Source organism: Okeanomitos corallinicola TIOX110, assembly GCF_038050375.1.
In the GTDB taxonomy this organism is placed as follows: Bacteria; Cyanobacteriota; Cyanobacteriia; order Cyanobacteriales; family Nostocaceae; genus Okeanomitos; species Okeanomitos corallinicola.
The window spans coordinates 4,498,202-4,555,872 of the sequence record NZ_CP150886.1 but is presented as its reverse complement, the minus strand read 5'-3'; the positions used below and the strand labels follow the sequence as shown (position 1 = coordinate 4,555,872).

The following is a 57,671-nucleotide window of genomic DNA, read 5'->3' as shown; positions in this document are numbered from 1 at the left end:
AGTAGATCCATGTCATATTCAATACTTGGAAGCCATGGGTGTACTGTCTTCCCTCGTAGTACCGATTTTAGAATATGATCCTACCGGAGAATCAAAACAACCAAAACTGTGGGGTTTATTAGTTTCCCACCACAGTAAGCCGCGTACTGTTTTAAAGCGGGAATTAAAAGTAATTCAACAAATAGCGGATCAAGTAGCGATCGCCATTTCTCAAAGTCATCTTCTCAGCGAAGCCAGAGCTAAACAACAAAGAGAAGCAATTGTTAACAAAATCACAACTCTCCTACATCAATTACCAACAATTCAACTACAGAAAGCACTAGAAATAACCACTGCATCTTTCAATGGTATAGGTGGCAGACTTTATATTCAACAAACTCAAGAATTATACATCTATGGTAAACAACCGAATTTATCTGAAGAATCAGATCAAATACTAATTGAACAAAATCCAGTTTGGCAAAGCTACTTAACAGCTTACAAAGCCGGGGAAATTGGTGTAATTTCTGATTTGTATCAACAATCTAATTTAAGATTTTTGCACCGAGTATTTAAACAAACTCAAATTCGAGGAATAATGATTATTCCTCTACACTATCGAGAAAATCTGATTGGTGCATTAACAATTTTTCGTCCAGAATTTGATAGTGAAATCCTCTGGGCAGGAAGAAGCGATGCTAATATCCGTCAAGACTTACCACGTCTTTCATTTACAGCTTGGAGAGAAGAAAAAAAAGGACAAGCACCAGCTTGGAATCCTGAAGATATATCATTAGCACAGGCTTTGTGTCATAACTTCTCTATGGCAATTCAACAGCAGTTAACCACCCAAGAATTACATCTGTTAAATGCTAACTTAGAAATTAGAGTCAAGGAACAAACAGCAGAACTAGAAAAAACATTACTACTAACAAAAGCCATCAAACAAGTTACAGATCAAATTCGCATAACTTTAGATTTAAACACCATATTACAAACGATAGTCAAAGAAGTCCGCCCCTTACTAAACTCTGATCGAGTTTTAATTTATCAATTATTTAGTGAATCTAACGGTGAAGTAATTGTTGAAGAAGTTAGTGGTAATTGGCAATCAATTTTAGGGTTACAATTATCATCAGAATGTTTTCCCCAAGAATATGTACAACTCTATTTAGAAGGTAGAGTTAGAGCAATTCATAATGTTGCTACAGATCAACTTAGTGATTGCCATAGAGAATTACTAGAAAGTATGCAGGTGCAAGCTAACTTAATTGTACCCATCAAAATGGAAAAGCAATTGTGGGGTTTATTAGTTGCTCACCAATGTCAATTTCCCAGAACTTGGCAAGACGCAGAAATTGATTTATTACAACAGTTAGCAGATCAAGCAGCGATCGCCATTCAACAAGCACAACTCTATGAACAAAGCTGTGTAGCAGAAGCCAAAGCCACAACCAAAGCTGCCCAATTAGAACATACCTTACATCAACTGCAAGAAACCCAAGCTCAATTAATTCAAACTGAAAAAATGTCTGGTTTGGGGCAATTAGTTGCAGGTATAGCCCATGAAATCAACAATCCTGTTAATTTTATCTATGGCAACCTTTGTCATGCCAGCAACTATACAGAAGATTTACTTAAACTGCTCCAACTTTATCAATGCCATTATCCCAACCCCAGCACTGAAATTACATCCATAATTGAAGCCATTGACCTGAATTTCTTAGTACAAGACTTACCAAAAATCATGTCATCAATGCGATTAGGTTCAGATCGCATCCGTTCCATAGTATTATCATTACGCAACTTTTCCCGCCTGGATGAAGCTGAAAACAAGCGAGTTGATTTACACGAAGGTATTGATAACACCTTATTAATCTTACAGCACCGACTTAGACCACATAGTCAATTTCCTGGCATTAAGATAATTAAAGATTACGGTGATTTACCAAAAGTAGAATGTTACGCCGGACAAATGAATCAAGTATTCATGAATGTGATCAGTAATGCCATTGATGTCCTCACTGATGAGATAGAACAAAATCCTCATATAATTCATACTAAACCTTTACCCACTATTCGTATTTCTACTAGGGTATCTCCAACACATCCTTATTTATTGATTAGTATCGCCGATAATGGACCTGGTATGAGTAAAGATGTCAAAAAACGAATCTTTGACCCATTTTTTACCACTAAACCTGTAGGTAAGGGTACAGGATTGGGTTTAGCAATTAGTTATCAAATTATTGTCGAAAAACATGGTGGACTGATGGAATGTATCTCAGAACCAGGTAAAGGTACAGAATTCTGGATTGAAATTCCTGCGAAATTAGCAAAAGGGGAAAACTATTAAGCAATGACTCATGAAAGTTTAATACAGCAGAATTCAGGAGTCAGGAGTCAGGAGTGAAACTAGCTTGGTGTCTAAGTTTCAATTTTGATTCTGTACCTCATTTATCTGCAATCTGCTGTATCATGTTATTAGGATTATTTTTACAAAACTTAAACTAAAAATGAGTAATTACTATTAAATATTTATGAAATATCAAGTAACATGAAATCATTTGCTCATAAATAATTGACCTGATTAACCAACACAATAACTCAACCTTTCTTTACTTATTTACTAATAGAAAGTAAAGTTTAATTGCAAAAATAACCAAACAATTTTATGGGTGTTATTCTAATAATTGAAGCTACAGAAGAAAGCTTCCCTGGCAGATCAAACAGCTAGAGTCGTGAAGATAAGTAGTAAGAGGTAAAAACGCTGTTAAATTCCTATCTGTCTCGTCAAAACGCAACAACGCCCAACGCGAAAGCTGATATTCCCTCAAATTATTGAGAATCAGGGGGCAATGTAACTGGTTTTCATTACTTGTTTATCAAGTTGATGAAGCGTAGTACATCCCTGGCTAGTATAAACAAGGGGAGGGAGAAAACAGTTAGTAGATGTTGGGTGTTGTTGTGTTTATTAATAAGTCATTAGTCATTAGTCATTAGTCATTGGTAAAATTTTTACCCAATCACCAATCACCAGTCACCAATCACCAGTCACCAGTCACCAATACGTAAATTTGTACTACAATTGAATAGAAAAACAGTTTAAATAGCCTTTTATGTCAATAATTGCGCTCAGGGCGTGGTATCTACAAGATTATGAACCAATTTCAGAATTGGAAAACCGTCCTCCAGACATTCGTCTGAGTAAAAAAAGCCTCCTAAAATCGGGATTGCGTGCGGATTTTTTAGAAGATAGCGATGAAGTCAAAGCATCCACTTGGTTTAAACGCTATCTAGAAGGTGAAAATATAGAATTTTATATTGAGGGTAGTGGTGGTTATTGTGTAGCCAACATTGACTTAATTAGTCATGAAATTTATTTGACTAAACAGACATTGTTAGCACAACTTGAACCTACAATTTTTTTCTCTTATCAAACCGAATATGCAGCAGCTAGTGATTTAATTAGGGAACAACTACGAGCAAGCTTAGAAATTTTAAATAGTAAATCCCGTCTACCTTTAACATTAGTAGAATCATCACGTCCGAGTCATGCACCTTTACGGCTCAACCGTACTATGATGCGGAAAATTAAAAGAAGTTTATTATTTATTGCTGATACCACACCTATCACTGCGGTAGAGGGAAAAGAAGCTAGTCAACTAATTCCCAGTCCTAACGTTTGTGTAGAAATTGGTTACGCGCTGGAGAGTAAACGATCTGAACAAATTTTACTCATGTATCAACAGCGTCCAGAATTAGAAGGAGAATTTCCCTTTGATTTACCTATGCAACAAATTTTACAATTTAGCGACGGGGATGAACTGAATAAAACCCTCACATTAACGTTGGAAAACCAATTAGCAAGATTTAAATTATTTTTTTGATTTTTTATCTAGCAAGTATTGGGAACTGTTGGCGGAGAAGCCAGGTCATGATGGGGAAGAAAAAGTTGTGAACTCCTTCTCTGCTTTGGTGTAACTTCAACTGATTCCCTGTAATTCCCCTTTGCATTGGGGAGTAATTTAGTTAACAATGGGTTGGATGTATAGAAAATAATGTAAATTTATGCCCAGAACACCAAATGAATATGCTGTTCACCTATTGCTAGATAGTGGACATCGGGAAGAAGTGCGTTTTTCTACTTTTCCAGAGTTTCAGAAATGGTACACCAGTGTGTTGACACCAAAGCACGATTCTAACGAGTTTATTAACGTACCGATTAAGAATATTCAAGGTGAATATTTAGTGGTACGTCCGTCTAAAATTTTGGGGATTCGAGTAGAGCCTATTTTTAGTTCTAGTATTGAGAGATGATGAAAAAAACCCTTGCTTTATTGTCCTTGAGTCTGGGAATTGCGTTTGTAAATCCTGTTAGCTCAGTTGTAGCTCAAGTTACCATTCCCCAACCAGTACCTATACCAGTACCAGGAGCAGAACCAGTTACTCCTGAAGTAGTACCAGCGCTTCAACTAATTAGTCCTGAAGCTGCTTGTAATAGACAAAGATGTATCGGGTGGGATGAGCAACTGTGGGGAAGAAGTGGCGATCGCCAGGCTTTGTTAACTTCCATTGATAACAGTTTGCGTTATTTGGATAGTAAGAAAGCTGCGGAAGTTTACGCTAACTACCCCATCCCAGAGATTACTTTAGATCGGGTACGTCGTAGTTTATTGCGCTTCCGGCAAATATTGGCAAGTTCCAAGTCAGCTAAAGAACTACAAGCAGCCGTACATCGGGAATTTGTTTTTTACCAGTCCATAGGTAATGATGGCAAGGGTACTGTAAAATTTACTGCCTATTATGAGCCGGAATACACAGCCAGCCGTGTGCGAACCTCTGTGTATAAATATCCGTTGTATAACGTACCACCAGATTTTAAAGAATGGGCTAAACCCCATCCTAAACGGGTGGAGTTGGAAGGTAAGGATGGTTTACTGGGTAAAAAGAGTAAACTCAGTGGTTTAGAAATGCTTTGGTTTCGCAATCGCTTTGATCCCTACATGATTCATATTCAAGGTTCTGCCCAAATTAAGCTAACCAATGGAAAGAGAACCTCTGTCGGTTTTGCTGGTGGTACAGATTATCCTTGGACTAGCATTGGTGGAGAACTAGCAAAAGATGGAAAATTGCCATTGAGCGGTTTAACCATGCCTAAGTTAATTAGTTATTTCCGTCAAAATCCCAAAGAATTAAATAATTACTTACCACGTTGGGAAAGATTTGTTTTCTTTAAAGAAACCAACGGTACAGCAGCAACAGGCAGTATTAATGTACCTGTAACAGCAGAACGTTCCATTGCGACAGATAAATCGCTTATGCCTCCTGGTGCATTAGCACTGATTAACAACTCATTTCCTTTTCCTGCGGGTAGAGGCAGATTACAAAATCGCCGAGTTGATCGGTTTGTTTTAGATCAAGATACAGGTAGTGCAATTAAGAGTCCAGGTAGAGTAGATTACTTCATGGGTACTGGAAAACTAGCAGGAGATCGGGCTGGAATTACAGGCGGCAACGGATCACTGTATTATTTATTGTTGAAAAAATAGGAATTAGGTGACAGGTGACAGGTGACAGGTGACGTTAATATTTTTCCCCTGTCTCCCCTACACCCTACACCCTCTTAATATGGAGGATATCCAAATTCATCATCATCAGCATAAATATAAGAACTGGCAACACCAGCTATTTCTGCTTTAGAAGGTTCAGGCTTAATAACTTCCTTACCAAATTCTTTGTAATCTTCAAAAGTCTTACAAATTATTTCCGATTCTGGAGAATCTGAAGCAATCATATATTTTGTTAAAGTGGAAGCTGTAGGATGTTGATAATCTACAGTAGAAGCCACAGGAATCACATTTGGTTCAATACCTCTTTCTTCATATTCAATGATGGGGCAAAAAATCCCATGTGCATGAAATAAAGGACCCTTGGGGGTTAATGGTTTTTTCTGAAACTCAGCATAGGCTTTTTCTAATTCTCCTGCAAAACCACCAGTCAGTCTACCTTGTTGATATTCAGTGTAACTCTTACCAAAACTTGCGCCGGCTGCACCACTGAGGGTTAATTGTAGAGGCAAATGATGTAAAAACTTTTTATCTTCACCGACTAAAAAAATTAGATGACGAGTGTAAACTTTAAATTTAAGTTTATTAGCTAAAAAATCCTCTTTATAATCTTTAAAAGTACCTAATCTAATTTTTGTTTCTCTGTCTTGAACTGATAGAGGACCACGACGAATAATTACTAATCTGGGAGTAGTGGTAATAAAAATAGTACCTACTTCTCCCGTACTAAATTCATGTTCTATTTCTTGCCAATTATCATCAGGTTGAAAACCCACAGCTTGGGCATTATCGCTTTTAATTGCTAAACCATAACTTTGTAAACCATCCGCACCATAACGGGGGTTGATCATTAAAGCCCAAGGGAGGGTTTGGGATGGTGGAGCGTTAAATTTTTCGTCTTCAAAGTCGAATTTAGCAGATGCTGTAACCATTTTTTAATATCCGCGTGTTTTATTTTACAAGTTTGTCTTTTGTACCATCCTCATAGGAGGTGTGGCACTTTCTGAATTAGATTTTAACAATTTCAGTTCGGGAGTTGTTGGTTTGGGTTTAAGTAGGGTTAGTTGGGTATAATTGTTATATGAGTGAGGAGAAAAGGGAATGAACCACGAAGAAGCGAAGAACACGAAAAAACCTTAACGGGTGACAAGGCGGTAGAAGATGAGATGTGGCAATAATTTGAGAAAATAATGAATATTGAAGTTAATAGCTAAAAATTTTAAGGTTTATTCAGCAAGCTCTATTTACTTCATAATCTATAAAATAATTTAGCTATTAGGAGAAAATCCATCAATCTCAGGTAACAGTAATTGTGATACCCTCACTCTCATTACCTAATCTATCCACAGCAGACACTGCATAATTTCCTGTAGGAACAGTTGCAAATGTAGTACCAGCAGATAAAATTCTTTGAATTGTCCAATTATTTTCATTTTGACGGTAAAGTGTCCAAGAACGCACAGGTTGATTATCTCCTGGTTGCCAGTTTAATTTACCATTTTCGTATTTAATTTCTTTGGGGGGAGGTGGAGGTGTTTGACTTTGCCAGGACATAGTAGGAATGATGGCAGGAAGGGGATAATAGCTTTGTTTAAATTGGTCAGCAATTCCTTGACGATTATCTTTAATAGAAGACATACTAAAAAAGATATTACCCAAAGAAAAGTTAGTAGCTAAATTACGGGAAATGATAATTTGTTTACCAATTTCTGTATTTTTCCAAGCTTTTCCATCTAGTCTAGAAATATTATTTCCAGCGTAAATATGTCTCTGCTTAGTGTTGATTTGAGTCCACCATTTCAATAAGGTTTCATAACCTTGTTGGGTTTGATCTGTGCGCCAATAAAGTTGGGGTGCTAGATAATCTATCCAACCTTGTTGTAACCATTTTTTGGCATCTGCATACAGAACATTATAGGCATCTAAACCAACAATTCCAGGCGGTTGTCCAGGGCGATAAATACCAAAGGGACTAATGCCAAATTTTACATAAGATTTGGTCTTTCTAATTCCTTCAGATAAGCGCAATACCATTTGATCAACGTTTTCTCTACGCCAATCTTCTAAGTTTAATTTACCACCATTTGCTTTATAAGCTGCATATGTTTTATTGTCAGGAAAATCTTTACCAGATATGGGATAGGGGTAAAAATAATCATCTAGATGAATACCATCTATGTCATACCTTTTGACAACATCAATGATGACATTGTAAGCTTGGTCTTGAACTATTTTTGCTCCGGGATCCATCCATAATTGATTACCCCATTGATAAACAACTTCGGGATTAGTAATTGCTAGATGGGGACGGACATTAAAACCACTTTTGGTAGTAGTTTTGGCGCGGTAAGGATTGAACCAAGCATGAACTTCAATATTACGTTTATGACATTCGGAAATAGCAAATTCTAAAGGATCATAAAATGGTGATGGTGCTTGACCTTGAGTTCCCGTAATCCAAGCACTCCAAGGTTCTAATTCAGAAGCATATAAAGCGTCACCTTCTGGTCTTACTTGTAGTATTAAAGCGTTGAAATTTAAAAACTGTAATTGTTTAATAATTGCTAACAGTTCGTTTTTTTGTTGTTCAACACTTAACCCTGATTTGGAAGGCCAATCACTATTCCAAACTGTGGTAATCCAAGCACCTCTAAATTCACGTTTATGACTAACTTTGACAGTATTTGCTGTGGGTGTATTGGGATTTACACTCACAACATCAGGAGGTACAACCAAATAATTAGAAGGGATTTTTTCAGCTTTATTTTGATATACTAAAGCCTGGTATACCATCACTGCCACATCTGCACGGGTAGCAGCTATTTTTGGGTTAAATAATTTAGTATTGGGATAACTAGCTACCCAACCAAGACGAGTGGCGATCGCAACTTGATTAACAGCATAATTAGGAATAGCTGCCCTATCTTGATAAACTTGCGATAAATTACCCGCTAAATCAGGTTTAACTTGGTTAGCAATGCCCAAACCATTAATCATCGCTACCAAGACATCACCCCTAGAAATTCTGTCGTTGGGACGAAAAGTTTTATCAGGATAACCAACTATAAAACCTGTTTCATAAGCCTTTTTAATGGCATTTTTTGCCCAGTGATTATCAGGAACATCTTTAAACGGAACATATTCCCGCTGCACAGGTGTAGTTAGAACAGCACCGATAATAGCTGCAAACTCCGCACGGGTGACGGAATTATCAGGACGGAAAGTACCATTAGGATAACCATTTAAAATGCGACGTTGGGCTAAAGCTTGGATAAATAAACGGGCCCAATGATTTTGGATATCGGGAAAATTAGGAGTAGATACCATTGTTGATTGTAAGTAGATTAACATCCACTGTTAATGTAACAAATCAACCTCCAGATCCCCGACTTCTTATTTGAGATTAACAATAAATTATTATTTAATATCATAATTTGGGTATCTAATCATTCCAGAAAGGCTTATGATTGAGGGTTGTAATCATAAATTTTGTTAAATATGCAAACTAATCAAAATCTATCTTTACCGACAATGGGATGCGGGACATGGGCTTGGGGAAATCAACTTCTCTGGGGATACAATCAAAGCATGGATGACCAATTACAACAGGTATTTAACCTCTGTGTAAATAACGGTGTCACCCTCTTTGATACGGGAGATTCCTATGGAACAGGTAAATTAAATGGCCGCAGTGAATCATTATTAGGAAAATTTAATAAAGAATATCAAGGCATCAATCAAAACAATATTTGTATAGCTACAAAATTAGCCGCTTATCCTTGGCGATGGACAAGAAAATCAATTATTTCTGCCTGTAATGCTTCGGCTCAAAGATTAGGAAAAAATGTGGATTTGGTGCAAATGCACTGGTCAACTGCTAATTATGCACCTTGGCAAGAAGTTGGTTTATTAGATGGTTTAGGAGATTTATATGCACAGGGTTTAGTGAAAGGTGTAGGTTTATCAAATTACGGTACAAAAAGATTATTGTGGGTGCATAAAAGATTTCAGGAAAGAGGAATTCCCATTAAAACTTTACAGGTACAATATTCACTTTTATCAACCTATCCTGTCACAGAGTTAGGTTTAAAAGATGTATGTGATGATTTAGGGATTAAATTAATTGCTTATAGTCCTTTAGCATTGGGTTTATTAACAGGTAAGTTTGAAAAAAATGGTAAATTTCCCGAAGGTGTGAGAGGGTTTTTATTTAAACAGATATTACCAGGAATTCAGGGAGTTTTAGGAACTTTAAAAGAAATAGCACAGCAGAGAAATAAAACTATGTCTCAAGTTGCTATTAATTGGTGTATTTGTAAAGGTGCAATTCCCATTCCTGGGGCGAAGAATTTGCAACAAGCACAGCAGAATATCGGGGCTTTGGGTTGGTCTTTGAGTGATGGGGAGGTGACAGAATTAGATAATGCTGCGGCTAATTCGGAGAAGAAGATGGTGCAGAATATTTTTCAGACGAGGTGATTAAATTTTTTATTCATCTTGGGGTTGAATTAATTATTGGCTGAGATTATTTAATAATCTTTGGTGTCTTGCTGGGGAAATTTTGCTTCAGGATTATATTCTTTTATTGATGATAATGTATATTCTGGTTCATTTTCTGCATAACATTGATTTAGGTTCTGTAAAGAAAGATTTACCCATTCTTCTGTATCAAATTCCGCCAACCCACGAAAAGATTCTACTATTTCTAAACATTCTTTAAGATCATCACCTACCCATCTTCCAGCATGACGAAGAATAGATTTTCCTGTTCCTGGACGATGAGGAGGTTTAGACTGTTTTTGTTTAATTGTTCGGACAAGATTTAGTATTTCGATAAGTTCTGTTTCTGACATTGAATTTATTTCTTGTATTAGTAATTCTTTGGTATCCATAATTGTGATATTCTTATTTTATAAATATGATACATTATACATAAGTTTAACAACATGAATCATCACAGTAAATTACTATGATCAAAAATAAACCTGTTGCTATTGATTTATTTGCTGGTGCTGGAGGTTTTGGGTTAGGCTTTGAGATGGCAGGATTTTCTGTTCCTCTATCTGTGGAAATAGATTCTTGGGCTTGTGATACTCTGCTTTATAATCATCCCAAAATGACAGTGATTCAAAATGATATTCGTAATTTCACTACTTTAAGTATTGTTAAGGAAATCTGTATTTACAAGCCAGATATAATTATTGGTGGTCCTCCATGTCAAGGTTTCAGTATTGCTGGACCAGCCAAGAAAGATCCTAATGATCCTAGAAATACTTTATTTATTAACTTTGCTCAATGGATAAGTTTCCTTGAACCTACAGGATTTGTTATGGAGAATGTTAAGGGTTTACTATCACGAAAAAATAGTGAGGGTGTAAAGGTCATAGATATTATTAAGAAAACTTTTGAGGAAATAGGATATTTTGTAGAAGTATGGTTACTAAATTCTGCTGAATATGGTGTCCCACAAGTGAGGGAGCGTGTATTTATTGTTGGAAATAAATTAGGTAAAAAATTAGGGATACCCCAAAAAACACATTCGTTAGATTTATTAAATGATAGTATATTGCAATTATCTCTGGAAGAAATAAATCTAGCTCCTGCTCTTAATTTATGGGATGCAATATCAGATTTACCTATACTGAATGCACGAGAAGGTGAAGAAGAGCAACCCTATACATTAGAACATCAAAATCAATATCAGAAATGGTGTAGAAATAGTAGTAACATACTTTATAATCATGTTGCAATGGAACATTCTAAACGATTAGTAGAACGTTTCAAGCAAATTAATTGGGGTGAATCTAGTTCAGATGTTCCAAAAGAATATGGTGCTAAACGGCGTAATGGAAATGGTAAATTATCTGATAAAATCTATGACCAAAATAACAGACGTTTAAATCCCCATAAACCAGCACATACTATAGCGGCTTCTTTTTATGCAAATTTTATCCATCCTTTTCAGCACCGTAATTTGACTGCTCGTGAAGGTGCGCGTGTTCAATCTTTCCCTGATACTTATCGTTTTTTAGGAAAGAAAACAGTTGTATCTCATAAGTTATTACAAAGAGAAAATAGATTAAATGAAAAGTTTCTTTGCCAGTACAATCAGATAGGTAATGCTGTACCACCACTTCTTGCTAAAGCCATTGCAACTCATCTTCAAAAAAAATTAGAGTTATGTCCAAAACTGATAGAAACCCTTTAGTTCATGGTTCAAATCTCGAACAAAAGGAAAATCACCGCAAAAAATATAGAGATGTTGAAAGTAGAAAATTTCTCCAAGAAATTAGAACTGAGTATGATAAATGGCGTTTAGCAAATGTTGAATTAGTAGGACCAACATCAATACCTACAGAGAATGATGATGAAATTATTGTTCAAAGAGTAGAACTTTTATCATCATATAAGGATTTTTTAGATCAAAAACATTACGCTGAAAAGTTTGACTCTCGCTCAAATCTTCACTCTAGTGTTTTGGAAGAATTTCTTTATTATTTATTCCGAGATTTAGCAAAGGATTTTGGAGAAAATGCTCTCATTGGAAAATCCCATACTTTCAAAGATATTTTCTTTGTGCCTCCAAAATATTCTGAAATGTTAAAACGTCCGTATGCTCGTATTGAGAAGAAGGATCATGATTTTGTAATTGGTGCAACTATTGAAGCATCATTTGAAGCAGTTATGCAACCAGAAGAAAATCCTAGTGAAATACTGACAATTGTTAAAGAAGAACCTGAAAATTACTCAGAAGTTACAGTTACAGGTAATACGGAAACTCATATTTTTGATATTCCAGTTATTGTCATTGAATGTAAAACCTATCTTGATAAAACTATGTTGGAAAGTTCATCAAGAGCCGCAGAAGATTTAAAAGCCAGAAATCCAAATAGTTTGTATATTGTGATGATGGAATGGATAAAGTTAACAAGTGATGTCAATCTTAGGAAGTATAAGATTGATCAGATTTATGTACTACGTCAGCAGAAAAATACTGACCGAGAGTTTAGATATGAGGAAAATTATTTTAAAAGTCCAATTAATTCAACAGTAGTTCAACATCTATTCTATAAAATTAGGAATCATTTAACAATGGATTGGGCTGGTGGAATTGAATATGGAATAAAACGTGGTTGGTTAATTGAAGAATAGTTATTTTTTATTCACTTTTAACAGATATTCACCATTATATTAGTAATATGGCTGATACTATCCTAGCAAAAAACAATTTATCCGTTCATTCTAAATATCAACCCCAAACCCAAGATACAAACATACAAGCTGATATTTATTTATTTCAAAGATTACGAAACCTCACATTAAAACAACGCTTAGAAATGTTTATCTCCCATGACAGAGGAGTTAAAAAACTATGTCTTGTAGGAATTAAATCACGACATAAAAATTTCACTATCCAGGAAATTAGAAATAAATTTAATCGCGCTGTCTTAGGAGAAAAATATACTCCTGATTTTCAACCAACAAGTATTAATGAAAATATGTGGATTCAAGATTCAATTTCTTTAGCAGGTGAACTACATCAAACATTTGAATCAATTAATATTTCTTACTATGTAAGTGGTGGAGTTGCAAGTTCTATTCACGGAGAACCACGTTCTACTCGTGATTTGGATTTGGTGATAGAAATTAACCAAAATAAAATAGATTTATTAGTAAAGACTTTAGAATCATCTGGATATTATTGTCCAGCAGGTGCAGTAGAAGATTTGCAAAGTGGATATGGTAATATGTTGAATATTACCCATACAGAAACTATTGCTAATGCAGATATTTACATAACAGATAATTCTCCTTTCTCTATTTCACAAATGCAGAGGAGAGTGTTAGTAGATGTGGAGGGAATACCTGATTTTTGGATAGCTTCAGCAGAAGATATAATTTTGCAGAAACTACGATGGGGAAAGGGTAGTAAATCAGAAAAACAATGGCGTGATGTTTTGGGGATAGTGAAGTTACAAGGAGAAAATTTAGATTATGATTATTTAGCAGAATGGGTTGAATATTTAGATTTAATCGCTGAATTTATAGAAGTATTAAACCAAGCGGGGATGTAAAAATTATTGAGTCGGTTAAAACCGACTTCCGCTATGAGACTGGGAATTCATTCCCAGGCGGAGTGCTAAACGAGAATGGCGATATCACCCCCTTCCCTGTTTAAGATTACCTATCTTCTTACTTTGCGTCTACTCTTCGAGATCGCGTTCCGCGATTGCGCCTTTGCGTGAGATAAACCTTCCCCTCTTCCTTCGTTCCTTTCCCTCCTCTGTAGTTCATTACCTTAAAAATAGGAAAATAACAAAAACCACGAAAAACCTAAACCATGAACTTCCGCGAAGAATTTAAACTCCTCCTCCGCGCCCGCTACCCCCTCATATACATCCCCACCTACGAAGAAGAACGGGTAGAAGCTGCCATCCGCGAAGAAGCCACCAACCAAGGCAACCGCCCCGTTTATACCTGGGATTTTGTGGACGGATATCAAGGCAACCCCAACGATGTCGGCTTTGGTAAACGCAACCCCCTACAAGCTTTAGAATTCATTGAAAAATTAACACCTTCTGCCCCAGCAGTGTTAATTCTCAGAGATTACCACCGTTTTTTAGAAGATGTAGCCATTTCTCGCAAACTGCGTAATTTAGCCCGATTGCTGAAATCTCAACCGAAAAATATTGTTCTACTATCCCCACGCATTGCGATTCCCGACGACTTAACCGAAATATTAACAGTGGTGGAATTTCCCTTACCCGCAGCACCGGAAATCAAAACTGAGATAGAACGGTTATTACAAGCCACTGGTAACTCCCCTTCTGGAAAATTCCTCGATGACTTGGTGCGTTCCTGTCAAGGTTTGTCAATGGAACGGATACGCCGGGTTTTAGCTAGGGCTTTAGCATCCCACGGAGAATTACAACCAGAGGATGTGGATTTAGTTTTGGAGGAAAAACGTCAAACCATCCGCCAAACCCAAATCCTGGACTTTTACCCCGCCACTGAGCAAATATCTGATATTGGGGGATTAGATAACCTCAAAGATTGGTTAATTCGTCGGGGTGGTTCATTTACCGAACGAGCGCGACAGTATGGATTACCGCACCCCCGTGGTTTAATGTTGGTGGGGATTCAGGGAACTGGTAAGTCTTTAACGGCTAAGGCGATCGCCCATCATTGGCATTTACCCTTACTGCGCTTAGATGTTGGCCGTTTATTTGGTGGTTTAGTCGGTGAATCAGAATCCCGCACCCGGCAAATGATCCAAGTCGCTGAAGCCCTTGCACCATGCGTTTTGTGGATTGATGAAATTGACAAAGCCTTTTCTGGGTTAGGTAGTAAAGGTGACGCAGGAACAACTAGCCGAGTTTTTGGTACATTTATTACTTGGTTAGCTGAAAAAACCTCCCCCGTGTTTGTGGTAGCCACCGCTAACGACATTCAAGCCTTACCCCCAGAAATGTTGCGAAAAGGGCGATTTGATGAAATTTTCTTTGTCGGTTTACCCAGTCAAGAAGAAAGAAAAGCCATTTTTACAGTCCATTTATCCCGCTTGCGTCCCCATAATCTGAAAAGTTATGACATGGATAGATTAGCCTACGAAACTCCTGATTTTTCCGGTGCAGAGATTGAACAGACGTTAATAGAAGCCATGCACATTGGTTTTAGTCAAAATCGTGATTTTTCCACCGATGATATTTTAGAAGCGGCTAGTCAAATCATCCCTTTAGCACGAACAGCGGTAGAACAGATCCAAAAACTACAAGAATGGGCAGCTGCGGGGAGAGCGCGTTTGGCTTCTAAACACAGTTCTTTAAGTGATCGTATCCAGCGCCAGATGTAATAATATTCAGGAGTCAGGAGGGGCGAACGGCCGTTCGCCCGTACAGGAGTTAGGAGTTAAAAATTTTTAATTTCCCTGTTCCCTGTTCCCTTGTTCTACTAATGACTAATGACTAATAACTAATGACTAAAAGATATGAAAATAATTTCTGGTTTACTTAAACTTATACTTGGTTTTGTTCTGGCGATCGCCGTCTTATTAGGCAGCGGATTAACAGTAGCACTCTATTTTGTCAATCGTACCGCTGTACCACCTGAAAAACCATTGTTTGCTAATGATAATCCCCCACCCAAACCCAAATCTGAACAACCAAAAGCGACACCAGCTAAAAGTACATCCACATCTAAACCTAAACCAACTCCCAAAGCTACACCCACAGAAAAACCAAAAACATTACCACCAGGCGCTTACAAAGCTACTATCACCTGGCCTCAAGGTTTGAGTATCCGAGATAAACCCGGATTAGATGCTAGTAGTATTGGTGGAGTTGCTGCTAATAAAACAGTCATTATTTTAGAAGAAAGTCAAGATAAAAATTGGCAAAAAATCCGCGTTGAAGATACAGAACAAGAAGGTTGGGTCAAAGCAGGTAATACTAAAAAAGTGGAAGAATGAACACGAAGTATGGAGCTTGATTCAGCAAACCCTATTTAGATAGATAACGATAAATTTGAACCTTGCTGAGTTTTATTTACTTCTATTCGTGCTTGAAATGCTTCTTTTAAATGGGGAATATGGGTAACAGTGAGGATACAAGCAAAGTCAGCCGCAATCGCATTAATAGAAGCAATTAGGCGATCGCATCCTTCGTTATCCTGTGTACCAAATCCTTCATCAATAATCAATAATTGTAATGCAGCACCAGCCCGTTGAGCTAACAATTTCGCTAATGCTAACCGAATTGCAAAGTTAATTCTAAACGCTTCTCCTCCAGAATAGGTTTCATAAGCTCTTGTACCCCTCGCATCAGCAATTAAAATATCTAATGTATCAATTAACTTAGTTTTTTTCTTACTTGATCTTCCGCTTCTTCCAGCTTTTTGAGTCACAAATTGGACGTGCAGTTGATTTGCACTCAAGCGTGAAAGTAGTTGATTTGTCTCAGCTTCCAGTTGAGGTAAGACATTTTCAATCATTAAAGCTTGGATACCATTTTTACCAAATGCTTGCGCTAATTCCTGATAAACTCGCTGTTGTTGTTGACAATATTTTAATTGTTCCTGTTCTTGCTCACACTGAGTTTGCAATAATTCTAATTGATGTACCCTTTGTTCTAACCTACCAAAATGAGCTATTTTTTGATCTAATTCTTGTCTTCTAATTGCTATTTGTTGTTCTAAATTATTAATTTGTTCCGTGGGGTTAGCTGTCGCTTTTAACTGTTCAACAATATCATCAATTTGAATGGTTAGTTTTTGCTGTTCTACTAATCTACTTTTTTCAGAAGTGATTAAATCTGCTAACCTATTTTGAATTTGTGGATATTGTTCCTTTGCAGACAATAATTGTTGATAACGTAATTGCCAAGATTGGGATTCTCGCACAGCTTGACGTAATTTATTATGAACTTCAGAACTATAATTTAATTCGGCAATTTCTCTAGTTAAAGCTTCTATTTGTTTAGCTGTATCCGAATTAGTTTGCTCTAATTCAATTCCCGCTTTCAATTCCTCAATCTTCCCTTGTAATTCCGGTTTCTTACTAGCTAATTGTGCTTGTTTTTTCTTTGCATCTTTAATTTTAGCCTGTTGAATTTCTGCCCAGCGCCAACGTTCTACTTCACTTCTAGCTAAAGCGTGATCTTTCTCATTATAATTTAACTGCTGCAAATATTCATCTAATTGCTGGAGTTCTGCTTGTTTTTCGGGGTCAAAATTTCCCTGTAAAGAACGCTCTAAATGTTGTTTTTCTACTTCAATTTGTTTTAATTGTTCTTGTACATCAGTAGTAGCTTGTAACTGTGCTGCTAATTGTCCTCGTTTTTCTCTGAGTTCATCATAACCAGATAATTGCTGGTTTATCTCTCGATATTCCTGTCTGAGTACCTGAATTTCTCTGTCAGAAACTGCCATTTGTTCTCGTAACACCCAAAATAGTCCTTGGGTTTCCTCATACTCCGTTTGGGTTTTCTGTATAACTGTACTCCAGTGATGCTCATCTAAAGGACGCTCACACAAGGGACATAAAGCATCTGGGTTTTGCAGCATCTGTAACTTTTGTTCTAGCTCTGCCAGTAATTTTTCGTATTCCCGTTTTTGAGCTTGCAACCGTTCTATAAAATGTCTGCGTTCCTGTCCTTTTTCCTGTACACGTTGCAAATAAACCTTTTTTTTCTCTAATTCTTCAATTTTCACTCCCACATCCATCACCGCTTGTTGTAGCTGTGGACGATGACGGTGTTGGGTTTGGAGTTTGGTTTCTGTGGCTTGTAATTGCTCCAGTCGTGCCACTAGACTAGCATGGGTGCGATCTATTTGACTTTTTAAATCTGCTCGTTGCTGTAACAAAGGACTGACTTGCATTTGCAACTGATCCAAATTATTTAGATGCTCACGAGCAGCAGCTAACTGAGATAAAGCAGTTTCTACATCTGAAGACTTGGTGAGGATTTGTTCTAATTCTTGCTCTTGTTGTTCTAAAGCTTTTAACTCAGCTTCTGTTTGTTGTAGTTGACGTTCAATGGATTGGATTTGTTTGACCAGTTGCTGTTGTTGCTGTTGTCGGAAACTGGTAGCGCGGGTGTGTTGTTCAAATTTAGTCGAAAAAGCTTCTTCTTGAGATTGCAGACTTTGATATTCTGTATATCCGGTATTAATTTCTGCTTCTTGATTGAGAATATCTGCTAAATTTGTGAGTTGAGATTGAATAGATAACTTTTCTTGTTGTAAGCGATCGCAATCTTGGCTCAAATTTTGATATTGTTGTCTGGTAAAGTTTAATTGTTGTTCCCAATTTTGGCGTTGATGTTGAACAACCTGCAAACTTTGTAATTGAATTTTATCAACAGCTTCCTGTTGTTGAATTTTATTTATTTGTACTTCCAACTGTGATAATTCAGCTTTTGTAGCTGTCTTTTCTTGCAGTTGAGTTTTAACATTTTCCAGAGAACGTGATAATTCTTCTATTCTACCTTTATACTGTTTAGAATTATCCTTGGCTTTTTCCTCTAACTGATCATATTGATTGAGTTTTAACAACTCTGCTAAAATTTCCTTCCGCTCCGTCGGACGTTTGAGCATAAATTCATCTGCTCGTCCTTGACGTAGGTAAGCAGAATTAATAAAAGTATCATAATCCAGTTTAATATGTTGTAAAATTATATCCTGAGTAGCTCGCATTCCCTTAGCAGTCAGAGGACGAAAACCAGCAGGAGTTTCTATTTGAAATTCTAAAACACTCGTTCCACCCCTAACACGGTTACGAATTACCCGATAAGTTTGTTGGTTATTGAGAAAAGTAAAATCAACCCTGACTTCCGGCGCTCCAGAATAGATGACATCATCTTCAATCGTAGCGCGACTTTCCCCCCAAATAGCCCAAGTAATAGCTTCCAAAAGAGAAGATTTACCAGCACCATTAGAACCACAAATACAAGCCGTATGCAAGCCGGCAAAATCTAAAGCTGCATCACGGTAACTAAGAAAGTTTTTTAAGATAAGTTGGACTGGAATCATCTAGGCTATATTGCCTTTTCTAAAATTTTTATACTTAACAGTACAGATGCACTTTTTGATAGTTTAGCTGTCTATTTATCAGGTTTCTAGTCTTGAAGAGATGATTTTTACAAAAATTTACATTTCTTTTGTTCTCACGCAAAGACGCAAAGACGCAAAGGAAAGAAGAGCTAATTTTTTATGCTTTTTTATTATCAAGGTTTTGGTGCGTTACGCTACCACTAACGCACCCTACATATCTACGTATCTTGGTTACAAATTCAAACCTTCAAATTCTATTCATTATCATTGTTGTTGAATTTATCCCGTAACCACTGAATAATCAAAAATAAAACACCATCAGCAGATTTTTCAATCACCCAAGTCAATAAAGCAGTTAATAAAATAATTGATAGAGTTTCCATTCTTTTCTAAATCCTGACTACATTTCTAGAATGACTGGTGAGTGATTGAAATCGAGTTACAGCAAGGACTGAGTTATGTGTGACTTGTGTATGAAAACATTGATTTATCTTTGACAAGTTATAATCAGTAAAATTGCTGCGTTTAAACTTTGACTATGACCGGTCGTTCCCTATCCTGTTCTCCAGAAGGTATCAAAAAAGCAAAAAAGGCTTTAATCCGCTTTTCCCTCACCCAAAAAGCATTAGCTGAAGATTTAGGGGTAACTCGTCAACCAGTTAGTAGATTCTGTACAGGGAAACCAGTTGACCGCAATCTCTTTTTACAAATTTGCGAATATTTAGAATTGGACTGGGAACAGGTCGTTACTCAAGTCAATCAAGCAGATACAGAAGAGAGTGAAAATAACAGCATTGATATCAATACCCTTGTCCAAGAAGTCCGGGAAAAGATAAAACCCCTCATTCAAGAGCGCTGCGGGACAATGCGGGTGCTGGATATGACACAACCAATAGGATTAAATGATATCTACACCAGCGTCAATATCTTGGAAACCATCACTGGAAGACAACGACGAAAAGTAGAAGATTTATTAGAAGATTTATTCCAAGAATGTACTTCAGAAGATTTTTACCGCGTTGGACTAGGAAGAATTACCCAAAAAAGAGTACCTGGACTAGAAGCAGTGGAAAAATATCCCAAGTTGATGATTTTGGGAAAACCAGGTGCAGGTAAAACTACATTTTTGAAATATTTAGCAATTCAATGTATTCAAGGTGAATTTCATGCTGATTTTGTGCCGATTTTTGTCACGCTCAAAAACTTTGCAGAAGCTGATAATAAACCCAGTTTATTAAATTTTATTAGTACGGAAGATTCAATTCAAGATTTCGGTGTGGAGAATGCAGAAAAATTATTAACTCAAGGGAAAATGTTAATTCTTCTCGATGGTTTAGATGAGGTCAGAGAAGAAGATAGTCAACGCATCTTACAAGAAATAGATAAATTTTCTCAAAAATTCCAGCAAAATCAATTTGTGATGACTTGTCGTATTGCTGCTAAAGAATACACTTTTGAGAAATTCACAGAAGTAGAAGTTGCTGATTTTGATTTTGAACAAATTCAGACCTTTGCTCACAATTGGTTTAAAAATAAGCAGGTTAAACCAGAGAATTTTATTCAACACATTCAAGATAATGAACCTATTCAAGAACTGGCCACAAGTCCCTTACTACTAACTTTACTCTGTTTAGCATTTGAAGAATCAGGAGATTTTCCCGCCAACCGTTCGGAATTATATAAGGAAGGATTAGATGCACTCCTCAAAAAATGGGATGCTAAACGGGGGATTCAACGGAATAAAATTTACCAAAAGCTATCAATTCAGCGTAAGGAAGATTTACTCAGTAAAATTGCCTTGACTACTTTTGAAAAAAGTGAATATTTCTTCAAACAGAAAGCAGCAGAACAATACATTATAGAATATATCAAAAATTTACCAGATGCTAATAATGACCCAGAAGCATTGCAATTAGATAGTGAAAAAATTCTCAAATCAATAGAAGCTCAACATGGATTATTAGTAGAACGAGCTAAGGGTATTTACTCTTTTTCTCATTTGACATTTCATGAATATTTCACAGCTAGAGAATTTGTATTTGTCCAACAATCTTCAAATCAAGCTTTGCAGAGTTTAGTTAGTCATTTTACGGAAAAAAATTGGCGGGAAGTTTGTTTATTAGCGGTGGGAATGTCACCTAATGCAGACCGTTTGTTACTATTAATCAAGGATAAAATTGATAAATTATTAGGTGAAGATGAGGAGTTACAAGAAGTTCTGACTTGGGTAAAAAATAAATCTACTTCTGTTCAGGTTTCTTACAAACCAGCAGCAGTTAGAGCTTTCTATTTTGGCCTCTCCCTCTCCCTCTCCCTCTCCCTCGACCTCGACCTCTCCCGAACCCTCTCCCTCTCCCTCTCCCTCGACCTCGACCTCTCCCGAACCCTCGACCTCGACCTCTCCCGAACCCTCTCCCTCTCCCTCTCCCTCTCCCTCGACCTCGACCTCTCCCGAACCCTCTCCCGAACCCTCTCCCTCGACCTCGACCTCTCCCGAACCCTCTCCCTCTCCCTCGACCTCGACCTCGACCTCGACCCAGAACTCAAAAATTCACTACAATCACTAAAAGAGCAAATACCAGACAGAAAAAAAGATAACGAAGCTTATAAAAATTGGTGGCAGAATAATTATAAAAGTTGGGCGGAAGAATTAAGAAAAATCATGATTAAATATCGTAATATTGGTCATGATTGGCAATTCAACGAAGCACAAAAACAATTACTTGAACAATATTATGATGCCAATAAATTATTAGTAGAATGTTTAAATAGTGATTGTTATGTCAGCCGTGATGTGCGCGAGTATATAGAAGATACTTTACTATTACCCATTGCAGAAATACAACCCTATCACAGTCAACAAAATTGAGGGTTAAAAGTTGGATTTGGAGAAAATATTTATGATATCAAAAAGTTAATCAACCCTTCCTCACCCTCCCCGCAACCAAGGAGGGAAACCAAAGAATTTGTTTTAGAGGATGTTTTAAATCTGTTTTAAATCCGTCGGTGGTCTGTCATTACTCCAACCCCACCAAACACAACCACAATGACAATGATAAAATTCTTGCCACTTGCGACGATGGTCTATTGTGGTTACAGGGGAGCGTCGGTTTAGCCAAACTTCCACCGCTTCTCTGCTACTAGAGTGACAGATGGGACAATGAAATTCGTAAGCGTGAACCGCTTTATCTGTCCATTCTGGTGGAGTGGGAGCAAAAGCATCCATAAAAATATTCTGGTAAATTTTGTGGTAAATTGTTGTGCAATCTGAGTAGTAATTTAATATACATATATTATTATGTCTCATCATGAACACAATGGAAGCAAATCTTGAAATTCGTCGTTTATTGGATGTAATGCCGGCATCTGGCAGAATGATGACTAAAATCGTCAGTAAACCAGAGCAAAAAAAAGTTATTGATGCGGCTTTTCCTTTACCTTGGAGTCAGGAACGACCCATATATATTAACTTTGATTTATGGCGACGTTTAACTAAACCGCAACGAGATTTATTATTACTATATCAGGTGAGTTGGTTAATAGGAATTAAGTGGATTAAACCTGATATTTATCAAGGTGTGGTATTAGTAGGTTTATTAGGTGGTGTGATTGAAGCTGCCCAAGCTGATATCTTAGGTGTAGTTATTGCTGGGGGTTTAAGTGCTGTAGCTGGTACGCGAATTTGGAAAATGAATCAATCCCAGGAAGCAGAAATAACCGCTGATAAAACAGCAATTCGCATTGCCCAAAGACGCAATTATTCAGAAGTAGAAGCAGCAGAACATTTATTAACAGCAATTGAAACCGTAGCCAAAATTGAAGGACGTTCTGGGTTAGATTTTAACGAATTGATTCGTTGTCAAAATTTACGGGCAATTTCTGGTTTATCACCTGTAGGAATTCCAAATAATAAAATTGATAATTGGTAATTTAATTGATGTGAGAGTTATGAATTATAAATTATCCCGCATGAGTGCTGTTCAATCTCCCATTATTCCCGTAGTTGCAGAACTGATTAAAAACTCCCCTGGGACAATTTCTTTAGGACAAGGAGTAGTTCACTATAACCCTCCACCAGAAGCGATAGAACTATTACCAAAATTCCTATCTGAATCCACAAATAATCTTTATCAAGCTGTTACCGGAATACCGGAATTAATTACAGCATTAACAAACAAATTATCAAAATTTAACAGCATTGAAATTAATGATCATAACTGTATTGTTGTCACTGCTGGTAGTAATATGGGTTTTATAAACGCCATTTTAGCTATTACTTCTCCTGGTGATGAAATTATTTTAAATACGCCATATTATTTTAATCATGAAATGGCAATTAAAATGGCTGGTTGTCATCCGGTTTTAGTAGCAACAGACGAAAATTATCAATTAATTCCTGAAAAAATAGCCCAAGCAATTACACCAAAAACCCGCGCTGTTGTCACAATTTCTCCCAATAATCCTACAGGTGTAGTTTATCCAGAAACAACCTTAAAACAAGTTAATCAAATTTGTCGAAACAGGGGAATTTATCATATTAGTGATGAAGCTTATGAATATTTTACCTATGATGGGATAAAACACATTTCTCCTGGTGCATTTCCAGAAAGTAGTGAATATACAATTTCTCTTTATAGTCTTTCTAAAGCCTATGGTTTTGCAAGTTGGAGAATTGGTTATATGGTAATTCCCCAACATTTATTAAATGCAGTCAAAAAAGTCCAAGATACAATTCTAATTTGTCCTCCTGTAGTTTCCCAATATGCAGCATTAGGAGCATTACAAGCTCAAAATAATTATTTAAAAGATAACATTCAAACAATTGCCCAAACTCGAAAAATAGTCATTAATGCACTCAACCAACTGCAAGATTTATGTACCATCACTCCTGCAAATGGAGCATTTTACTTTTTCCTAAAAGTGCATAATCAAATGGATGCTTTAGAATTAGTTAAACAATTAATTCAAGAACATAAAATAGCAGTCATTCCTGGTACAACCTTCGGTATGGAAAATGGTTGTTATTTGCGCGTTGCTTACGGTGCATTACAACAACAAACGGCAAAACAAGGAATAGAAAGACTAGTCAAAGGACTAAAATCAATTCTATCCTAAATTATACATATCATTCTTCCTTCTCTGCGTTCTCTGCGTCTCTGCGGTTCAATACCAAAAAACTAGAAACCACCAACAATTGGTAATTGGGTAAAATATTCTTACCCATTACCAATTAGCAGAAACTAACCCAAATTAAACTCCACATATTCTGGTAAACCTGGATAAATCATATTTTTATCCAATGCAGATAAAACTTGATTATTAGCATTAACAGAATTTAAACAACGACAAACCAACTCAGCAACATCAGCACGGTGAATACTACCAACAATTTGTGTATTTGTTGTTAAAATACCATTACCTGTCGCTGGTTCAGATTTTAACCCACCAGGGCGAATAATTGTATAATTCAATCCGCTGTTAATTAAATATTGTTCAGCTTTTTCCTTTTCAATCAATACAGGTTTAAGAGTTTCCAAAGCCTGGGGAGGTAGCGCACCCACACTATCACCACAACCGATAGAAGTCACCAAAATAAACCTTTGAACTTTGGCTTTAACTGCGGCATCAATTAAGTTTTTATTACCAATAAAATCAGGTTTGACACCATCTGTAGGTAAACCACCAAGGGTAGTTATTACAGCTTGAATAGGTTCATCTCCTAAAATAGCTTTTTCAACATCATCCACTTTCAAAGCATCACCTAAAACTGGTTTAATACCAAGAGATTCTAAATCCTTGGCTGCTACTTCTGTTCTCAAAAGTGCTTTTACTTTTATATCTTGTGCAGTCAAAAATTTAGCAATTTCTTGACCAACACCACGACTAGCACCAGCGACAAAAATATAAGATGTATTGGACATTTTTATTTTTCCAGATAGATTATTTAGTTACACTATTAATTAATATATCCTGATTTGCTCACTTTTAAAAATTAAATTAGCAAAGATTTTGATTTACTGACATATAACTACGTTGTTCCTATAAATGTTTCTATAGAAACAGTAAATTAGTTTATAGGTTAGTTAGAATTTATGGAAATCGTTTAAATATATATTTTACTCATTGAGTTATAGACATAACTAATAACAATATTAGTTTGTATTCTCTCAATCCGTAAAACTTACTTAATTTCTGTTTAATTAAAGGTTATGGTAATTTTTTTAATTCATTAGTATAAGTTAAATTAGGTGTGCAATAGTGTGTCACTATCATGCAAATGGATTGGATTAGTTTACTCAAAGCCCAACAAACTGACTTTCTCCAAAGAGTCAAAAAACCCAAGACAATTGACTTATCGCTCTTAGAAAGTCAAGTAAAAGGTTGTCACGGTGAAATGATGGTATTTTGGGGCGATACCTTGAGCGAAATTTTAGCATCATCTCGTCAACAAGCGGAAATTTTGGCGAAAAATCCGCCTCCCATGCCTCCAGAATATCCTGAACCTCCAGATTGGACAATTCCCTTTCCTAAGTTTTTTCAAAGTCAAGCGGAAGATTATCTAGTCCGAGAACAAATTGTAAATCGGGTGATTACAGAACGCTTGGGTAAATTAGTCAAAAAAGTGCCACAAGACGCTTTAGAAAATATGCTTTTGGATGATGAAGGCAATTTACGCAGTGCAAGTAAATTTTCCTATTGGTTGACTAATAACCCCAAGGTGAGTATTCAAGTTCATGTTGCCGATGGCGAAAGTTTTAACGGCATTAAAAAAGATAAAATTCGCTGGAATGTAACTCAGGAAGATATCAGAAATCACCAAGTTTTTATTTTCCTCTGTTTGTTTTATCCAAGTTCAACTAAATTAGGATATCAAAAGCAAGCTGTAATTACTGGTTTTTTACCTACCAATCAACTGCAATTTTCAGACTCAAAATTATCTCTTAATCCTAGTAGTTTGTTATATGCAGGGGGATTAAATTGGTATTTACAATCTCTAGGTGGTAAAAGATATGATACAGCTAAGATTGATGATCAAGTTGTCGCAGAAGTAATTCAAACCTTACCATCAGAACATCCACAAAAGCATATTATTGGTGACTGGGAAGGTTGGCAAACATTAAAAGGACATACCAGAGGAATTAACTGTTTAGGTTACTCTATTAAAGCTTTATCTTTGACAGATTTGAGTGGTCATAATGTCAAAACTATTCCCATTTTAGCTAGTGGTAGTCGTGGGGAAACAAAGTTATGGGATTTAAGTAAAGGTGAATTAATTGAAACCTTGGCAGAATATCCTTGGTCTACTTCTGGTGTGATAGATGAAGTTAATTCTTTAGCTTTTAGTACCGATGGTCAAACTTTAGTTAGTGTGGGTGCAGACTCGACAATTAAAATTTGGCATACTGGAGCATTAGATTTAATTGATATTCTCCATAAACATCAAGGAAATGTACGTTGTGTTGCTTTTACACCCGATGGACAAAGTTTAGCAACTGGTGGAGATGATAGGAAAATCCTGTTTTGGAATTTGCGCGACCGGCAGGTAGAAAATACCTTATGTTTAGATGATACTGCTGCCCATTCCATGGTATTAAGTCAAGATGGCAAAATTCTGGTAACTGGTAGTTATCGAAAAATTAAGGTGTGGCATTTAATGTCTTCACATAATCAGAAAAAACAGCAAGAAATTCAACAAATATATACATTGAAAGGACATTCTCATATTGTCAATTCTCTAGCCATGAGTGCTAATTCTCAATATTTAGTCAGTGGTAGTCAAGATAAAACTGTCAGAGTTTGGAATTTAGCTACTGGGGAATTAATTCACACTCTCAAAAGTCACAGAGAAGGCGTTTATGCAGTTGCTTTAAGTCCTGATGAACAAATTATAGCTAGTGGTAGTGCTGATAAAACCATCAAATTATGGCATTTAGAAACTGGAGAATTATTAGGAACTTTTTCCGGTCATGCTAACACTGTCACCGCTTTAGTTTTTACCGCATCTGGTGAAATGTTGGTTAGTGGTAGTTTGGATAAAACTATTAAAATTTGGCAACGTAGTGAGAATTAATTAGTGATAAAATTAATGTTATTAATGGGATAATAAAGATCATTTGACATTAATAAATATGACTATAGCTAAAGAACGCCAAATTACACTGGATGAGTTTCTTAACTTACCAGAAACTAAACCAGCATCGGAATTTATTAACGGGGAAATTACACAAAAACCAATGCCACAGGGTGAACACAGTCGTCTACAGATTAAATTGTGTACTACTATTAACCAAGCAGCAGAAACACAAAAAATTGCCTATGCTTTCCCAGAACTAAGTTGTACTTTTGACGGTGCAACTATTGTACCTGATATATCCGTATTTCGGTGGGAAAGAATCCCTAAAACTGCATCAGGGAAAATTAGTAATAGGTTTGAAGTTCATCCTGATTGGGTAATAGAAATTCTCTCACCCGAACAACAACAAAAAAAAGTATTAACTAAATTATTGCATTGTTCCCGCAATGGCACAGAATTAGGATGGTTAATGAATCCAGAAGAAGAAAGTGTAATAGCTGTATTTCCAGGGCAAAAAATAGAATTATATGACAATAATGATCAGTTAGCAATAATTGCAGGTATTAATTTAGAACTCACTGTTTCAGAAGTTTTTAGTTGGTTAAGCCTTAGTTAAGATTTAGTTAATTAAAAGTTAACCAACTATTGATTTATCTAATATTTTTTGGAAAAGTTGCATATTTTGAGAATAAATTTTATACTCCTATAGGATGGATTAATAAAAATCTACCCTTGTTTTTTTGGGTAAACGCCCTTACCCATGACTCCGGCTAGAAAATAGTATAAGTTCCCCTTTTAAAAAACGACAGACACCGCTTTGGGTAAAGTTGTATTTTGATTTTTCAAGATCAAGATACAAAAAATCTATCGCGCACGTTTTGATTATCTGCAATGACACAATCACCAAATCTCGATCATCCTCTTTTAAACCAAAAAGCTAAATCAGGGGCTGATTTTAGTTTCACTTTTTCTCATAACACCTTTTCTGATCCTGATGCAATTAACCCATTTGATAACCTAATTATCTTTGGTGATAGTCTTTCTGATACAGGAAATATTTTTCAAGCATCAGGAAACACTTTTCCTCCGTCACCTCCATACTTTCAAAGGTGATTTTCTAATGGACTAAGCTAATCCGGAAAATTATGGATTCACCAATTTGACCGACCCTTTAATTGATGTAACTGGTAGTGTAAATCCAGATGAATACGCCTTTTTTGATGATATTCACCCCACGACAAAACTACATCAATTCATATCCCAAACCTTTGCAGAAACACTAATAACAGAGGGAGTTATTCCCGAATTGCTGGCCTATTCAGCTACCCTTGCAGATAGTAGTGAATTACCAGATTGGTTAAAGTTTAATCCAATTACTCAAACTTTTAGTGGTACTCCTACAGATGGAAATGTAGGCAGTATAGATGTAAAAGTCACTGCAACAGATAAAGACGGTTTCACAGCTACAGATATATTTTCAATTGAGGTACAAAGCATGAACATTTCTACACCCGAAGGAAACAGCGGAATCCAAACTAAATCCTTTGAAGTTTTTCTAGATGAAGCAAGTACAGAATCCATAATTGTTAACTACCAAACTATCCCCATCACCGCTATTCCCATCAGTGGAACAAACATAGAAATCTTCACAGCAATGTTAGAAGGTAGTCAAGAAATACCTGGTGTGACTACCACCGCTACTGGAATGGCCAGTGCAGAATTGAATACCCAAGCTGCAACTTTAAGCTACAGATTAGAAGTCAATGGACTAGACTTTAATGGTCAAACAGAAACCACAGCAGATGATGTAGTAGGGTTACACATTCATGATGGTGTCAGAGGTGAAAACGGCCCTGTAGACTTTAGCATCCTCGATGATGACGACTTACAAATTACCGTAGAAGAAGGTAAAACTATCATCACCGGCATTTGGGAAGCAGAAGAAGGATTAACTGCTGAAGAAATAGCTGAATTCACCTCAGCAATGATGGGAGAAGATACCTCTTATTACTTCAACATTCATACCACCGCAAACCCAGGGGGAGAATTAAGAGGACAAATTATCAACGAAACACCTGTATTTGTTCCCACCACAGAAGTATTTGCAGCAATGTTAGAAGGTAGTCAAGAAATACCTGGTGTGACTACCACCGCTACTGGAATGGCCAGTGCAGAATTGAATACCCAAGCTGCAACCTTTAGCTACAGATTAGAATTTAGTGGTTTAGACTTTAATGGTCAAACAGAAACCACAGCAGATGATGTAGTAGGGTTACACATTCATGATGGTGTCAGAGGTGAAAGTGGTCCTGTAGACTTTAATATTTTGACTGATGATGATTTACAAATTACCGAAGAAGAAGGTAAAACTATCATCACCGGCATTTGGGAAGCAGAAGAAGGATTAACTGCTGAAGAAATAGCTGAATTCACCTCAGCAATGATGGGAGAAGATACCTCTTATTACTTCAACATTCATACCACCGCAAACCCAGGGGGAGAATTAAGAGGACAAATAGTTAGTGCTGCACCAGATTATGTTTCTACTTCAGGAACTCTGATTTTTGCACCAGGAGAAACCAGTAAAACTGTTGAAGTTGCTATTGTTGGAGATAGGGAAATTGAAGGTGATGAGACTTTTAAAATAGTCTTAACAGATGCTGAAGATAGTTCTCAAATTCTGGGAGAACAGTTAATCACAATTATGGATGATGATTATCCATCCAGAAGATTAAGTTTTGGCACTCCTGAAGGTGAAGAAATCAACCCCGAACCAGGACAAATCTTATTTGCAGGTGACGGAAATGACACAATAAATTCCACCGATGATAATGATATCTTTGCAGGTGATGGTAATGATTTTGTCATCGTTAATAGTCATTCTTCCATTTCCGCAGGAGATGGAAATGATTTTGTAAGTGTTGGAGTTAATGGACCTGCTCACGATACCATTGTTAATGGTGGTAATGGTGAAGATTCCTTATTTGTTGTAGAAGCCAATGGTACTAACATTTTATTTGGTGCAGCAGAAGCAGATGAACTAACAGTTATTGAAGGTTCAAATCAAATGTTGTTTGGTGGTTCAGGCAACGATAAAATAGTTAGTCAAGGTAGCAACAACCGTCTGTTTGGTGGTTCTGGAATTGATGTTTTAGTTTCCAACCAAAATGATATGATTTCCGGTGGTGAAGGTGATGATGTTCTCTTTGCTGGTGTAGCAGGAGGTAATAAACTAACCGGTGGGAATGGTATGGATCAATTCTGGGTTGCTAATGGTAGTTTACCCATGAGTTACAACATCATTACTGATTTCACAATTGGTGTTGATAAAATCGGTTTTGGTGGTGTGGAAGTTCTTGATTTTGGTCAAGTAACTAGAGAACAAATGGGTGCTGATACATTGTTGAAAATAGATACCATTGAGGTAGCTTTGTTACAAGGAATAAATGCAGATAGTCTGACTGCAAATGACTTTGCTTTTGCTGCTAGTGTAGTTGCAATGTAGTAGTTTTTAGACTCAGATCCTCGACTTCTAACACCAGTTCATTATCTATGAACAAGATAAAAAAAGAAGTCGGGGATCTTAATATTTAGTTTTTAAAAAATTTTTAGTTTAACAATTACCTAAATTCCAATTAATTAAAAAACCAAAAATCCTGTTTTTATCCTGTAAATCCTTAAATTTCTGGACATTCTGATTCAGACAAATTAAAAAACAAGACCCCCGATTTCTAACACTAATTCATCAATAATGAACAATTTCAAAAAAGAAGTCGGGGATCTTTACTTACTAACCTAACAAAGTTTGCAGCAAAGGTTTATCTGCATCCAACTTACCAGTTCTCAACCATTCATCCATTTCTGCTGGTGCTTGGGCTTTAGTTAATTTCTCTCGTAAATAACCACCTTCCATAATTTCTTTCTCCAACAATTCCTGAGAAATTTCTTCTAACAAATCACGGTTATTTTGCAAAATACTCAACGCAATGTGGTGAGCATTATCAACAATTTCCTTCACTTCTTTATCAATTTCTTCTGCAACTTGGGGACTAATAGAACGACGAGGATTTCCATAACCTTCAATAAATTGCTGTTGCACTTTTTCAAAAGCTAAAGGTCCGAGTTTATCACTCATCCCATAAATTGTAATTGCTCTTTCTGCTAAATCAGTGGCTTTTTGAATATCATCAGCAGCACCAGTAGAGACTTTCCCAAATACAATTTCCTCGGAAGAACGTCCACCTAATAAAGTGGCAATACGTCCACGAATTTCATCTTCTATCATTAAAAAACGGTCTTCTTCTGGCATTTGAATGGTATAACCCAACGCACCAATACCACGGGGAACAACGGAAATTTTTTCTACTTTACCTGCTCCTGGCATTAATGCACCAATGATAGCGTGTCCGACTTCGTGATAAGCAACGGTCTTTTTCTCGATTTCATTTAATACACGAGAACGTTTTTCTAAACCTGCAACTAAACGTTCAATGGCTTCATTAAAATCTGCCATTAATACAGCTTGACGGTTATTTCTTGCTGCTAATAATGCTGCTTCATTGACTAAATTTGCTAAATCTGCACCAGCAAACCCAGGTGTACGCACAGCAATAATTCCTAAATCCACATCATCTGATAATTTGACGTTTTTAGCGTGAACTTTGAGAATTGCTTCTCTACCGATTTTATCAGGTCTATCTACGACAATTTGCCTATCAAAACGACCAGGACGACGTAATGCAGGATCAAGAACTTCTGGACGGTTGGTAGCAGCGATGATAATTACACCAGTATTAGCATCAAAACCATCCATTTCTGTTAATAACTGGTTTAATGTTTGTTCTCTTTCATCATTACCACCAGCGAAACCACCGGGTCCACCGCGAGATTTTCCTAAAGCGTCTAATTCATCAATGAAAACAATACAAGGTGCTTGTTGTTTTGCTTGTTCAAATAAATCTCTAACTCTTGCAGCACCCACACCAACAAATAATTCAATAAATTCAGAACCGGAAATACTAAAGAAAGGTACACCAGCTTCACCGGCAATGGCTTTTGCTAATAATGTTTTCCCTGTTCCAGGAGGTCCAACTAATAAGACACCTTTGGGAATTTTTGCTCCTAATGTCGTATATTTACCTGCATTTTTTAAGAAATCAACTATTTCTTCTAACTCAGCTTTTGCTTCATCCACACCCGCAACATCGAGGAATTTTACCCCAGTGCTACCTTCAGAATAAATCCGCGCTTTGCTTTTACCTACTGTTAATGCAGCCGGTCCACCACCTTGACGGTTCATTAAAAATGCCCAAATTCCAAAGAAAATTAATGGGGGTGCAACCCAACTGACAAGAGTACCAATCCAAGCATTTTCTGCTGGTGGTGGTGCTGCAAACTGGACATTGTTTTCACGCAGAATTTTAGGTAAATCTAAATCAATTGCTACAGGTGTAGTTCTAAATACTTGTTCAACTGTTTTACCTTCGGGAGTTTGAGCCATAATTGCATATTCAATGCGATCGCCCCCGATAATAGCTTTAGTAACTTTACCTGCTTTTACCTGATTAATAAAATCACTATAGGGAACTTGTGGCAACCGTTTTCCGAAAACACTAGGAACTATCAAATTCACCAATAACAGAAGAGTTAGTAAAACTAATAAACTCCCTCCAAATTGCTGAATTCTTGGAGTTTTCATCTTGTCTTTATGATTATTTTCTACTGGCATAATCACTCACCTCAATAAAATTTGATCCTTGATAAGTACCTGGGCAAAATTAATTGCACATTTGGGAAAACAATAGAAATCTCTGTATCTCTTGTCTGTCACCTGTCACCTGTCACCTTCCCTAAATATGAAATTTATTTTGCACGACTACTTAATTGGTAATTGGGTTATTTTCCTCATGACCCTATTTTCAACTCAATAACAGTGCAAATAATCCACATAAAGCAATACCATCAAATACACCCGCACCGCCAATACTCAAAACTCCTGAACTCATGGCTTGAATATCTTTGAGATGCAACAAGTCAGCACCAATTACAGTACCCAGAACACCACCAGCAAAAGCGACAGGTGCTGCATGGGATGATGCTATGACCATAGCGGATATGGCAGCAGTTAGGGGAGCTAATAACGGATTCATTTGAATCCCAATTCCTGGTACTACCCTGGCGGCTAAGTAACTAACAACGGTGACAATGGCAGTAACTGATAAAATGGCTAAAGTATTGCCCTGGGAAAATTGGTATAATGCCAAAACTACGGGTATTAATCCACCACCCACATTTAGAGCGATTACGGTAGAACGTTGTACTCTCCTTAACGGAATTCCCCAAAATTCCTTTAACCACAGTGCTTCAAATTCATCTGCTAATTGTACAGGTGCTTCTAAACGGTAGATAGGAATATTAATTGTACTGGTAATTATTACTAGCACCAATAATAAAAAAGCAATGTTAGGAGAAAAACCTAACTTAGCTACCGCAACTTCTACTACATCCACTGCAACTGCAAACCAAATAAATGGCAGCAGCAACAACAAAACTAAAAATAATAGTAATGAAACTGGTAGATAAATCATGGCAATAAGAAAATGCTTTAAATCCAGCATTTACAACTCATAAATGGCAAGAATGCTTACATTTAAGGTACCAAATCTGGAAAAGTAAAGTTTTGTATCTGATTTCTATTGTAAAGACTTAATCCTCAAGTCTAAATTCGTGTATACCCTACCAAAAAAATGTGTATTACCGCACTCTGATGAAAAATCAACTAGGTTTCTTCTTCAAACTACTTATTCTCTCCACTTTAATCTCATTTTTGATTAAATATGTATGTCCAATGTTTTCAATTCCAGAAACATCAATAAACGCAATCATTCTAGTTATTTTACCTACTTTAATTATGATAACGGTTTTAATTGGGCGCATCCCCACACAAAGCAAAAATTAAAATAGCAGTCAGGTTTAAGCAGGGGGATTGCACAGAATTATAAAATTCTAGTAAGAATTCAGGAGTCAGAATGTTTGATAAATCAGTAAATAATCAACCAGTCAATTATTCTTGATACTTTACTTCATGCAGATTTATATCAAAATTTTCAAGATATACTGCTTCACAGAAAAAATTATTAATAAACTTGGGGAGTTAATTTGTGAAAATTGGTCAATGGATAGGTTTAATCGCCATAGTTTTATCCTTATATATACTTTGGCAACTACGAGAAGTGCTGTTACTAATATTTGCTGCTGTGGTTTTAGCAACTACATTAAATCGGTTAGCACGCAGCTTTCAAAATTTAGGAATGAAAAGACAATTAGCTGTAGCCTTATCTGTCACTATCTTTTTTGCAGGTATTATTAGCTTTTTCTGGTTGATTGTCCCACCCTTTACTCAACAATTTCAAGAGTTAACTTATCGAGTTCCCCAAGGTTTTGAACGCATCAATAGTTGGATTGATGAACAAAGAACACACATTCCTCCCCAATTAATCCCTTTTATTCCTGACCTAAATAGGCTAATTGCAGAAGCACAACCATTATTTAATCGCATATTAGGAAACTCTTTTGCCTTTGTTTCTAGCTCGTTAATAATTGTGCTTAATATCTTATTAGTGCTGGTTTTGACGGGAATGTTTCTAGCCAATCCAGATGCTTATCGGAAAGTGTTTGTGCGGCTATTCCCCTCATTTTATCGGCGACGGGTAGAGGGGATTTTAAATCAGTGTGGGACTTCTTTAGAAAGATGGGTAACAGGGGCTTTTATTGCTGTTTTTGTAGTTGGTTTAATGAGTCTTGTTGGTTTATCAATTTTAGGAGTTAAGGCAGCTTTAGCTTTGGGAGTTTTAGCAGGATTTATGAATTTAATTCCTAATTTGGGACCGACTATGAGTGTAGTTCCTGCCATGGCGATCGCCCTGTTAGATTCCCCCTGGAAACCTTTGGGTGTGCTGATTCTTTACTTTTTTATTCAACAAGCTGAGAGTAATTTTCTCACGCCTATAGTTATGGCACATCAGGTATCTTTATTACCAGCAGTAACTTTGATTTCTCAATTATTTTTTGTGACATTTTTTGGATTTTTAGGTTTATTTTTGGCATTACCTTTAACAGTTGTTGCCAAAATTTGGGTAGAAGAAGTATTAGTAAAAGATGTTTTAGATCAATGGCAATATCATCATCAAGCGGAAAATGAATTAGTGATGATTGGTGAATCTTCTGATCATGGTGAAGTTGAGGAAGTGGAATTAATATCCCCAGAGGAAGAGTAATTTAGGTTTTTCGGTTATTTTTATGGAAAACCTGTTTCAAAATCATTTAAATCCTTATCCTGTAAGGATTTCATCACAAATAAAATGTTTGGAAATAGTAGACTATTTGTACTGATTTATACTGGTCATTTTTTATCGAAGGCAATGACAAGCAAATGTGCAGCAGAGAAAATCTGACCCAAATGGTGATCACTATCTCCATTTGTATTCATAATACGTAATTGTTGCCAGTAGTTATCAATAGTTGATAAATTTTGATACACTGAATAGGAGTAAGCGAGTCCGTCTTCTTCACTTATAGTGTAACCTTTACCCTTAGTTTTAAACCAATCTGCAACTTTCCAAAGTCCAAGAGAAAAGATAAAGTATTTTAGTAGCCGCAGTGGAGGAATTCCTTGTCCCATAAAGTTGCAGTCAGAAATACATATCATTTTAGAAGCAACCCGCGACATTTCTTGAACTACTGTTTCCGGCTTCTTAACATGATGGAGTACAGCAAATTCACAGACAAGATCAACACTATTATCAGGAAAAGGAAGATTACAACCATCACCATCTACTAACTCGGATTCTAATATTCCTTTGATATACCCTTGTTCACGAAGTTCTTTTACTGGTTCAATACCTTTAATAATTAGATTAGGAAATCGCCGTTTTAGCCAAAGAATGGTACGTCCAGTACCAGCACCTACATCCAAAACACTACGAATTTGATAAAATTCTATATAGCTTGCTAATAAGTGCAAACCTAATATATGTTCTTGCTCTTGATTGTTATGTATTTTATCATATAAATTAGCTGTATTAGCATAATACTGACGTTGTATATTAATCTCTTGATTCATAGTTCTTTTTTCTTTTTTGTATTGGACAGTGCAAGCACTAAAAAATAGTGAATTAGGAATCATCTCTTGTAAAAAGTGAAGACACGGGTGAGAAATGAGGAATTAATTATCCAGCACTTCAAACCCTCTCTCGCTTCACAAATTTATATCAAATAACTATTCTGGAAGTTGATTTTTTAAATTTTTCAAAGCTGCCCAACGACTGTCAACAATATTATCCGAACTGTTAGCATTAGTCTTCAAAATTCCTGGACAATTGCAATCGCACAACTGACTTTGAGGAATAGCTAAACACATTTGTTCATACAGCCATTCACTAGGATAAAAATAACCATCAGGAGACAAAGTTTCTACTAAATCTTCTACAGGTACTTCTCTTTCTAAAGGTAAGTCCTCTAATTGATCAGCATTTGCATCTAACCAAATAATTTCTTTAGTATTAACAGCCAAACGTTGATTATATTGTTGCAAACAGCGGTTACAGGTACAAGTAATAATTGTTTCTGCCTGACCGGAAACTTCTAAGTAATTAACCTGATGTTGGACGCGGACAGTGCCACGTACTGGGGTTAAAGTTTCCAAACCAGGCAGAGACTCATTAACTTGAAATTCCTCTGTCCGCTCCGGGGCTTTAGTTAGCTGCGGAATAAAAATAGCGTCCATAGGATCTAGTGAGAAATAGCTGAATGCCTATGATTTTAACCTAATAACCAGGATCTGTAGGCGGTTCTGTAGCCAGACGAACTACCAAATTACGATAGGGTTCTTTGCCACGGCTGAAGGTTTGCAAATCAGGGAATTCTTGTAAAAAACTGTGAACTTGTCGTCTTTCAAAAGAACTCAAAGATTTCATTTCTATTTCTCGACCAGAAAAACGCACTTCTTGAACTGCTGTTCTCACTAAAGCGGTAATTTCGGCTTGTCTTCTCAAGCGATAGTCATTCAACTCGATGGTATAAGATACCTGTTCATCTTCTGCTTGATGCACATTCAGCACTGAGTTAGCTAAATATTGGATAGCATCCAATACTGAACCATTTGCACCAATCAAAGTTCTGACCTGTTCTGGCATCAAATTACTGTCATTAATTATCAACCAGTAACTATCCTGCTCTTGAGAGTCTGCCCCAATTGCCGGAGCAGAACTCAATTTACTACTAACATCAGCGGACACACCAGATAGTTGCAGCAGTTGTTTTAACCATTCTTCACCACGCTGCATATTTATATCACTCATCATCAACCTGTAGCTTTCTTCTTGGAACTTTTTGGTTCAAAGGGCAACGTCTTTGCTTCTGCGGTGGCTGCTTGTTTGTCTTTCTCTTGCATAGCTACAATTTTTTGTAATTCCTCTGAGAGAGGTTCACGAGAAAGAATGTAGGTTTGCAGAGTTTGGAAAACGTTACCAATTACCATGTACATCAATACACCCGCTGGGAGTGGGAAGAACAAAAACATCCCAGAAAAAATCACCGGGGTAATTTTGTTGACGGTTTCCTGTTGGGGATTACCACCACCGGAATTTTGCCCTGACAGCATTTGACTGACATAAAGGCTAATTCCAAAAAAGACAATCATGGAAACAATATCCCAGTGAACTGCGCCATCGGGATCAATTGCACCAACCCTACCCAAAGCATCAATAAACAAGAATCCTTTGTCTGCTGCCAATCCGGGGATAGTACCTTGAATGGTTACATCTCCTGGCTCTAAGGCTTCGATGTTACCTTGATCATCAATTTTTACCCTGTCTTCTCCTTTCATGATTTTCCATTCAGGAGTCAACTTAGTTTCTGGATGTTCTGCTACCAAAGCATCGAAGGGTTTACCTTCCAAGGTTTGATATTGAATTTTTGTCTTTTCCCCAACTGCCAATTTATTACCACCGGGAAGGATAGCAGTAATTTTTGTGTGATCCCCATCGGCAATATAAATATTTTGGGCGTTAGTAGCAAAAGCTTGGGGTTGAATGCGTTCTATTTGTTCAGATGGAAAAATTTGCAAGTTAACCGAATAGTTAACACCTGCAAATGGTGAACCGCGTAAAGTTGCAAACAGTGCTAGTAAAACAGGCATCTGTAGCAATAAGGGTAAACATCCTCCTAAAGGATTGCCAAATTCCTTTTGCACATTCACCATTTCCTCTTGCTGCTTTTGCGGATTATCTTTATGGCGTTCTTTAATTTCCGCCATCCGTTTTTGCATCAAGGGTTGGACAATTCGCATTCTTCGCATACTGCGGATTGAACCAGCACTCAAGGGGTAGAGTGCAAACCGAATAATTAATGTCAAAGCAATGATCGCCAATCCATAGCTAGGGACAATACCATAGAAAAAATCTATGATTGGCAACATTACGTTGTTCGAGAGAAACCCGATACCAAAATCCATTATTCTGAATTTAACCTAGAGGTACTGTTAACTGAACTGAATCTAATTTATCTAAATGGTGATTTATTAGCGACTAAACTTTGCTACGGATAGCCGCACGATGGCGACTGGTGACTGGTGACTGGTGACTGGTGACTGGTGACTGGTAAGGAATTTTCTCCCCATCTCCCTATCTTCTCCTAACTCCTGCGGTACTTTCCCAGTTTGATTTTTATTGAAAATACACCGTTTGTTAATGACTACTTGGAAGTAGGACTATATTGGGGATTTTTAGCCGCAACTTTTTCGGCGATGTAGTCATAAGTTTCTCTAAAGTTGGGAACAGCCCGCATTTCTAAACGACTACCGTTTTTGAGAGTCAGTACCATATCTCCCCAGATACCCACACCACGGGGAACTTTTACCACTTTGACGATTTCTGAATATATTACGTCAGAGCGATCGCGTCCTAACCACCCACCCATCACGGAAATACGCCGGTCAGTGATCCGAAAACGCAACCACAAAGCCCTGACTATTGCACCAACAGTCAATGGTAAACCTACTACTGTTAGTCCAATCAATAAATTGAGAAGCAAATCCCCAATGTGAGGTCCACCTTCATAATAAATTTCTTCACGAATACCCATTTATTACCTCTGCTTTTACCAACAACTGCTCTAATTCTTGCAGAAATTGTTGGCTTCCGCACTCAGATTCTGCTGTCTTTGGCTTCACAATCACTACTAATCGCCATCCATCTGCTAATTTAGGCAATATTTGATACAATGCCCCAGTGATTTGTCTTTTGAGGCGATTGCGAACAACTGCTCTTTTACTAACTTTGGTACTAATGGAAACGCCAATTTTTGTTTTGGCGTAATTATTTTGCTCAGTTGATTGTATTGTCATCAAAGCGTCATCCAAATTGGGTTGTTTTGGACATGACGGCTTTAAAGCTCTCAAAGTGAAATGAGAGCTATGACACCGAATTCCTTCCCGGAAAACCGCTTGGAAATCTTTGCGGGATTTTAATCTATATGCTTTGGGCAAAGCCACAGCTACTCGTTTGCTGGATGCCTAAACGCTCAAACGATGACGACCTTTTTTCCTTCTGGCTCTAATCACGTTTCTGCCGTCTGGTGTCCGCATTCTAGCCCGAAAACCAGAAGTTCTCTTTCTCTTACGACAAGTACCGCCCAATGTTCTTTGCATACCTCTCTCCTGTTAGAGATTTTTATAAAAAGTCACAATCTGTTATCTTACCACTTTACAGCTAAGGAAGACATTTTTCTGGATGGAGTTTTTCAGTTATCACCTGATAACTGGTAACTGATTAAGAAATACTCAAGATCCAAGTACCTATGTAACGTAGCAGTGGCACATCTCCGGGAGAAAGAATTTGACAGTTAAAGTAATACATTCCCCCAAAAGGTGGGTTTTGTACGTTAGATAAGACTACTTCCACGGTGTTACCCGCTGGTACTGGTTCTTCAGGAAAGATTTCAATTACTCTTCCTTCTTTGTTCCATTTAACTTCATTTAAAGGCAGACTTTTACCTTTAACTCTGACTTCAATGTTTTTTTCATCAAAACTACCTTCGTAATAGTTAGGATAGGTAATGGCAAACTGAGCAACTGCCAAGTTCATCTTCTTCGCAGGTATTTTGAGTACATATCTGTCTGTGGCATATCTATTACCGCCAAATTGCAAATGTGCGGGTAACTGGTTTTTCCGCTCAACACCGCTAAACAGAGTAAAACCATCTTGTGCTGAAACTACAGCCGGAAAACTTGCCATTAAACAACCAGTTACAGCTAAGGCAGAAAGTACACGTCGCATAATTAGGCTTCCTCTAAATAAATATTATCTGTGTAATCTTAAGTAACAGTCTTGTTCGTATTCGTAAGTGAACTTTACTACTTTATGCTGGATAATAGACGAAAAATGAAAATAAAAGTGCCTGGGAGAGCTTAAAACCCAACTATGAGTGTAAGAATCATTGACAATATTTTAATCCATGACTATGACCCTGAAAAAATAAATCAAACGATAAATTGGGTTTTATTGGTTTACACATTAAAACGGTATTTTGTCAATTAAATTTAGATGCGTTTCCCCTGGGGGTGGGAGGAGGTGTTCATACTTAGATGTTTTTATATATGTTTAATTGTGTACAAATATCTATCGTTTATACGTTTTATGAATTAGATGGATGTAGCTACTAAAAAGTATTGTAAACAAAGTTTTATATTCTGTATTCATCATTTAAAATCTGAATGTATTTCTATAAAGACAATCTTAGTTAATGAATGAATGATCTAAGTCTTGATATTTGTGATCAATAGAAATCAAGAGCTAAAAAACTCAAAGAATAAAAAACTCATAAGCAAGTATAAACCTTGCAAAATGTTACCAGTCTTGCAAAATGACAGAACGACAAAATTATAACTTAGCAATCCCGAAAATAATCTGAAGAGATAGATATAACAGCAGTGACTCAACTTAATATCTGAAGTTACTAACCTGAAAAAGTTAAAAATTCAGTGATCATGATTCAGATTTGATCAGAAAGCTGGAGATGATCAAGTAATAATTTGTGGTATTACCTTTACAAATCTGATCACTTAATCTCAATAGTTTAATGCTGATGTTAAACCTTTGATATACCTATCAAAACTCATAAATAATGTCGCCGAGCTTAGAGCATAAGTAAAATATATCCACAGTTAGCACATATATCCTTGTATTTATCCCTAGGAGATTTCATGAAAATAGCAATTGCTAAAGAAATAGAAGTTTGTGAACGGCGTGTATCATTAATTCCCGATATCGTAGCCAAGTTAGTCAAACAAGGTTTAGAAATTTTAGTAGAAAGTGGTGCGGGAGAAAAAGCATATTTTACCGATGCTGACTATGAAGCCGCAGGAGCGAAAATTATTAGTGATACAGCCACCTTATGGGGGGAAGCGGACATATTACTCAAAGTTAGCCCTCCCCAAGATAGAGAAGATGGACAGTCAGAAATTGATTTACTTAAACCGGGTGCTGTTTTAATTAGCTTTCTCAATCCTTTGGGTAATCCTATCATCGCCAAACAACTGGCAGATAAGCAAATTACAGCTTTAAGTATGGAAATGATCCCCCGTACCACCAGAGCGCAAAGCATGGATGCTTTATCCTCCCAGGCATCTCTGGCAGGGTATAAAACCGTACTTTTAGCAGCCGCAGCATTACCCAAATATTTCCCGATGTTAACCACAGCAGCGGGGACAATTGCCCCGGCTAAAGTATTTATCATGGGTGCAGGGGTTGCAGGTTTACAGGCGATCGCCACAGCCCGTAGACTAGGAGCAGTAGTAGAAGCCTTTGATATTCGCCCCGCAGTCAAAGAAGAAGTCCAAAGCTTAGGAGCAAAATTCGTCGAAGTCAAACTCGAAGAAGAAACCGTTGCAGCAGGTGGTTACGCCAAGGAAATTTCCGAAGACAGTAAAAAACGCACCCAAGAATTAGTAGCCGAACACGTCAAAAACTCTGATGTAGTCATTACCACCGCCCAAGTACCAGGTAGAAAAGCACCCCAACTCGTAACAGAAGAGATGGTAAAAGCCATGAAACCCGGTTCAGTCATCGTAGACTTAGCCGCAGAACAGGGTGGAAACTGTGCTTGTACAGAAGCAGGTAAAGATATTGTTTGGAACGGTGTCACAATTATCGGACCAATAAATTTACCCTCCTCCATGCCAGTACACGCCAGCCAACTGTATGCCAAAAATATTACCTCATTAATGCAGCTGCTTATTAAAGATCAAGCATTGCAGATGAACTTTGAGGATGACATCGTTGATGCAGCTTGTGTTACTCATGGTGGTGAAATTAGAAACCAACGGGTAAAAGATGCTTTGCAAGCAGTAGCGGTTTAGTTAAATATAGATTGAATGAACCACTTTTGCGAAGCGTGCCGAAGGCATAGAAGCGAAGAACACGAAGGAAGAAGAGTTTGAGAGAGATTTTTCGTTTGTTATGTAAATCTTCTCTTTGCGTCTTTGCTCCTTTGTATCTTTGCGCGAAACCTCTTAAATCCAAAAATCACATGACAGAAACATTACTTCCAGCCTTATTCGTACTCGTCTTAGCCTCATTTATTGGCTTTGAAGTCATTACTAAAGTTCCCCCCACACTTCACACTCCTTTGATGTCTGGTTCTAATGCCATTTCTGGGATTTCGGTAATTGGTGCAATTCTGGCAGCGGGGGAGAAAAACACTAATTTATCAGTAATTCTCGGTTTAATTGCGGTGATATTGGCAATGGTTAACGTTGTCGGTGGTTTTTTGGTGACTGACAGAATGCTGCAAATGTTTAAAAAGAAGGAAATTAAAGCATGAGCGACTTTTTACCAACTGGAATTCAGCTGACATATTTAGTCGCTGCATCCTTATTTATTCTCGGTTTGAAAAAATTGGGTTCTCCGGCAACAGCTAGAAATGGTAATCTCATCGCTGCGGTGGGAATGTTATTAGCAGTTGTCGCTACATTATTAGATCAACACGTTTTAAACTATCAGATGATTTTGATAGGTTTGGTCATTGGTTCAGCTATTGGTGCTATTGCCGCTTATAAGGTGGAAATGACGCAAATGCCCCAAATGGTGGGTTTACTCAACGGTTTGGGTGGTGCATCTTCTGCTTTAATTGCTGTGGCTGAATTTTGGCGGTTGTCAGATGCTGGCCAATCCATACCTTTAGAAGTTAACATTTCCATGTTGTTGGATGTGTTAATTGGTGGTGTGACATTAACCGGTAGTTTTTTAGCCTTTGCGAAATTACAGGGTTTAATCAGTGGTACACCGATTACTTTTCCTTTACAACAACCTTTTAACTTCTTGCTATTCGGTTCTTACATTGCTGGAAGTGCTTATTTTATCTTCAATCCAGAAAGTATCCCCGTATTTTTAGGGATTGTAGGAGTTTCCTTATTTTTGGGTGTGATGTTTGTTTTACCCATTGGTGGCGGTGATATGCCAGTGGTAATTTCACTGTTAAACTCTTTGTCTGGGGTAGCTGCGGCGGCGGCGGGTTTTGTGGTGATGAACAATATGTTAATCATCGCCGGTGCTTTGGTGGGTGCGTCGGGTATCATCCTCACAGAAATCATGTGTAAGGGAATGAACCGATCTATATTCAGTGTTTTATTTAGTGCCTTTGGTTCAGTTTCTACTGCTGGTGGTGGCGCTGGTGCTGCTGGTGTTAGTGATAAACCCGTCCGTAGTATTGATCCTGAAGAGGGGGCAATGATGTTAGGTTATGCCCGTTCTGTAGTGATTGTACCCGGATATGGGATGGCGGTTGCTCAAGCACAGCATAGCGTCCGGGAGTTGGCGGATCAGTTAGAGCGTATGGGTGTGGATGTGAAATATGCGATACATCCCGTTGCGGGAAGAATGCCAGGACACATGAATGTATTATTGGCGGAAGCTAACGTTGATTATACGCAGCTATATGATATGGAGGCGATTAATCCTCAGTTTGAACAAGCTGATGTGGCGTTAGTGATTGGCGCTAATGATGTGGTAAATCCGGCGGCGCGTAGTGATAAGAATAGTCCAATTTATGGGATGCCGGTTTTAGAGGTTGATCGGGCGAAGCAAACTATTGTGATTAAGCGCGGTATGAGTGCCGGTTTTGCTGGTGTGGATAATGAGTTGTTTTATAAGGATAAGACGACTATGTTGTTTGGTAGTGCTAAGGATATGGTGGCTAAGTTGGTTAGTGAGGTGAAGCAACTTTAGGTTAATTTTAGGGGTGTAGTTTTTTGACTATGCCCTTTTTTTCTCACGCAAAGACGCAAAGGCGCAAAGAAGAAGAAGTAAGATTAAATTCTTTGAAACCATTTATTTAAAGCATGAGCAAGAAAATATTTTAAGCTCTGATTTTTAGCTGCTTCCTTTGCAAATGTAATATCAAGTGAATGTATTTTACCGAGTCCTTTAGCTGCTGGTCTAACTATAGCTGCATTATTCCAATCTGTCCAAATTCTAATTCTTGTAATATTTTCTTGTTTACCGCTATAAAAACTACGTGGTAGCCACAAAAAAAGTACAAGTTCTTTTTTACTATTTAACCGTAATTCAGCACAATATTTAGTTTTACCTTTACCGTAATAAATACCACCATCCTGTACTATTTCTTCCATTCGATAATCAAATTCTAAAATAGTTTGTCGAAATTTGAGAAGTTTAGTTTGTTCTTGAGGTGTGCATTTATCAATTAATTGATAAAATCTTTTAGGAGGAGTAGGAATATCTTTTTTAATATGATTTTCTGGGCAATAATCAAAGTCTAATTTCCAGTTGAGCGTAGTATCTAAATTAATTATGTTTAGACTAAATTTTTGCTCTTGACAAATAATTTTAAACTGCAAAAAATTAAATTTTAGCTGATGATATTTTCTGTCAGTATAGTTATCTCTATGAAAATTTGGAGTAACCGCAATTAAAACTATAGGAACTTGAAAATTAATATTTTTAGGAAAAGGTTTTTCATCTAAAAGAGCATCATAATAACGAGTAAGTTGTTGGACAATATATCTATCTTCAGAGTTTTTTAACTCTATGATTACAAGTTCCTTATTTTTACCAAAAGCTAAAATATCACAATATTGTCCATTAACTTGATACTGTCGCTTTAAAGGTTTATATCCAAATAGCTTTTCTAAGTTATTCCAAACTAAATCTTCTAAATCTTTTTCACTTTCAAATTCCCATCCGCTTGCTACTTTTCTTAATTTCATTTGTATCTATCTGTTAAACTATGAGTGTGAGTATATTTACATATTTTACCTTAACTTTTTTATTTAATATGATACAGTAATTTATGCTATCGCTCTTTCTTCTCTTCTTCCTTCGTGTTCTTCGTGTCTATCCCTTCGGGACGCTCCGCGAACGTGGTTTGTTAAAAAAGGATGCTGGGTGAAAATGAGCGATCCTTCCTCTGCGTTCTCTGCGTCTCTGCGGTTCGTTAAAAAAGGATGTTTGGGGAGTTGAGGAAGTGCGATCTCAATTTGAAAGAGAAAGACTTAACACCACAGCTAATGCTTGAGAAATAATCTGCATTTCCGATTCAGAAAGCTAACCTAATTTCCTGATTAATCTTGTTTCCGAAACCGAACGAATTTGAAAAGTATCAACACTAGAAACTTTTGCAAAACTATTCTCAGTTGATGGTTCTAATTTTACCATCCAAGGTCTAATATAATATCGTTCTTTCCAATCTGTAACCGGAACAATAACCTTCAAAGGTAAAATACCAATTGCATCATCATTAACTATAATACAAGGACGTTTTTTACTAATTTCCGTTCCTACAGTTGGATCTAAATTAACTAACCAGACTTCACCTCTATACATAAATTTCACAGTTTCTTTTAATCTTCATCTGGATAGTCATAAAAATCTTCTCCATCTAAATCAGAGAAAACAACTAATTCACCATCATTTGCATAATCTTCAATAGCTGTCATAGCTGCTAATGCTAATTGACGTTTTTGCTGTTCTTTTGTCAAAAATTCTCGTTGTTGATTAACCAATTGTAAAGCCAATTCAGCAATTTGTAACCGTTCATTTATACTGAGGTTTGGTAAAGATTGAAGAATTGCTTGCGTTTCCATATTAATTCATCCTCTTAATATCATTTAACACATATTTCAAAAAATAACTAAATTAACTGTTTTTCTGGTTCAATTTCTTCTTGTTGACTAGCTACTTCTAACCAACCTTGAACAGCATCTTTCAACATTTCTAATAAATGTTCATAACTTTCACCCCAGGTATGACATCCTGGTAAAGCTGGTACAGAACCACACCATACACCGTCTTCTTCCTAAATAATTGCTTTTATTTTCATAGCCAATTCCTTGAACTAGGGATATTTTACCGCAGAGGCAGTCAGATGTACCAGTTTAATAAAGATGAATAATCGCTGTTTGGGAAGTTGAGGGAGTGCGATAGCGAAGCGCTCCGTAGGAATCGCTGTTTTGGGAAGTTGGAGGGATGCGATCACGTAGGTAATTTTAGGCGATCGCTGTTTGAGGATGATGGGATTTAGGAGATAGTGCTATAATTCAAATAATCAAATTCCAGGATAAATTCTATGCCAGTAGAAGCCATTTATGAACAAGGAACATTGAGATTATCAGAACCGATAAAACTAGCAGAAGGAAGTAAGGTACAAGTAATTATCATTCCTATAGAATCTAATTATCAACAGAAAAAAACATTAGAAATTTTACAAGAAATTGCTGAACTTCCTTTAGAGGGGAAAACAGATCCTTTTGATGGCAAAGATCATGATCAGATTTTATATTGTCAATAGTTTATGATTTTTGTAGATACGGGTGCTTGGTTTGCTAGTGTTGTTCCTTCAGATTCCAACCATAAAAACGCTATTTTATAGTTAACTAATAATACACATTCTTTAGTAACAAGTGATTATGTAATTGATGAAACATTAACTTTATTAAGAGCAAGAGGAGAAACCAAAAGAGCAATTATTTTAGGTGAAGCTTTCTTCTCAGGTAAATTAGCAACTATATATTATTTAACAGAAGAAGATATTCGCTCAACTTGGCAGATTTTTCGTGATTATTCTGACAAAGAATGGAGTTTCACCGATTGTAGTAGTAAAGTTGTCATGGAAAAGTTAGATATTATCCAAGCATTTTCATTTGATTATCATTTTCGTCAATTTGGTATTTTTCAAGTCGTTCCATAATGTATCGTTTTTCTTTTGTCTCATGACAACAATTTTAATCTGTTTGAGGATAAGGAATTATAGTTGATAATATACTAATTACTTCAGTAACAAATTCAACTGAAACTTTTTCTTTTAATTCAGCTTTTCTTGCTTTCCAATCAATGCTTTTAATATGATCTGCTAAAACAAAACCTGTAGTATTTATACCGCTAGGTAAAGGAACTTCAAAAGGATAACCTTTTGTACTGTTAGTTATTGGGCAAACTATAGCAAGACCAAAATCATTATATATCATAGGAGAAATAATTAAAGCGGGGCGACGACCAGCTTGTTCGTGACCCGTTTGAGGGTCGAAATCTAGCCATACAATATCGCCCCGATCTGGTACATAAACATTACTACCAGACTTCCTTACCGATTGGTTCACCCCAGTCACTTTCACCATGAGAATTGTTAGGAGTTATTTTTGCTAAGAACTCCTCCAAATTATACCTCTTACATGGTACTTTTGCCTGGTAACTAGGATTATTGTCAGAGTTATTAGAAACTATTTGCTCATATTTATTTATTAAGTGAGGCAAACGTACATTTACATCAGAACCACTTAATACATGAAAAAGAGAACTCTTGAATTTCAAAAACGAATCTTGGTGTTTTTCGCAAATAGCTTGAGAAATATCAAATTCAGATAAAGAATATCGTTTTTGAGACAATAATTCTTTGATATAACCAAACAAAATTAAGTCTTGAAGTTTCTCAGTGAGATAGTTCCAGTAGTTCTCTACGATTCTAGATTGAACATAATTAATTTCCGAAACTCTTTCTATAAACTTCTGAAAAGCCATGTCCAAGAATTTTTTTTCAAGGACGTAACTACGTTTTGATTTGTTTTCGGAATCATCAGGAGGAATACGTTCAGCAAGCTCCTTGATTTGTGAACCTGTGATACAAAGCTGCTGTTGAAGCTCGACCAAAATCATAAATTCTTGGAGAGCCTCAGAGAGCTTAGATTTTACTTGATCTATGTTTATACCGTGACGTTGTGCAATATTTCCAAGAAACTCATAAAATTCAGCATTGGAAGAGTCACAGGCTAAACACTGCTCTAAAAATGATTGAGCTTCTTCAAGCCGAAATTCTTCAAAATAATCAGGTTTGATAGCCTCTAGGATACTCATTTGCAACACCTGCGCTGAAAAAGCGCATTATTGTTTTAGTCTGTTTTACCTTGTTTCACTTTATCCTAGCTTGTCTTACGCTAAATATCAAGACTACTGACTATAAAAATTACCATAATTATCTAAATATGCGTTTTCTTCTTCCTGTACGTGAAGTCAAACGATGATGTTCAGGATTTGATTGTAAGTAATATTTGGGGGAGTAATTGCGATCGCTTTTTCTTCTTTCCTTCCACTTTGTTCTGCTCGCTTGACGACAGAAATTATGTATAATTAAACTGGAAAAAAATCAGCATCTAAAATTTCATCAGCAGAAAAAAGATTATCTTGAGGAAAAATGGATAAAGGAAGTCCAGTTTCAATCGCCGCTTCTTTACGACCGTGTTGATAACAATTATCCAAAACTTCTAGATAATATCCTTTTAAACTAGGACTATCTAAAAACGCATCTTGTAATCTTTGACGATGTTCATATATTGTATACAACCAACTATTTGACCTGTTTTGAGGTTGAAACTTGTATTTAAGTAAGTGCATAATTAAAACTCGTAAATTACTTTTTAAAGCATTTTTTTCACTTCTCCCCATACTTTCAATTTCTTCAATTAAATTTTCTAATTCTAATTCTGAAAACTGCTTATTCTTTAATAAAGAGGCAGTTTTTTCAATCCATAAATTATAATCTTCTGCATAAAGATTATGAGTTAATATCATAGATTGATGTGTCATAATTTTCTCCTTGGTAAAAATTTAAACCCCAAAATCCAAAACCACATCCAAAGCAGTCCGAATTTCTTCCCAATAATCAGCTTCTAAAATCCCCACCAACCCCAAAACACGACGATAATCTACAGCACGAATTTGAGCAACATCAATAAAATGATCCTTATCTAATCCATTGCTTACTGTTGCTTTGACATTGACAATATAGGGAGCTTGTTTACTTCCTGGTCGAAATGGCATCACAATAGTTAATAATCCATATTGATTCATAATATCGTTTTTAACTATTAAACAAGCACGGATTTTTTGTGCTTCTGCTCCCACAGTTGGATCAAGATTTATCCAGCGAATTTCACCCCGTTTATAAGTTAAATTACTCTCTGGCATTAATACCATCTCCAGCTACATTATCCCAAGTATAAATCTCATTTTGATATTCTAAATCTTTGGCATCTTCTTGGAGTGCAGCAATTATTTCTGCTTCTAAAATCTTGCGTCTTTGTTCTGCTAATAGTGCATTAATATAAGCACTACGATTACCTTTTGCTTGTTGATCAATAAATCTGAGAATGTCTTCTTCTAAAGTAATTGTGACTTTTATCATTATGTATGACTCATTTATCTTACCAATTAATCATACCACTTTTTTGACATTGCGTGAGATAAAAAGAGATTTTGAGGGGTTGAGAGAGTGCGATCGCTAGGTATCGCTGTTTACTAAATCTCCCAATCTTCTAATTTTAAATTGTCAATTCTACTTTATCCATCTGAGGTAGATGGTACAGGTGCGTAAACTAGAAGTACACCTTCCTGTAGCTTAATTATGGTCATACGAATGGGTACAATTCTGTACAAAATACCTTGTAATTGATCAAATCTCCATAAGGTATCTTTGATAATTTCTTGGCATAGAGTCTTTCTTTTTCCGTAGAGTTGCATAGGTAAAGTAGGCTAAAGATGCCATGACAAATGTTGCTGATTTCCAATTTCCTGAGCTTTTATAATTTTTATATTTCAGAAGCTATTTCTTATTTTTAGCATAGGATTGACTTCAGCAAATATCTATTTTATTTGTGATAGCAACTCCCTGACTTTTACCTATCACCTACTAATATTAACCTCCGATTTCTCTGAGCATATCTTCTACTCTATTTGCACCTTCAGAGTCATTACCACTGCGATATAAACTCAAAGCTTTTCTTAAAACATTACTAGCTTGTTGAGTTTGTCTTCTTTTTTTGAACATTGAACCCATTAATTCATAAATTCTGGGGTTATTCCTATTTAGTTTAATTGCTTCTTCATAAGCCCACATTGCTGATTCATAATCACCTAATGCAGTTTGTGTGACACCCAAACCTAAATAAGCATTAAAATTACCACGGTTGAGTTGGATAGCACGACGATAAGCTTCTTTTGCTCCGTTTGTATCTGACAAATTACCTTTGATATAACCAACAGCGTAGTAAAAATCGCTATTGTTGCCATCAATGGCGATCGCTCGACGGTAAGAAGTTAAAGCTGATTGAAAATTGCCTTGTTGGGCATATAAGTAACCAATACCAGAATGAATCTTGGCATTTCTGGGATCTAATTTTCCTGCTTCTTGATAAACTGCGATCGCCCCATTATAATCTCCTGCATCCACTAACCTTCTTCCTTGTTCCAAAAGTTCCTTCAGTCGAGGGTTTCTGGCTTGTGCAACCAATATTTCCGAACTTTGAGCAATCGCTGGAGTTGCAGTAACTACACTTCCTAATAACAGGATAGCCACTAAAAATGATGTTTGTTTGTACAACATAAATCGCCAATTCCTTAAATAAATTTTAGTGAAGTTTTTTGTTTGTACATTAAAACAAAAATCTTTAGTTTTGAAAACTGTATTTCTTCATTCTTACCCAATATATGAACATATTTCTATCGCCGACATTCAACATACAGAACATCCATTACTCAGTGGATATAGTTAATTGAACAACTAATAAGGAATATTTTATACCCTATCCCCGAAATTTTTCATACCCATAGGCAATAACTTCTTTATGGATGCAATTTTCAATTCAACTTGTGATAGCGTCAAACTACTAGGATTCAAAGCAATCTAAAAAGTTCCTGAAATTCTAGCAATCTGTTGCCAGAATATGCAAGATAAAAATATATCAAGCCAAAATATATCAAGTTATTTACTTTTTACTAGGTGAAACTATGCTTTTAAGTACCACAGATGTAATTCAAGGTGCTATCATTGATTCCTATTTAGGTATTGTCACGGCAGAAGTTGTTTATGGGAGTAACTTTTTAAGAGACTTTTTAGCCGGCATCCGTGATATTGTTGGTGGGCGTACTGGTAGTTATGAACGTTTATTTGAGCAAGGACAAAAAAAGGCACTAGAAGAACTAGAAAAAAGAGCGCAACAATTAGGAGCGGATGCAGTAATTGGAATTGAAATTGATACAGGCACAATTAATGTTGATCAATCGGGAGTTTTATTACTAATAACTGCTACAGGTACAGCCGTCAGGATTCGTTAGGACTTTCATTCTGACTAAGGAGTATTCATTAACTCTTTCTAGTGATAGATATAAAAAACATCAAAGAGAAATTTAATGTTAAATATACACAAAAATATCACTAATAAACTTTGCTAAAATAGCAGCGGAGAATATAAACTTATGTCATACGTAAATAGAGTAGGGGATGAAATTATTCCCTCTGAGTCTGTGGTAACAGGAAGAGTGACTGAATACCGCGATCGCGTGCGCTGGGGTCCAATAATTTCCGGTATTTTAGTTGCTTTAGCCACTCAATTAATTTTGAGTTCTTTTTTTGGTGCTATTGGTGTATCCAGAATTGCAGACTTTCTAGGAGCAACAACAATTGTAGTTGGAATCATTAGTAATGTAGGAATTTGGTCAACCATCTCCTTATTAATTTCCCTATTTTTAGGTGGTTGGGTAACAACTCGCGCCTGTGGTCCGATGCACCGAGATACAGCTTTACTCAACGGTGCAATTCTGTGGGCTGCAACCTTAGCAATCAGTTCCTTTCTATTAGCAAATGGTGTATGGGGTACATTTGGAATTGCTGCTTATAATGTAGTAGAAGTAATCAATCAAGTACGGCAACAAGGTGCTAACATACCAGAAAATTTACCCCCATTAACAGCAGAACAAACCATAGAAATAGCAGCAGCAATATCGAGAATTTTATGGTGGTTTGTCTTTGGTGCTTTATTGGGTTTATTAGCCGCATTAATTGGTGCTTTTACTGGTGCGCGTAGTCCTCGAACTAACAATAACAATCATTAATATAATAGATCCCCGACTTCTTTTGTTAAGATTTTCAATAAATTATCAATTAATTTCAGAAGTCGAGGATCTGATAGTTTTTATTTAACCCTGGCGTTGATATTTTCCCATTAATTCTGCTGTTGCTAAAACATGACCTTTCATGACAGTTTCAATTTTATTTTTAGTAGCACCTGCTTCTAAATTCAGCTTTTTTGCTAAAGCATAAAGATGGAAAAAATAACGGTGCGTACCACCTGGAGGACAAGGACCACCATAACCCAACTTCCCAAAATCATTTTTCCCCTGTAAACCACCACTAGGAATAGTTTTACTCACAGGAATTTCTTCTGGTAATTGTTTAACGGTAGGAGGAATATCATAAACAACCCAATGGACAAAAGTGTTTCCTGGTGCATCTGGGTCATCACAAATTAATACTAAACTTTGGGTTTCTGGAGGAATTTCTTCCCAGTTTAAAGGTGGCGATATATTTGCACTATCACAAGTATATTTTAGAGGAATTACACCATGATTTACAAAAGCAGAGCTAGTTAATTTCATAGTTTTTTCTCCCGTTGGGGAAAAAGTAAAATGTAACTAACCAAAAAATAGCAAATATTTTAGTGATAGAAACTCGTCTTTTAGTTATATTATAAATTATTTTGAGTAAGGTGCGTTAACGATAGCGTAACGCATCATTCATATTAAAACCCTTTCTCTACCACTTCAAAAATGCCTCATCAACTCCTTTTTCTCGTCTAATTTTCGCATCAATTTCAAACCAAGTAATAATTTGCTTTGCTGTCAATTCCTCAATAGAAACATCATATTCTTTGGCAATATGTTGTAAAATTCGTAAAGAGGAAATTGTCAATCTGGTTAAAAACTTTTCAGGGTTACTTAACAAAGCTGCATCAACTTGTGCAGATTCGTCTGGGGTTAAAAATTCGGTTGATGATTGATTGGGTGAGATATCCATAGGGTTTAAAGTTCTGTTTAATTGGGAAGTTTTGTTTATATTAAATCATATTATTGTAATCCTTGAGCAATAAACGCAGACCAATAGCGGGGATGTGCAAAGGGTAATTCTGAATCAGAAGTTTGGATTTTATGTTTTAGCAATCTATTGATTTTGGCATGAATATTATATTGATGTTCCCATTGTGAATATTCATCTGAATTACGAGTATATTTTTTTCTATCTTCTATCAGTTCTTTCTCCTTTGATTCTATTTGCTTGGATATTGTTTCTAAATCTGCTTTGCTTAATTCCCGCAGTTTAATTTGTGCTGCTTTTAGTGCTGCTGGACGATTTTTACCTTCTTTTCTTTGTTGATAGTAAAATATAGAAAATAGCGCAGTTGCTAAATCATCAACCTTCCATAAAGAACTAATTACACTTATCGCACCAGCACATAAAAAACCAGTAGAAAGTGTTAGTAAATTATCAGTTATATCTGGGTTATCTAAATTGGTTTCGCAACAAGAAAGAAACACATCTACAAGATGAGGTAAACGCCAACCCGGAGACATTAATTGACCTAAAGTAATACTACCATCACCTAATTTTAACTGAGATTCTAAAGGATTATATAAACAAGATTCAGCATGGTGACAACAGTGGATAATTTGCACCTGTTCAGCTAATTTTCGGAAATTTTTAACAGTAGCTTGACTACTACCTATTAATCTGTTATGTACTGAAATATTATACATTTTGGCGATTTGTTCACCTTCCCATTTAGCACAAGACAGATCGTCTGTTGCATCTTCTACAGTACCATATTGTAAGTATTGAATATCTAAATTTAAGCTTTTCTTGTTGTGGTTTTGATGACAAAAATCTAAAATTTGACAACTGGGAGTATAACGAATTAAAAATCTATCTACTAAATATTCTTGATATTCTCCTGTAGGTAAAGCAGCAAAAGGTATTTGATGTAATAACAAATGAGGTTCTATAATTAATTCTTCTATGTCTTGAAGATATTGATTGATGATTTTTGATAATTGTAATCTCTCAGCAAGTTCATGGATAAAATGTTCCATATCATTTTCCCATTTTTCAGGATAATTGATATAGTTTGATAACCAATTTTGTGCAATCCAGTTTTGTAATCTTTCTAAACCCTCTCCTATACAGGTATGGAGATAAATTGAATTTTGGGTAATGATAAAAATATGGGTGTCAGAGTTGGTAGTGTAGAAACTGAGAATAGCAGTTTTAGGATGATCAATTAATTGCTGAACTTCTGATAAACTCAGAGGTTTAACTTGAATTTCACCTGCTAAAATGGGATCTTCTTTTCTGAGTTGTTCCCAAATTTCTTGTTTGGCAGTTTCTAATGATACTATTTGTTCGTTAGATACTTGCCAAATAGCACGGGTTTCACTGCGATTATTTTCTGATTGATAATTTTGGCGTTCTATATCAATTTGTTTTTGTAATTCTTCGTATTTTTGTAATAATTCTTGGACTTTTGGTGGTACATTTTCACCTTGGGATAAGTGAGAACTCGCCATTAATTCTACCAGACGTTGAGAACGGGAGCGTTCAGAATATTCAAAGGCTTTATCTATTTGTTGGTTATTGATACAGGCTTGTACAATGTTTTGGTAAATGTCTATTGAGTCGGCTAAAATTTCTTGACGACGTGATTCTGATTTGATCCAACTGCGGCTAGTTTCTACTGCTTCAATTGCAATACTATAACCTTCTATTGCTTCTGTCCATAGTCTTGATTTAAAAGCAGTATTTCCAAGGTTACGAGCAGCCATTTTTGCGTCAATAGGATAAACTTTAGGTGTATTAATTTCTAATACTGATCTGTAACAATTTATTGCTCTTTTTACTAAACCTTGATCACGAAAAACATTACCTAAGTTATTTTGAAGTATGGAATATTCAAATGGGTAATTTTCAAAAGTATAAAAATTTAAAGAATTTTCAAATGCTTTGACTGCCAATTTTAAATTGTCTTCTTTATATCCCTGACTTCTTTTATTATATGCAATACCCAAATTCATTTGAGTATTTGCCCATTGTTCAGGAAGAGTTTTTTTGTTTATGACTTCTAATATTTCATGATAAATATTTATTGCTAATTCCCAATTTCTTTCACCATACTCATTCGGAACATCACAGTAAGCAGATGCCATAGTATCTCTTAGAATTGCCCATTTATCCAATAAATTATTTTGCTTAAAAATAGTTAAAGCACTTTTACAATTTGAATTTAATATTTCTAATTTTTTATAAAGATATGTCCTTTTTTTTATAACTCTACTCATTTTAGAATATAAAACTACTAAATTTGTTTGAGTTTCTGCCCACTCTATAGGAAACTCTTGAACAGAGTAAATTGTTAAAGCATTCTCATAAGCTAATCTTGCATTTTCCAAATTCTCTGAAGTATCATCATATATTTTAGCTAGATAAGCATTACCCAAATTAAGTTTAGATATAGCCCAATATTTTGGAAAATTTTCACGCTTAAAGATGACTTCAATAACCTCAAAAGCAGCAATAGCAATTTCTAAGTTATTGGCTCTATTTCCTTGAGGAAACTGTCCAATTAGTGTACCAAAATCAGCGATAGCTGGTGCTAATGCTTGTGATTTACTCAAAGGTTCTTTACTAAAGTAATTCTGAGCGTAACAGCGTAATAATTCAGCAAAATTCAAATCTAGTTTGTCAACATTAGCAGTCAGTAAAGGATAAACAATATTTTTATCACTAAAACTTTGCAAAGTTGTTTCTAACACTTCCGATAAAAAGTCTATAGATTCTTTTACCATGATTAATTTTTTATTACCTAATTCAGTATATTTTTATTGGGTCAAATATAATCATTACCCCAAAATCCCCGTCAACTTCTCCATCAAATCTTCCGCTAACTCCAACAACTCAACCTCATCAATATCATCATTACCAGAAGCGCGACAACTTCCAGAAACGACAACATCACCAACTAAAAAATCCTTAGCAGCAAAAATTCGATCTTCTTCCTTTAACTGACTCAAACAATATTCTAAACCTGCAATAATTTCATCAATAGACTTATGCTGTAAACGTTCTCTTACCTTCACTGCAACTACATCATCACTTTCTAAGAAAGTAGTAAGTTTCTCAATATAACCAGGTTCATAGTCATCATCACCCCAAGTTTCCAACCAATCACCATCTATATCTTCAAAATATAAATCTACACAATCAATACCATGATTTATCCAATCTTCCTGTAACTTTTTACCTGCTTCCAAATGTTCTAGGTATTGTGTAAATTTATCTGTTTTTTTAATCTCTATTTCTTTTACCATGATGACACTCTCTCCTACAACTTCAAAGACAACTAAGAAAACTATAAATTAAAAACTATAAACTATAAATTAAAAACTATAAATTAAATTTTAAGTAAACACCTATTGATAAACTATCGCTATTTTCTAATGAAACATCAACTATTTGCTTAATAAATCCATCCATACCAGGATCATAACTTAAAAATAATCCTCTTTCTATACCCCAATGTTTTAACTTATTTTTCCATTTAGTAAATTTATCTTGAGAATTAACATCAGATAAGCTAGTGAGTTGAACACACAAAGGATTTTGTAATTCATAACTAACAATTATATCAGTTGCCATAGCTACATCAGCAATGTAAGATTGCCATAAATCCCACCCACGTTGTTTAATTTCCTTAGCTACTGCTGTTAAGATTTCAGTATCACTTTGATCAAAATTTCCAGCCATTAAATTTTTTTTCCAGGTTTCAAAATTAGGATCTTTTTCTTCCAACCATTTAGGAAAAAGATAACTATACCAATATCTCTGACAAGGAGTCATTTCCTGATAATACTGCTGTCGTTTATCTTCATCAGTTAAACTTTTGATATCTAAGTAAGTTCTAGCATCAATAATTATCTGTTGCAGGAAAAAGAGGACAAACTTTTTAGCAGTCAAAGAACCAGGTTTTACATCTTTAACCCAGCGATTAATTTGTTTTAGCCTAATTTCTAAACTGGGATCTGTGGTTGATGCTTGCTCAATTAATGACTTGA

At 36.2% G+C, this 57,671-nt stretch carries 54 protein-coding genes and 3 pseudogenes (2 of these 57 running past the window's edge); 24 read left to right on the top strand and 33 right to left on the bottom strand.

Annotation, left to right across the window (positions count from 1 at the left end; translation table 11 throughout):
* The 4 genes from WJM97_RS19960 to WJM97_RS19945 form a co-directional block, all read left to right on the top strand.
* Nucleotides 1-2,335: the 3' portion of a GAF domain-containing protein gene (locus WJM97_RS19960; protein ID WP_353930504.1), read on the top strand. 407 nt of this gene lie to the left of the window's left edge; 2,335 of the gene's 2,742 nt are visible here — the last part of the coding sequence; its start codon lies off the left edge, out of view; it ends in the stop codon at nucleotides 2,333-2,335.
* Between the two features lie 763 nt (nucleotides 2,336-3,098).
* Entirely contained in the window at nucleotides 3,099-3,869 is a 771-nt protein-coding gene (locus WJM97_RS19955; RefSeq protein ID WP_353930503.1) for a hypothetical protein, read from the top strand.
* A 181-nt stretch (nucleotides 3,870-4,050) separates the two neighbouring features.
* Nucleotides 4,051-4,299 (top strand): hypothetical protein, encoded by a 249-nt coding sequence (locus WJM97_RS19950; RefSeq protein WP_353930502.1) that lies wholly within the window; start codon nucleotides 4,051-4,053, stop codon nucleotides 4,297-4,299.
* The gene (locus tag WJM97_RS19945; protein ID WP_353933230.1) at nucleotides 4,299-5,531 is read left to right on the top strand and encodes a murein transglycosylase A; all 1,233 of its coding nucleotides are present in this window, start codon (nucleotides 4,299-4,301) and stop codon (nucleotides 5,529-5,531) included. Before WJM97_RS19950 ends, WJM97_RS19945 begins: the two co-directional genes overlap by 1 nt.
* Nucleotides 5,532-5,605: 74 nt before the next feature.
* Here WJM97_RS19945 and WJM97_RS19940 read toward each other — a convergent pair whose 3' ends face one another.
* Complete coding sequence (locus WJM97_RS19940) at nucleotides 5,606-6,481, bottom strand: DUF5895 domain-containing protein (RefSeq protein ID WP_353930501.1); 876 nt, start codon at nucleotides 6,479-6,481, stop codon at nucleotides 5,606-5,608.
* A 364-nt stretch (nucleotides 6,482-6,845) separates the two neighbouring features.
* Nucleotides 6,846-8,876, bottom strand: a complete 2,031-nt coding sequence (locus tag WJM97_RS19935; protein ID WP_353930500.1) for a family 10 glycosylhydrolase — start codon at nucleotides 8,874-8,876, stop codon at nucleotides 6,846-6,848.
* A gap of 171 nt (nucleotides 8,877-9,047) precedes the next feature.
* Between WJM97_RS19935 and WJM97_RS19930 the strand changes: the two genes are divergently transcribed.
* A complete protein-coding gene (locus tag WJM97_RS19930) occupies nucleotides 9,048-10,028 on the top strand; it encodes an aldo/keto reductase (RefSeq protein WP_353930499.1) in 981 nt (326 codons plus the stop codon).
* Between the two features lie 191 nt (nucleotides 10,029-10,219).
* Here WJM97_RS19930 and WJM97_RS19925 read toward each other — a convergent pair.
* Nucleotides 10,220-10,441 (bottom strand): annotated as a pseudogene (locus WJM97_RS19925) (hypothetical protein); the annotation flags it as partial.
* Between the two features lie 77 nt (nucleotides 10,442-10,518).
* Between WJM97_RS19925 and WJM97_RS19920 the strand changes: the two are divergent.
* The 5 genes from WJM97_RS19920 to WJM97_RS19900 all read left to right on the top strand — a co-directional run bounded on the left by WJM97_RS19920 (nucleotide 10,519) and on the right by WJM97_RS19900 (nucleotide 16,017).
* Complete coding sequence (locus tag WJM97_RS19920) at nucleotides 10,519-11,757, top strand: DNA cytosine methyltransferase (protein WP_353930498.1); 1,239 nt, start codon at nucleotides 10,519-10,521, stop codon at nucleotides 11,755-11,757.
* Complete coding sequence (locus WJM97_RS19915) at nucleotides 11,730-12,701, top strand: Bpu10I family restriction endonuclease (RefSeq protein ID WP_353930497.1); 972 nt, start codon at nucleotides 11,730-11,732, stop codon at nucleotides 12,699-12,701. Before WJM97_RS19920 ends, WJM97_RS19915 begins: the two co-directional genes overlap by 28 nt.
* A gap of 47 nt (nucleotides 12,702-12,748) precedes the next feature.
* The gene (locus tag WJM97_RS19910; protein ID WP_353930496.1) at nucleotides 12,749-13,624 is read left to right on the top strand and encodes a hypothetical protein; all 876 of its coding nucleotides are present in this window, start codon (nucleotides 12,749-12,751) and stop codon (nucleotides 13,622-13,624) included.
* Between the two features lie 266 nt (nucleotides 13,625-13,890).
* Complete coding sequence (locus tag WJM97_RS19905; protein WP_353930495.1) at nucleotides 13,891-15,402, top strand: AAA family ATPase; 1,512 nt, start codon at nucleotides 13,891-13,893, stop codon at nucleotides 15,400-15,402.
* A 141-nt stretch (nucleotides 15,403-15,543) separates the two neighbouring features.
* Entirely contained in the window at nucleotides 15,544-16,017 is a 474-nt protein-coding gene (locus WJM97_RS19900; protein WP_353933229.1) for an SH3 domain-containing protein, read from the top strand.
* A 35-nt stretch (nucleotides 16,018-16,052) separates the two neighbouring features.
* On the opposite strand, the gene sbcC is transcribed toward WJM97_RS19900, so the two are convergent.
* Together sbcC and WJM97_RS19890 are read right to left on the bottom strand one after the other, a co-directional pair.
* Nucleotides 16,053-19,076: an exonuclease subunit SbcC gene (gene sbcC, locus WJM97_RS19895; protein WP_353930494.1), complete on the bottom strand. Its 3,024-nt coding sequence runs from the start codon at nucleotides 19,074-19,076 to the stop codon at nucleotides 16,053-16,055.
* Between the two features lie 275 nt (nucleotides 19,077-19,351).
* Entirely contained in the window at nucleotides 19,352-19,480 is a 129-nt protein-coding gene (locus WJM97_RS19890) for a hypothetical protein (RefSeq protein ID WP_353930493.1), read from the bottom strand.
* A 155-nt stretch (nucleotides 19,481-19,635) separates the two neighbouring features.
* Here WJM97_RS19890 and WJM97_RS19885 point away from each other — a divergent pair, with 155 nt between their 5' ends.
* A complete protein-coding gene (locus WJM97_RS19885; protein WP_353930492.1) occupies nucleotides 19,636-21,966 on the top strand; it encodes an NACHT domain-containing NTPase in 2,331 nt (776 codons plus the stop codon).
* 114 nt (nucleotides 21,967-22,080) lie between these two features.
* On the opposite strand, the gene WJM97_RS19880 is transcribed toward WJM97_RS19885, so the two are convergent.
* Nucleotides 22,081-22,323, bottom strand: a complete 243-nt coding sequence (locus WJM97_RS19880; RefSeq protein ID WP_353930491.1) for a hypothetical protein — start codon at nucleotides 22,321-22,323, stop codon at nucleotides 22,081-22,083.
* 91 nt (nucleotides 22,324-22,414) lie between these two features.
* Between WJM97_RS19880 and WJM97_RS19875 the strand changes: the two genes are divergently transcribed.
* Nucleotides 22,415-23,026 carry a DUF3318 domain-containing protein gene (locus WJM97_RS19875; RefSeq protein ID WP_353930490.1) on the top strand — a complete coding sequence of 204 codons (612 nt, stop codon included), beginning with the start codon at nucleotides 22,415-22,417 and terminating at the stop codon, nucleotides 23,024-23,026.
* A 19-nt stretch (nucleotides 23,027-23,045) separates the two neighbouring features.
* Nucleotides 23,046-24,212 (top strand): pyridoxal phosphate-dependent aminotransferase, encoded by a 1,167-nt coding sequence (locus WJM97_RS19870; RefSeq protein WP_353930489.1) that lies wholly within the window; start codon nucleotides 23,046-23,048, stop codon nucleotides 24,210-24,212.
* 125 nt (nucleotides 24,213-24,337) lie between these two features.
* Here WJM97_RS19870 and WJM97_RS19865 read toward each other — a convergent pair whose 3' ends face one another.
* Nucleotides 24,338-25,018, bottom strand: a complete 681-nt coding sequence (locus tag WJM97_RS19865; protein WP_353930488.1) for an SDR family oxidoreductase — start codon at nucleotides 25,016-25,018, stop codon at nucleotides 24,338-24,340.
* A 350-nt stretch (nucleotides 25,019-25,368) separates the two neighbouring features.
* On the opposite strand from WJM97_RS19865, the gene WJM97_RS19860 reads away from it, so the two are divergent.
* The 4 genes from WJM97_RS19860 (at nucleotide 25,369) to WJM97_RS19845 (ending at nucleotide 30,676) form a co-directional block, all read left to right on the top strand.
* Complete coding sequence (locus WJM97_RS19860; RefSeq protein WP_353930487.1) at nucleotides 25,369-27,168, top strand: WD40 repeat domain-containing protein; 1,800 nt, start codon at nucleotides 25,369-25,371, stop codon at nucleotides 27,166-27,168.
* Between the two features lie 58 nt (nucleotides 27,169-27,226).
* A complete protein-coding gene (locus tag WJM97_RS19855; RefSeq protein ID WP_353930486.1) occupies nucleotides 27,227-27,787 on the top strand; it encodes a Uma2 family endonuclease in 561 nt (186 codons plus the stop codon).
* A gap of 275 nt (nucleotides 27,788-28,062) precedes the next feature.
* The gene (locus tag WJM97_RS19850; protein WP_353930485.1) at nucleotides 28,063-28,284 is read left to right on the top strand and encodes a hypothetical protein; all 222 of its coding nucleotides are present in this window, start codon (nucleotides 28,063-28,065) and stop codon (nucleotides 28,282-28,284) included.
* Between the two features lie 46 nt (nucleotides 28,285-28,330).
* Nucleotides 28,331-30,676 carry a CHRD domain-containing protein gene (locus WJM97_RS19845; RefSeq protein ID WP_353930484.1) on the top strand — a complete coding sequence of 782 codons (2,346 nt, stop codon included), beginning with the start codon at nucleotides 28,331-28,333 and terminating at the stop codon, nucleotides 30,674-30,676.
* A 285-nt stretch (nucleotides 30,677-30,961) separates the two neighbouring features.
* Here the strand turns inward: WJM97_RS19845 and ftsH are convergent, their stop codons facing one another.
* Both ftsH and WJM97_RS19835 read right to left on the bottom strand, forming a co-directional pair.
* Nucleotides 30,962-32,899 carry an ATP-dependent zinc metalloprotease FtsH gene (gene ftsH, locus WJM97_RS19840; RefSeq protein ID WP_353930483.1) on the bottom strand — a complete coding sequence of 646 codons (1,938 nt, stop codon included), beginning with the start codon at nucleotides 32,897-32,899 and terminating at the stop codon, nucleotides 30,962-30,964.
* A gap of 190 nt (nucleotides 32,900-33,089) precedes the next feature.
* Entirely contained in the window at nucleotides 33,090-33,758 is a 669-nt protein-coding gene (locus WJM97_RS19835; protein WP_353930482.1) for a DUF1614 domain-containing protein, read from the bottom strand.
* 573 nt (nucleotides 33,759-34,331) lie between these two features.
* On the opposite strand from WJM97_RS19835, the gene WJM97_RS19830 reads away from it, so the two are divergent.
* Entirely contained in the window at nucleotides 34,332-35,447 is a 1,116-nt protein-coding gene (locus WJM97_RS19830) for an AI-2E family transporter (protein ID WP_353930481.1), read from the top strand.
* A 125-nt stretch (nucleotides 35,448-35,572) separates the two neighbouring features.
* Here the strand turns inward: WJM97_RS19830 and WJM97_RS19825 are convergent, their stop codons facing one another.
* The 8 genes from WJM97_RS19825 to WJM97_RS19790 form a co-directional block, all read right to left on the bottom strand.
* Nucleotides 35,573-36,292: a class I SAM-dependent methyltransferase gene (locus WJM97_RS19825; RefSeq protein WP_353930480.1), complete on the bottom strand. Its 720-nt coding sequence runs from the start codon at nucleotides 36,290-36,292 to the stop codon at nucleotides 35,573-35,575.
* A gap of 156 nt (nucleotides 36,293-36,448) precedes the next feature.
* Nucleotides 36,449-36,955: a DUF177 domain-containing protein gene (locus tag WJM97_RS19820; protein WP_353930479.1), complete on the bottom strand. Its 507-nt coding sequence runs from the start codon at nucleotides 36,953-36,955 to the stop codon at nucleotides 36,449-36,451.
* 40 nt (nucleotides 36,956-36,995) lie between these two features.
* Nucleotides 36,996-37,529 carry a R3H domain-containing nucleic acid-binding protein gene (locus WJM97_RS19815; protein WP_353930478.1) on the bottom strand — a complete coding sequence of 178 codons (534 nt, stop codon included), beginning with the start codon at nucleotides 37,527-37,529 and terminating at the stop codon, nucleotides 36,996-36,998.
* Between the two features lie 2 nt (nucleotides 37,530-37,531).
* Nucleotides 37,532-38,683, bottom strand: coding sequence for a membrane protein insertase YidC (gene yidC / locus WJM97_RS19810; RefSeq protein ID WP_353930477.1), 1,152 nt, complete (start codon nucleotides 38,681-38,683; stop codon nucleotides 37,532-37,534).
* A 239-nt stretch (nucleotides 38,684-38,922) separates the two neighbouring features.
* Nucleotides 38,923-39,312 (bottom strand): PH domain-containing protein, encoded by a 390-nt coding sequence (locus WJM97_RS19805; protein WP_353930476.1) that lies wholly within the window; start codon nucleotides 39,310-39,312, stop codon nucleotides 38,923-38,925.
* A complete protein-coding gene (gene rnpA / locus WJM97_RS19800) occupies nucleotides 39,299-39,721 on the bottom strand; it encodes a ribonuclease P protein component (protein WP_353930475.1) in 423 nt (140 codons plus the stop codon). The genes WJM97_RS19805 and rnpA overlap by 14 nt, the downstream gene beginning before the upstream one ends.
* A 21-nt stretch (nucleotides 39,722-39,742) precedes the next feature.
* On the bottom strand, nucleotides 39,743-39,877 hold the full coding sequence (rpmH, locus tag WJM97_RS19795) for a 50S ribosomal protein L34 (RefSeq protein WP_088242947.1): 135 nt from the start codon (nucleotides 39,875-39,877) through the stop codon (nucleotides 39,743-39,745).
* Nucleotides 39,878-39,998: 121 nt separating this feature from the next.
* A complete protein-coding gene (locus WJM97_RS19790; RefSeq protein WP_353930474.1) occupies nucleotides 39,999-40,505 on the bottom strand; it encodes a DUF2808 domain-containing protein in 507 nt (168 codons plus the stop codon).
* A gap of 926 nt (nucleotides 40,506-41,431) precedes the next feature.
* On the opposite strand from WJM97_RS19790, the gene WJM97_RS19785 reads away from it, so the two are divergent.
* The 3 genes from WJM97_RS19785 to WJM97_RS19775 all read left to right on the top strand — a co-directional run bounded on the left by WJM97_RS19785 (nucleotide 41,432) and on the right by WJM97_RS19775 (nucleotide 44,453).
* Nucleotides 41,432-42,586, top strand: coding sequence for a Re/Si-specific NAD(P)(+) transhydrogenase subunit alpha (locus WJM97_RS19785; RefSeq protein ID WP_353930473.1), 1,155 nt, complete (start codon nucleotides 41,432-41,434; stop codon nucleotides 42,584-42,586).
* Between the two features lie 170 nt (nucleotides 42,587-42,756).
* On the top strand, nucleotides 42,757-43,050 hold the full coding sequence (locus WJM97_RS19780) for an NAD(P) transhydrogenase subunit alpha (RefSeq protein ID WP_353930472.1): 294 nt from the start codon (nucleotides 42,757-42,759) through the stop codon (nucleotides 43,048-43,050).
* The gene (locus WJM97_RS19775; RefSeq protein ID WP_353930471.1) at nucleotides 43,047-44,453 is read left to right on the top strand and encodes an NAD(P)(+) transhydrogenase (Re/Si-specific) subunit beta; all 1,407 of its coding nucleotides are present in this window, start codon (nucleotides 43,047-43,049) and stop codon (nucleotides 44,451-44,453) included. The genes WJM97_RS19780 and WJM97_RS19775 overlap by 4 nt, the downstream gene beginning before the upstream one ends.
* An 83-nt stretch (nucleotides 44,454-44,536) precedes the next feature.
* On the opposite strand, the gene WJM97_RS19770 is transcribed toward WJM97_RS19775, so the two are convergent.
* The 4 genes and pseudogenes from WJM97_RS19770 to WJM97_RS19755 all read right to left on the bottom strand — a co-directional run bounded on the left by WJM97_RS19770 (nucleotide 44,537) and on the right by WJM97_RS19755 (nucleotide 46,566).
* Entirely contained in the window at nucleotides 44,537-45,454 is a 918-nt protein-coding gene (locus tag WJM97_RS19770; RefSeq protein ID WP_353930470.1) for an endonuclease NucS domain-containing protein, read from the bottom strand.
* A 337-nt stretch (nucleotides 45,455-45,791) separates the two neighbouring features.
* A complete protein-coding gene (locus WJM97_RS19765) occupies nucleotides 45,792-46,070 on the bottom strand; it encodes a type II toxin-antitoxin system PemK/MazF family toxin (RefSeq protein ID WP_353930469.1) in 279 nt (92 codons plus the stop codon).
* A gap of 17 nt (nucleotides 46,071-46,087) precedes the next feature.
* On the bottom strand, nucleotides 46,088-46,330 hold the full coding sequence (locus WJM97_RS19760) for a hypothetical protein (protein ID WP_353930468.1): 243 nt from the start codon (nucleotides 46,328-46,330) through the stop codon (nucleotides 46,088-46,090).
* Between the two features lie 47 nt (nucleotides 46,331-46,377).
* Nucleotides 46,378-46,566, bottom strand: a pseudogene (locus WJM97_RS19755) (type II toxin-antitoxin system HicB family antitoxin).
* A 246-nt stretch (nucleotides 46,567-46,812) separates the two neighbouring features.
* Between WJM97_RS19755 and WJM97_RS19750 the strand changes: the two are divergent.
* Nucleotides 46,813-47,034: an antitoxin family protein gene (locus tag WJM97_RS19750; RefSeq protein WP_353930467.1), complete on the top strand. Its 222-nt coding sequence runs from the start codon at nucleotides 46,813-46,815 to the stop codon at nucleotides 47,032-47,034.
* Nucleotides 47,035-47,467: 433 nt separating this feature from the next.
* Here WJM97_RS19750 and mazF read toward each other — a convergent pair whose 3' ends face one another.
* The 7 genes and pseudogenes from mazF to WJM97_RS19715 form a co-directional block, all read right to left on the bottom strand.
* Nucleotides 47,468-47,842, bottom strand: coding sequence for an endoribonuclease MazF (gene mazF, locus WJM97_RS19745; RefSeq protein WP_353930466.1), 375 nt, complete (start codon nucleotides 47,840-47,842; stop codon nucleotides 47,468-47,470).
* Nucleotides 47,814-48,593, bottom strand: a complete 780-nt coding sequence (locus tag WJM97_RS19740; protein WP_353930465.1) for a hypothetical protein — start codon at nucleotides 48,591-48,593, stop codon at nucleotides 47,814-47,816. Before WJM97_RS19740 ends, mazF begins: the two co-directional genes overlap by 29 nt.
* Nucleotides 48,594-48,866: 273 nt before the next feature.
* The gene (locus tag WJM97_RS19735; protein ID WP_353930464.1) at nucleotides 48,867-49,322 is read right to left on the bottom strand and encodes a DUF29 domain-containing protein; all 456 of its coding nucleotides are present in this window, start codon (nucleotides 49,320-49,322) and stop codon (nucleotides 48,867-48,869) included.
* 21 nt (nucleotides 49,323-49,343) lie between these two features.
* Nucleotides 49,344-49,703: a type II toxin-antitoxin system PemK/MazF family toxin gene (locus WJM97_RS19730; RefSeq protein WP_353930463.1), complete on the bottom strand. Its 360-nt coding sequence runs from the start codon at nucleotides 49,701-49,703 to the stop codon at nucleotides 49,344-49,346.
* Nucleotides 49,690-49,920: a CopG family transcriptional regulator gene (locus tag WJM97_RS19725; RefSeq protein ID WP_353930462.1), complete on the bottom strand. Its 231-nt coding sequence runs from the start codon at nucleotides 49,918-49,920 to the stop codon at nucleotides 49,690-49,692. Before WJM97_RS19725 ends, WJM97_RS19730 begins: the two co-directional genes overlap by 14 nt.
* A gap of 176 nt (nucleotides 49,921-50,096) precedes the next feature.
* Nucleotides 50,097-50,267: pseudogene (locus tag WJM97_RS19720) on the bottom strand (DUF4336 domain-containing protein); the annotation flags it as partial.
* A gap of 163 nt (nucleotides 50,268-50,430) precedes the next feature.
* The gene (locus WJM97_RS19715) at nucleotides 50,431-51,114 is read right to left on the bottom strand and encodes a tetratricopeptide repeat protein (RefSeq protein WP_353933228.1); all 684 of its coding nucleotides are present in this window, start codon (nucleotides 51,112-51,114) and stop codon (nucleotides 50,431-50,433) included.
* 407 nt (nucleotides 51,115-51,521) lie between these two features.
* Between WJM97_RS19715 and WJM97_RS19710 the strand changes: the two genes are divergently transcribed.
* A complete protein-coding gene (locus tag WJM97_RS19710; RefSeq protein ID WP_353930461.1) occupies nucleotides 51,522-51,848 on the top strand; it encodes a YbjQ family protein in 327 nt (108 codons plus the stop codon).
* 141 nt (nucleotides 51,849-51,989) lie between these two features.
* The gene (locus WJM97_RS19705; protein WP_353930460.1) at nucleotides 51,990-52,625 is read left to right on the top strand and encodes a hypothetical protein; all 636 of its coding nucleotides are present in this window, start codon (nucleotides 51,990-51,992) and stop codon (nucleotides 52,623-52,625) included.
* Between the two features lie 84 nt (nucleotides 52,626-52,709).
* Here WJM97_RS19705 and WJM97_RS19700 read toward each other — a convergent pair whose 3' ends face one another.
* From WJM97_RS19700 to WJM97_RS19680, 5 genes are all read right to left on the bottom strand, one after another.
* Nucleotides 52,710-53,168: a YbhB/YbcL family Raf kinase inhibitor-like protein gene (locus WJM97_RS19700; protein ID WP_353930459.1), complete on the bottom strand. Its 459-nt coding sequence runs from the start codon at nucleotides 53,166-53,168 to the stop codon at nucleotides 52,710-52,712.
* A 157-nt stretch (nucleotides 53,169-53,325) separates the two neighbouring features.
* Nucleotides 53,326-53,586: a hypothetical protein gene (locus WJM97_RS19695; RefSeq protein WP_353930458.1), complete on the bottom strand. Its 261-nt coding sequence runs from the start codon at nucleotides 53,584-53,586 to the stop codon at nucleotides 53,326-53,328.
* A gap of 50 nt (nucleotides 53,587-53,636) precedes the next feature.
* Nucleotides 53,637-56,405, bottom strand: coding sequence for a CHAT domain-containing protein (locus WJM97_RS19690; protein WP_353930457.1), 2,769 nt, complete (start codon nucleotides 56,403-56,405; stop codon nucleotides 53,637-53,639).
* A 54-nt stretch (nucleotides 56,406-56,459) separates the two neighbouring features.
* A complete protein-coding gene (locus WJM97_RS19685; protein ID WP_353930456.1) occupies nucleotides 56,460-56,927 on the bottom strand; it encodes a hypothetical protein in 468 nt (155 codons plus the stop codon).
* Between the two features lie 76 nt (nucleotides 56,928-57,003).
* Nucleotides 57,004-57,671, bottom strand: partial view of a hypothetical protein gene (locus WJM97_RS19680; protein WP_353930455.1) — the 3' portion only. Its footprint extends 28 nt past the window's final position; only the last 668 of its 696 coding nucleotides appear in the window; its start codon lies off the right edge, out of view; its stop codon occupies nucleotides 57,004-57,006.

Coding starts and splice junctions, on each gene's coding strand:
- WJM97_RS19775 (WP_353930471.1), top strand. CDS start 43,047: ATGAGCGACTTTTTACCAACTGGAATTCAGCTGACATATTTAGTCGCT.
- WJM97_RS19880 (WP_353930491.1), bottom strand. CDS start 22,323: ATGGATGCTTTTGCTCCCACTCCACCAGAATGGACAGATAAAGCGGTT.
- ftsH (WP_353930483.1), bottom strand. CDS start 32,899: ATGCCAGTAGAAAATAATCATAAAGACAAGATGAAAACTCCAAGAATT.
- WJM97_RS19760 (WP_353930468.1), bottom strand. CDS start 46,330: ATGGAAACGCAAGCAATTCTTCAATCTTTACCAAACCTCAGTATAAAT.
- WJM97_RS19790 (WP_353930474.1), bottom strand. CDS start 40,505: ATGCGACGTGTACTTTCTGCCTTAGCTGTAACTGGTTGTTTAATGGCA.
- WJM97_RS19780 (WP_353930472.1), top strand. CDS start 42,757: ATGACAGAAACATTACTTCCAGCCTTATTCGTACTCGTCTTAGCCTCA.
- WJM97_RS19870 (WP_353930489.1), top strand. CDS start 23,046: ATGAATTATAAATTATCCCGCATGAGTGCTGTTCAATCTCCCATTATT.
- WJM97_RS19750 (WP_353930467.1), top strand. CDS start 46,813: ATGCCAGTAGAAGCCATTTATGAACAAGGAACATTGAGATTATCAGAA.
- WJM97_RS19855 (WP_353930486.1), top strand. CDS start 27,227: ATGACTATAGCTAAAGAACGCCAAATTACACTGGATGAGTTTCTTAAC.
- WJM97_RS19865 (WP_353930488.1), bottom strand. CDS start 25,018: ATGTCCAATACATCTTATATTTTTGTCGCTGGTGCTAGTCGTGGTGTT.
- yidC (WP_353930477.1), bottom strand. CDS start 38,683: ATGGATTTTGGTATCGGGTTTCTCTCGAACAACGTAATGTTGCCAATC.
- WJM97_RS19890 (WP_353930493.1), bottom strand. CDS start 19,480: ATGGAAACTCTATCAATTATTTTATTAACTGCTTTATTGACTTGGGTG.
- WJM97_RS19695 (WP_353930458.1), bottom strand. CDS start 53,586: ATGGATATCTCACCCAATCAATCATCAACCGAATTTTTAACCCCAGAC.
- WJM97_RS19735 (WP_353930464.1), bottom strand. CDS start 49,322: ATGACACATCAATCTATGATATTAACTCATAATCTTTATGCAGAAGAT.
- WJM97_RS19690 (WP_353930457.1), bottom strand. CDS start 56,405: ATGGTAAAAGAATCTATAGACTTTTTATCGGAAGTGTTAGAAACAACT.
- WJM97_RS19875 (WP_353930490.1), top strand. CDS start 22,415: ATGGAAGCAAATCTTGAAATTCGTCGTTTATTGGATGTAATGCCGGCA.
- WJM97_RS19770 (WP_353930470.1), bottom strand. CDS start 45,454: ATGAAATTAAGAAAAGTAGCAAGCGGATGGGAATTTGAAAGTGAAAAA.
- WJM97_RS19860 (WP_353930487.1), top strand. CDS start 25,369: ATGCAAATGGATTGGATTAGTTTACTCAAAGCCCAACAAACTGACTTT.
- WJM97_RS19910 (WP_353930496.1), top strand. CDS start 12,749: ATGGCTGATACTATCCTAGCAAAAAACAATTTATCCGTTCATTCTAAA.
- WJM97_RS19850 (WP_353930485.1), top strand. CDS start 28,063: ATGACACAATCACCAAATCTCGATCATCCTCTTTTAAACCAAAAAGCT.
- WJM97_RS19705 (WP_353930460.1), top strand. CDS start 51,990: ATGTCATACGTAAATAGAGTAGGGGATGAAATTATTCCCTCTGAGTCT.
- WJM97_RS19765 (WP_353930469.1), bottom strand. CDS start 46,070: ATGTATAGAGGTGAAGTCTGGTTAGTTAATTTAGATCCAACTGTAGGA.
- sbcC (WP_353930494.1), bottom strand. CDS start 19,076: ATGATTCCAGTCCAACTTATCTTAAAAAACTTTCTTAGTTACCGTGAT.
- WJM97_RS19710 (WP_353930461.1), top strand. CDS start 51,522: ATGCTTTTAAGTACCACAGATGTAATTCAAGGTGCTATCATTGATTCC.
- WJM97_RS19740 (WP_353930465.1), bottom strand. CDS start 48,593: ATGAGTATCCTAGAGGCTATCAAACCTGATTATTTTGAAGAATTTCGG.
- WJM97_RS19815 (WP_353930478.1), bottom strand. CDS start 37,529: ATGAGTGATATAAATATGCAGCGTGGTGAAGAATGGTTAAAACAACTG.
- WJM97_RS19950 (WP_353930502.1), top strand. CDS start 4,051: ATGCCCAGAACACCAAATGAATATGCTGTTCACCTATTGCTAGATAGT.
- WJM97_RS19935 (WP_353930500.1), bottom strand. CDS start 8,876: ATGGTATCTACTCCTAATTTTCCCGATATCCAAAATCATTGGGCCCGT.
- WJM97_RS19685 (WP_353930456.1), bottom strand. CDS start 56,927: ATGGTAAAAGAAATAGAGATTAAAAAAACAGATAAATTTACACAATAC.
- WJM97_RS19785 (WP_353930473.1), top strand. CDS start 41,432: ATGAAAATAGCAATTGCTAAAGAAATAGAAGTTTGTGAACGGCGTGTA.
- WJM97_RS19955 (WP_353930503.1), top strand. CDS start 3,099: ATGTCAATAATTGCGCTCAGGGCGTGGTATCTACAAGATTATGAACCA.
- WJM97_RS19940 (WP_353930501.1), bottom strand. CDS start 6,481: ATGGTTACAGCATCTGCTAAATTCGACTTTGAAGACGAAAAATTTAAC.
- WJM97_RS19915 (WP_353930497.1), top strand. CDS start 11,730: ATGTCCAAAACTGATAGAAACCCTTTAGTTCATGGTTCAAATCTCGAA.
- WJM97_RS19885 (WP_353930492.1), top strand. CDS start 19,636: ATGACCGGTCGTTCCCTATCCTGTTCTCCAGAAGGTATCAAAAAAGCA.
- WJM97_RS19725 (WP_353930462.1), bottom strand. CDS start 49,920: ATGATAAAAGTCACAATTACTTTAGAAGAAGACATTCTCAGATTTATT.
- rpmH (WP_088242947.1), bottom strand. CDS start 39,877: ATGCAAAGAACATTGGGCGGTACTTGTCGTAAGAGAAAGAGAACTTCT.
- WJM97_RS19820 (WP_353930479.1), bottom strand. CDS start 36,955: ATGGACGCTATTTTTATTCCGCAGCTAACTAAAGCCCCGGAGCGGACA.
- WJM97_RS19945 (WP_353933230.1), top strand. CDS start 4,299: ATGAAAAAAACCCTTGCTTTATTGTCCTTGAGTCTGGGAATTGCGTTT.
- WJM97_RS19835 (WP_353930482.1), bottom strand. CDS start 33,758: ATGATTTATCTACCAGTTTCATTACTATTATTTTTAGTTTTGTTGTTG.
- WJM97_RS19920 (WP_353930498.1), top strand. CDS start 10,519: ATGATCAAAAATAAACCTGTTGCTATTGATTTATTTGCTGGTGCTGGA.
- WJM97_RS19805 (WP_353930476.1), bottom strand. CDS start 39,312: ATGGGTATTCGTGAAGAAATTTATTATGAAGGTGGACCTCACATTGGG.
- WJM97_RS19825 (WP_353930480.1), bottom strand. CDS start 36,292: ATGAATCAAGAGATTAATATACAACGTCAGTATTATGCTAATACAGCT.
- WJM97_RS19930 (WP_353930499.1), top strand. CDS start 9,048: ATGCAAACTAATCAAAATCTATCTTTACCGACAATGGGATGCGGGACA.
- WJM97_RS19905 (WP_353930495.1), top strand. CDS start 13,891: ATGAACTTCCGCGAAGAATTTAAACTCCTCCTCCGCGCCCGCTACCCC.
- WJM97_RS19700 (WP_353930459.1), bottom strand. CDS start 53,168: ATGAAATTAACTAGCTCTGCTTTTGTAAATCATGGTGTAATTCCTCTA.
- WJM97_RS19730 (WP_353930463.1), bottom strand. CDS start 49,703: ATGCCAGAGAGTAATTTAACTTATAAACGGGGTGAAATTCGCTGGATA.